Below are 40,551 nucleotides of genomic sequence, written 5' to 3'. Positions count from 1 at the left end.
TGCGCGAGACGAAGCGAAACGGCCCGTTGCCCACCGGCGCGGTCGAAAACGGGTGCGCGCGCCAACGGGGACGTGGCACGCTGTCCAGCAGATGTCGCGGCACGATGGGCAATTCTGCGAGCACGGTGGGCAGCGAGGCGCGTGGGGCGCGAAATACGATGCGCACGGTGCTGTCGTCGAGCGCAGTGACGCTGTCCATCAGCGCCACATCGCCGGCCCGCGGCGAGCCCAGCGCGGTGTCGCGCGCGGCCGCGATGGTGAACGCGACGTCGGCGGCGGTGGTGGGCACGCCATCGTGCCAGGGCAAACCGACATACAGCGCGAAGGTGACGGCCCGACGGGATGGATCCCAGCGCCACGATCGCGCCAGGTAGGGTTCCGGCTGCAGGGCACTATCGAGCTTCACGAGGGTGACGAAGAGGGCGTGGCGCTGCAGTTGCCGCGAGAGCGGGTGTACCGTGACCAGCGGATTCCCGGACTCGAGGTCGGCCCCGGACGCCATGACGATGGTGCTCGGCGGTCGATCGGGGCGACCACAGGCCGGCAGGGAGAGCATCAACGCGACGGCCATCGCCGAGGCAATCCATCCCCACGCGCGGGTTGACGTCCCCGCGCCAGGAGGCATCATCCTCACGTGCATCGACTTTCGTCGCGCGTGCTCGACGCGCTCGTGCTGCTCTGGCTCGTTACCACCATCACCTTCGCGCTGATCCATTTGGCGCCGGGTGATCCGGCGACGTTGCTGATCTCCCCGACGGCGTCCGCCGACGACGCGGCCCGGCAGCGGACCGCGATGGGGCTGGATGCGCCCCTCCCGATGCAATATGTGCGGTGGATCGGTGGCGTGCTGCGCGGAGATCTGGGCGAGAGTCTCGTGCGCGCGGAACCCGTCACGCGTGTGATCGCCGAGGCGTTGCCGGTGTCGCTGTTCCTCGGAGGGGTGTCGCTGTTGGCGAGCTTCGTGTGCGGCACGCTTCTGGGGCTGCTGCAGGCGTTGCGAGCGCCGCCCCGCACCGACCGCGCGATCACGGTGATCACTACGACGATCTATGCCGCGCCGAGCTTCTGGCTGGCGCTCGCAGCGGTCACACTGTTCACGTCGGGCGTGGTGTGGCTTGGGCTGCCGGAGTCGATGCGATTGCCGGCGTTCGGCATGCAGGACCCCGCAGCGAACCCGTCGTCGATCGGCTGGACCGATCGTTGGCGCCACGCCGTGCTACCGCTGTTGGTGCTGTCGTTGCCCGGTGCCGCCGGGGTGGCTCGGTTTGCCCGCCGTGCCCTGCGCGACGCCGCCGGTGCCCCGCATGTGCAGGCCGCCCTCGCGCGTGGCCTGGCGCGCGGTGCACTGGAGCGCGCGCATATACTTCGCAACGCGTTGACGCCGCTGGTGGTGCTCTTCGGCCTGACCCTTCCCGGCGTCATCGCCGGCTCGGTGTTCGTGGAGCAGGTGTTCGCGTGGCCCGGCCTCGGCCGCACGATGCTGTCGGCGATCGCGGCGCGCGACTATCCGGTGGTGCTGGGCCTCACGCTGGCGTACGCCGGCGCGGTGATCACGGCCAACCTGCTGGCCGACGTGATGGTGCTGCGGCTCGATCCGCGCCGGCGGTCATCGTGACAGCTGGGCGCGTGCCGCGGTGGGCGGTCGGCGTATTGCTGGCCACGATACTCGCGGCGGTGCTGGTGCCGGCGCTAGCACCGGACGGCGCACGCGACATCGGCGATGTGTTGGCCACGCGCCTCGTTCCGCCGTTGTCACGCGATGGGCGCGGCGTGTGGCATCTCCTCGGGACTGACGCCTTCGGCCGTGACCTGTTGGTGCGACTCTGGACGGGCGCGCGCATTTCCCTGGGGGTCGGGGTGGCCGGATCGGCGCTGAGCGGCCTGCTGGGTATTTTGCTGGGTGCGATCGCCGGCTGGCACGGTGGCCTGGTCGACCGCGCCCTCGTGGCGCTGGGGGACGCGCTGCTGGCGATTCCCAGACTGGTGCTGCTCCTCGTGATCGCCTCGCTCTGGGGACCGGGGCTTGGCGTGGTGATCCTCGTGCTGGGGCTGACCGGATGGATGTCGGTGATGCGTCTCGTGCGGGCCGATGTGCAGGGGGTGCGGTCTCTGGCGTTCGTGGAAGGTGCGCACGCACTCGGTGTACCGTCGTGGCGCGTCTTGCGGCGCCATGTGTTGCCGAATGCGATGGGCAGCGCGCTGGTGGCCATCACGCTCGGGGTGGGTAACGCCATTCTCCTGGAAAGCGGTTTGTCTTTCCTGGGCCTCGGGATTCAGCCGCCCGCGTCAAGTTGGGGGAACATGATCGCCGGTGGTCGCGAGTGGCTGTTGACCGCCCCGTGGATTGCCTTGATGCCTGGCATCGCCCTGGTGATCACCGTGGTGGCCTGCACGGTGATCGGCGATGCGCTCGGGGATCGCCGCGCATCGAGGGACGTCCGCTAGGCGCGCGAAGACGGACGCGGCGAACGACTCAGGGCGCCGCGGCGATGTGGACGGTGACGATCTCTCTGGGTCCGGCTACGAAGTCCACCTGTGCGCCAGACGATCGAGCGGCTTCGCACGGCGTTTCGTCGAGCCGACAGCGGGTGATGCTCCACGGCCCCTCGTGCGGCAGGATCCACCGTCCCGACACGGTGTCGTCGGTGAGGTTGACGGCGCGCAGGATGACGCCGTCCGAGCGCTGCGCCAGCGTGACGGCCGATGCTTCCAATCCGCTCCCAACGAGCCGTGGGCCCGACAGGGAGGATGCCGTGGGCGCGACCTCGAGGTCACGCCACGTTTCGCCGGTGAGCGGCAGCAGCAACGCGTCGGCGGCCCGACCGTTGCGCGGCATGACGTCGGGACCGTCGGGGTGCAGCATGATGCCGACGCGGGCGGCGAACGGACCAAGACACTGCGCCGCCGGTATGGGGGACGGCCATCCGGCATGACCCGGACGTTCCGGTAGGTCGGCACACGAGAGTTGGCCAATGGCGCGCACCAACGTGACCGCGAGCGCGCCTGGCGTCGATTCGGCTTCGGCGAGGCCATCGGCGAACACGGTGACACAGTGGCCGTCATCCGACTGCATCGCCCAGCGATGCATCGGCATCGTTGGCACGACGGCTTCCCGCGGGGCGCCATGGGTGTTCACAGGCATGGTCGGGAGGTGACGCGTCACCGGACCGAACGCGGCATCGGCCGTGGTGACCGCGTGCTCCAGTCCCGTGTGCCAGACCAGCTGCAATCGGTGATTGCGGCGGCGGTTCACGCCACGCACGTCACAGCGCAGCACGTCGGCTTCCGCGTCGAGTACGAGCGTGGTCTCCACGCGGATGTCGCGCGTAGTGGACTCCCATCGCAGTCGAACGGCGCCCCGCAACGGGCCACGCTGCCGCACGCGCGTGTCCACACACACGAGACGTTCGGCGGCGCCCCGCAACGACGGTGTGTAGCTGTCTCCCAGATCGGCGGTGCTCTCGAGCCGCAGGGCATTCGCAATCTGGCGCCCGTGCTGCTCGATGCCGACCTGTCCCTGGTGGAACGTCACGCGCAGAGGGCCATTGTCGAGCACGATACCCGATCCCGTCTCCATCACGCGTACCGGCCGCGGGGCACCGATCTCCCCGCTCGTCGTGTCACCGAATACCCGAAGGCCGAATGCCGGCACCTCCGGGATCCATGCGATCGCGTGATGCACGCGCACCAGATCGTTGTCGGGATAGTGCTGCGGTGACTCGCGGCGCGAGTGCACGACGCGGGCATCGAGCGGCTGCAGCAAGGCGCCGGCCAGGCGAGGCGGGTTCCCTTCGCTCGGCGCGGTCACCGGCGGCACGTCCGCGCCACCAGGACCAACCGCGACATCGCCGAGGGTTTCGATGAGACGCAACTCCACGACACCGCCACGCGCCGTGGCCGCGCGATTCCGCACCACGATTGCGTGATTGCTGGCGGGCTGCACGGCGCGCGAGCGCGCCGCGACTACGTCGTGCTGCAGGGCGAGCTGCAGCGCCGCGTCGCGCAGCCCCTGCACCTGCGCGTGCACGCTTTCCTGTCGCACCTCCATGGCCCGTGCGACCTCGTCGGTGGAACAGCCGCACAGGGTATCGTGCGGGTGCGTTTCCAATAGCTCCTGCCACGCGGTGTTCAGCAATGCCGGCAACTGCGCGAGGTTGAGGGTCCCGTTGTCTGACGTTGCGCGCGAGCGGGCCCGGGCGTGCTGCAGCCAGGACAGCGCCAACCACGGCTCGACGTCACGGAGCAATGCACGCTCGAGCCGGGCGTTCCGGCGCTTTTGGTGCGCGCGCGTGCCGAGGGTCCCGCCGAGGGTCCATGTGTAGCCGTACGAATCGCGGAGTTCACCGCGTACGTTCGGCAATGCCGCGGTGCGGCCGGCGGCGTCGAACTGCTTGGCGAACGTGGTCAGCGAGGCGCGTTCCACGATGGCGGCCGGAGCGGCCGCCACGCGGAGCGCCGCGACGGCGTCATGGATGTCGGGCTGCAGGGCGTGATGATCGGCACCGTTCAGCAGCAGCACGATCCCGGTGCGATTCCGTCCCGACAGCACCGGCTGCATACGGTGCCAGCGCGCGTCGGCGGCGTGAACGTCGGTGGGGAGCGCGCTTCCGTATTCGTAGCCGTCGGGCGGCAGGTGGTGCACGACGACCGTCGATTCATCCGGTGCGTGCCAGCGGAACGCGTCGGCCGCGGGATGCGTGGCGCCCCCGGCACCACGCCACACGACAGCGACGGGAAAACCGTAGCCGGCGGCGATGGCGGGGAGCGCGGCGGGATGCCCGAAGGTGTCGGGGCAGTACGCGACGGGCGGTGTGGCGGCCCCGAACCGATGGAGCACGCGATGGCCCGCTTCGAGATTCCGCAGGATCGCCTCGCCCGAGGGGATGAGGTTGTCGGCGAGCACGAACCACGGACCTGCCTCGAGCGCCCCCGATCGGAGCCCTGCACCAAGCGCGGCTTCCCGCTCGGGGCGGACGGCGAGGTAGTCCAGCAGGGTGATGGCCTGCCCATCGAGGAGAAACGACTCCCCTGAGTGGTTACGCGCCAGCACGGCATCGAGGAGGGCCACCAGCCGCTGACGGAACCGCGCAGCCGTGTGGTACCACTCGCGGTCCCAGTGGGTATGGGAGACCACGGAGATCCTGAGCGGGACCTCGGGGCCGGCGCGGGACTCGTCGGGAGAGGCGTGCACCGACGCAAAGTACCGCGCGATCCGAACCGGCGGCCAGTCGTCGTGAAACCGTTGGCCTGCGCCGTTGGCCTGCGCCGACGGTCAGGCGCACCGGCGGTTGACCGCAACGTGGCCCCGGTCGACCTTTCGGCCTGCTGAATGCGCCGTGCTTTCCGTTCCCGTCTGTATCCGGATATCTGCTTGGAATTTCTGACCGAGTTCTACCATAGGCTTCGCGACCTGCCCGCCCTGGTGCAGTGGGCCGGATATGTCGGGCTGACCCTGATCATCTTCGCGGAGACCGGGCTGCTGGTCGGCTTCTTTCTCCCTGGTGATTCCCTTCTGGTCACAGCCGGACTGCTCGCGGCGGACCCGGCATTCGGCCTAGACGTGTGGCTGCTGGGGCTGATCCTGACGGTGGCCGCCATCGTGGGTGACACGGTGGGCTATCATGTAGGCAAGGCGACGGGACCTCGAATCTTCACCCGCGAGGACTCGCTCTTCTTTCACAAGGATCACCTGCTGAAGGCGCAGGCGTTTTACGAGAAGCACGGTGGCAAGACGATCATCATTGCGCGCTTCATGCCGATCGTCCGGACGTTCGCGCCGGTCGTGGCCGGCGTAGGCCAGATGCGGTACGCCTCATTTCTTGCCTTCAACGTCGTTGGCGGTGTGCTGTGGATTTGGAGCATGCTCCTCACCGGCTTCGTGCTGGCGAAGACGGTGCCAGGGGTGGCCAAGCATGTCGAGAAGGTGATTCTGGTCGTGGTGTTCCTGTCGATCCTGCCGGGCCTCATTGCCTGGTGGCGCAATCGCGGTGCACAGGCGAAGGCCTGAGGCTACCGCACCGAACGGTTCGCATTCGCGTCGTACTCACGTCATACAGAAGGAGTCGTTGTCATGGCCCACGTTCTTCCGCCGCTGCCCTACGCGCCCGAGGCGCTCGAGCCGCACATTGATGCGCAGACCATGAACATTCATCATGGCAAGCATCATCAGGCGTACGTCACGAACCTGAACGCCGCGATCGAGAAGGCGCCCGAGTTGGCGTCATGGTCGATCGACGAACTGTGCAGCAAGATCAACGACGTGCCGGAGGCGGTCCGCACGGCGGTTCGCAACAACGGTGGTGGTCATTGGAACCACTCGCTGTTCTGGCAGACGATGGCACCGAACGCCGGCGGCGAGCCCACCGGCGCGTTGGCCGAGGCGATCGCGAAGGCGTTCGGATCCTTCGCGACGTTCAAGGAACAGTTTCAGGCTGCGGGCATCGGCCGCTTCGGTTCGGGCTGGGCGTGGCTGGTGTCCACGAACGGCGTGCTGTCGATCATGAGCACGCCGAACCAGGACAACCCGCTCATGGAAGGCAAGCACGCACTCCTCGGCTGCGACGTGTGGGAGCATGCGTACTATCTCAAGTACCAGAACCGTCGCGCGGACTATCTGGCGGCTTATTGGAACGTGGTGAACTGGTCGGAAGTGGCGAAGCGTTTCGCCGCCTGATTCTTCAGATAATCACACGATGAAGGGGCGCCGTGCACTCACGGCGCCCCTTCATCGTGCCGGTGATAAACGCCTCGTTCAGGCCTCAGCCATCTCCGGCTGGGCGCTCTGGCGGGCGCTCATGATCAACGTGAACGCGGTGTAGGCGACCACGACCGCGACCAACCATCGCATGGCGGTGAGCGGTAGTGACTTGACGATGTACGCCGCCACGAGCACGGCGGGAACACCGCCAATGATATTGCCGACGACCGCCCTTGCGTCGACTTTGCCAAGACGAATGAATCGTGCGCTGGCAAAGGGCATCAGGAACGCACACGATCCCATCATGATCGGGAATGCAGCGGTGGGACTCATGCCGAGTGCGCTGACCAGCAACAGACAGGGGCCGTACAGGCCGATGCCGATCGTCATGAGCACTCCGAGTACGAAGTTGCCGAACAGGGCGATACCGAGCTTGGCGCCGGTGACGCCAATGGCCTCACCACCGCCGGGGATGGCGCCAGCCGCCTGCGCGAAAGTGAGCGCCGCCGCACCGGCCAGGCACAACCCCATGCCCAGCTGAATGCGCCGCGTGGGCCACTTCGCCACGAGGCCGGCGCCAATCCACGACCCGAACACGGCGGCGATGATCATGCCGACGAGCGTCACGGGCTCCACCTCGACGACCTGCGTGTAGATGAACGCCTGCGCCAACGTGGAGAGTGTATGCCCCGCGTTGAGCGTGCCCGGAATCAAGGCATCCCTCACCCACTTGGTGGCCCGATAGATCGTGGTGCTGGTCGCGAACGATCCAATACCAAGGGTATCGAGAAAATCCGTGAACATGCCGGTGAGAATGAAGCCGGCGGTCGGACGCACGGAACCAAGCTTCGGCAGGCCGCGCACGAGGGTGACCACGTGATAGATGGCCACGAGCGCGAGGCCCGCGAGCAAGAGGCGCTTAGCGTCGAAGTTCATGTGCTGCGGAGGGAGGTGGGAATGGAGGCCCGAAGGGCGGCGGACAGGACTACGCGAGCAACGCCGGAACGACCGTCAACGCAACGCCCAATCCCCAGGCGACCAGCGCACCAATCACGGCAGCACTCCGCTCGACCCGGCCAACGACGCTGATGCCGACGGCCATGATGACGAACTGCCAGACATTGAAGATGTCGAGGTTTGCCAGGATCGCCATCAACGCCGGCGACGTGGCGACGGGATCGACAAACCGGGCCGCGCCGAGCGACGCATCGGAGAACGAGCGAATGCTTTGCGGATCGGCCAACGCGCCCTGCACCGCCGTGGCGATGAAGCTGAGCACGCGCGGCACCGAAGCCAGGGTGGCGATCAGCATCGCCTGCCCGAAGGTGGAGCGCGCCGATACGACCTTGCCACCGACAAAGATCAGCAGGCCGGTGATCACCGCGCCAATCGGAATCATCAGGACACCCGTCGCGATGAATCCATACACCGCGAACTTCTGTGCCGCGGCCAGCGCCTCCGCCGGCATCGGCTTTCCTCGCGCTGCCATCTGTTGCAACTGCACGTCGAAATTCGCATCGATGTACGGCTGAATCAGCCCTTTGGTCGCGAGCACAATGACCAGCGTGATTGCCGTGAGCACAAGGATATACATCCCGACGCCATTGGCCCGCGAGCGATCGAACACTTTCGCGGGCGCCCACAGCACTTCCAGCACGTCCTCGAACACACTGCCTTTGGATGCATCAGCCGAAATTTCTTTCATCGAGCGGCCTCTCCCTCGAGATAGGTGTATCCCTCAAGCCCGGCGACGTAGTCTGCGATGAAGGCATTCGCCTCTTCGCGCGTCAGGGCTGTTGCGGCATTCACCTTACGACGGAACGTGGCGAGAAGTTGCGACGCACCGAACTGCACGTAGTTCAGTACCTCGGTGACCGTATCGCCCTCCACCAAGTCCGTGATCTCGTACGCACCCTGATCGTTCAACCGCACGTGCACGGCGTTGGTATCGCCGAACAGGTTGTGCAGATCGCCAAGGATTTCCTGATACGCTCCCGTGAGAAAGATGCCGAGGATGTAATCCTCGCCGTCGCGGAACTCATGGAGTTCGAGGCTGGGACGCCCCTTCTTGTCGCCCACGAACCGGTCGATCTTGCCGTCGGAATCGCAGGTCACGTCCTGCAGCGTGCCGCGGCGAACCGGTTCCTCGTCGAGCCGGTGGATCGGCATGATCGGGAACAGCTGATCGATGGCCCAACTGTCCGGCAACGACTGAAAAAGCGAGAAATTGCAGAAGTAGCGATCGACGAGCGCCGACTCGAGCTCGGGGAGGATGTCGGCGTAGGTGTCTTCGTCGGCCTTGGCGATCCGATAGATCGCATTCATGGTGCCCAGCCAGATCACTTCGGCCTTGGCCAGCCCGCGCAGGCTCAGCACACCGCTGTTGAAGTAGTTGCGGGCGCGGTCCTTGTCGAAGGACGCGTCGTGGAACACTTCGAGCACCTTGCGGGGCTTCGCGCCGCGCTCGGTGAGCGTACGCCAGTCTTCGTACATCTCGTGCAACAACGAGTGCTCGTCGTCGTCGAGGACGGGGATCGGCTGCTCGGCCTGGGACTCGACGTCGATGACCTTCACGAGCAACAGGGCGTGATGCGCGGTGAGCGCGCGTCCGGACTCGCTGATGATGTGCGGCATCGGCAATTCGGCATCACGGCACGCCTCGGCGATCGTATAGATCACGTCGTTGGCATACTCCTGCAGCGAGTAGTTGACGCTCGCGTTGTTGGTGGAGTTGGTGCCGTCGTAATCGATGCCCAGTCCGCCGCCCACGTCCACATGGGTGATGTCCACACCGATGGCCCGGAGCTCGAGATAGAAGCGCGCGACTTCCTGCAGCCCCGACTTGATGAAGCGGATGTCGGTAATCTGACTACCGAGGTGGAAATGAATCAGCTTCAGGATGCCGATCTTTCCGAGCGCCTGCAGTTTGTCGATGAGCTTGATGAGCTCGGCCGAGCTGAGTCCGAACTTGCTCTTCTCGCCGCCACTCTGTGCCCACCGGCCGGCTCCTTCGCTGGCGAGCTTGATACGCACGCCGCAGGTCGGCGTCACGCCGAGTTCTTCGGCGACTTCGAGCAAGACGTCCAGCTCGCTGACCTGCTCGAGCACGATGAACACCTTGTGTCCGAGCTTCTGCCCCGTGAGGGCCAGCCGCATGAACTCATGGTCCTTGTAGCCGTTGCAGACGATGAGATGCTCGGTGCTCTCCGAGAGACCGAGCACGGCCTGCAGTTCGGGCTTGGAGCCGCACTCGAGTCCGACGCCGTGCGTCTGACCGAACTTGACGATCTCTTCGACGACGTGCCGCTGCTGATTGACCTTGATGGGATACACGGTGGTGTAGCCACCGGTGTACTCGAATTCCTTCATGGACGCATCGAACCGCTCGCTGAGCGTTTCGATGCGCGACTTGAGGATATCGGAGAAGCGCAGGAGGACCGGGAGGGCGATGCCCTGCCCTTCGAGATCGTGCGCGAGGTCGCGCAGGTCGGCGGTGAGATCCGGCCGGTCCGGATTCGGACGGACGATGACGCGTCCGCGCTCGTTGATGTCGAAGTAGCCGGCGCCCCAGCCCTCTACGTTGTAGAGCGCGCGCGCCGATTCGATGGACCAGGCAGCCGGAGTCGGCGCCTCGGTCGTGGGCTGAATGCGAGTGGCCATAGGCCGCGAAAGCTAGGGGGTTCGAGGCGGCGGAGCGAGCCGCCGCCTCGAATTCCCTCGGCGGCGACGCGGCCTAGTTGTCGCCGTCGAGGAGGCCGCCGAGGCCGCCGAGGATCGAACCCTCGCCCACGCGCTTACCGCCGGCCCGCGGCGCTGCCGCGATGATGCGGTCGGCCAACCGGGAGAAGGGCAACGTTTGGAGAATGACGCGGCCCGGACCGGTCAGCTGGACGAAGAACAACCCTTCGCCGCCGAACAGTGCCGTCTTGATGCCGGGGACGCGCTGGATGTCGTAATCCACCGTCGGCTGGAACGCCACCAGACAGCCCGTATCCACCCGGAGCTTCTCTCCCGGTGCGAGATCGATCGCGTGCAGCGTCCCGGAGGCGTGGAGAAAGGCGAGACCGTCACCCTGCAGCTTCTGCAGGATGAAGCCTTCGCCGCCGAAGAAGCCCGCGCCGATCCGGCGGGTGAAGGCGACGGAGATGTCGATGCCGCGCGCGGCGCAGAGGAAGCTGTCCTTCTGCGCGAGCACCGTACCGCCCCAATCACGCAAGTTGAGCGGGACGATCTTGCCGGGGAACGGCGCCGCAAAAGCCACATCGGCGCGACGCGCCCCGCTGTTCCCAAACAGTGTGACGAAAAACGAATCGCCCGAGAGCACGCGCTTGCCAGCGCCCACCAGCTTGTCGAACAGTCCCCCGCCCTTTGCGTTCGGATCGAGCGTGGTCGCCATCGTGATGCCCTCGCGCATGAACATCATACCGCCCGCCTCGGCGAAGACCGCTTCGCCGGGGTCGAGGGTGATGATCACGGCCTGCAGGTCATCGCCGATGATCTGGTAATCGATTTCATCAGCCGCCATCACTTGCCTCCATTCGGGTTGGACATCTTCACCTGATCGCGCCCCTTCTCGAGGAACGGAATGCCGCGCACCATCCATGACGGGGCATCCGCCCCCTGAAGTTTCACGGCGAAGAATTCGATCATCTTCTTGTCGATGTCTTTCTGGTTGGCGCGCTTGGTCGGATTGTGTTCGTCGCCGTTGTAGACGACCATGTACGCTTCCTTCTGCAGGCGACGCATGGCGACATAGAACTCGATGCCTTGGTACCACGGCACCGCGCCGTCGTTATCGTTGGCCATGAAGAGGACCGGCGTGGTCACGCGATCGAGCTTGAACAGCGGCGAGTTCTCGACGAAACGCTCCGGATACTGCCAGAGCGATCCGCCGATGCGGCTTTGAGTGTGCTCGTACTGGAACGCACGGGCCAGCCCGGACTGCCAACGGATGCCCCCGTACGCGCTGGTCATATTGACCACGGTTGCATTGGGGACCGCGGCCGCGAACATGTTCGTCACCGTGATCAGATACGCCGACTGATAGCCGCCCCACGACTGACCGGTAATGCCGACGCGCTTGGGATCGACGAAGCCCTTGGCGATCAGTGCCTGCACGCCGGGGATGATCGACTTCGCCGCGCTCGGCCCCGGCTGTCCATCCGTGTAAATGATGTCGGGTTGGAAGACGATGTAGCCGAGGCTGTTGTAGACCAGCGGATTGACCGTATTGCGTCCAGACGGCGCGACATAGTTGTGCAGGCCGTCGGTGAGCTTTTCGTAGAAGTAGACGATCATCGGGTACTGCTTCGATGGATCGAAGTTCTCCGGCTTGTGGAGCAGGCCACGGAGTGGAATGCCGTCGCCATTGAGCCATGATACCAGCTCCACCGTTCCGCGCGGATACTCGGCATCCTGCGGATTGGCGTTCGAGATCTTCACGGTCGCGGCGACGCTCGCGCCGGTGTACAGGTCCGGGAATTCGCGATACGTGCTCTGCGTGAGCAGGTACTGCTCGGCGTTCCGCGCCTTCTGCAATCCGTTCAGGTTGCGGTCGGCCATCACGATCTTTTCCGGCTTACCGTCCACACCCATCCGGTCACGCCAGAATCCCGTCGCCTTGGTGAGCGAATCGACCGCCCGCAGCAGCAGTGGCTGGGTGGTATCGAGGAAGGGATCTTCGCGATCGAGATCGACCACGCGGAAGGTCAGTCCGGCGCGACGTCCTTCCCCATCGGTGAGATTCCGCGGGGCAACCACACCAGCCGGATCGACTTCCCAGACGTCGAAGCGATCGTACATGAGCACGCGCTTGTCGCCCGTGCTCCAGCCACCGAGTCCATACGGCGGCGGCACATCGGGCGAATCGAACTCTTCATCCTGGAACTTCACCGGCAGCTTGTCGGTGAGCACCGACTTCTTGCCCGTGGCAATGGCGTACGACACCCACTGCCCGCGTTCGAACCAGGTGACGTAGTTGCCGCCGGGGGAGAGCTGTGCATTGCCGTCGAGTCCCTTCGCAATGAGGGTACGAGCGCCGGTCGCCGGGTCGATGAGATACACATCGCTCGCGCCCTCACCCCAGAACTGGGGGATCGCGTATTCCACCGCGTTGATGCCGAGTACGCGACGGCCGTCGTCGCTGACAGTGACGCGAAGGCTATCGTTGGCCAGCTGCGTCCATTTGCCGCTGGCGATCGTGTAGAGCGCCGTGTAGGTGCGATTGCGATCGCGATTCGCGCTGACCTTTTGCTGCGGCTGGATCTGCGTGTCCTTCCAGTGCCACAGATCGTAGCCCGCCTTGTCCACCAGCGAGTCGGCCGGGATCGAATCCATCGGCACATTACCGAGGGAGAAGATCACGCCGTTCCCCTCGCGGGTGAAGCTGAGCGCGCCGCGTTCGGCGATCAGCAGACCGGCAGGCGCTTCCGTGGCGGCGACGATCTTGCGCGCGGCGACCGGCTTGCCCTTGGCCGGCACGAGAGACGCGTGATACACGGCCATCTTCGGCTTCGGCGTGGAATCCCCGACGTCGGAGAGGAGGGCGACCTGCGTGCCCTTCCGATCGAAGGTCATCCCGCGATAGGTGGCCTGACCGGTGAGCAGCGGCGTGACCGTACCCGAGGCGAGTGCCCGCACGAACGCGCCGTTCCCGGCGCCATCGCGGGTGGTTACGGTGTAGCCCAACCACTTCTCGTCGTCGTCGAAGGCGAAGGCGGTCACGCCGTCGATACGCTGGTCGGTACCGGCGGCCAGATCGCGCAGCACGAGCGTCACGCCGTTCTCACGGCGCGGAGCGACCGGGGCGCCCGGCGGCGATCCGGCACCGTTGCGGGGCGCGCTGGTGGTGTCTTCCAGCAGATAGGCGAGGAAACGCCCGCCGTTGCGGGCCAGCCGATACGACCGCACCCCGGCGACCCGGGTGACGGTGCCGTCGGTGAGATTCATGATGCCGAGGCCGTTGCGCGGTGCGGGCGTGCCACGGCGCGTCCGGGCGCGCTCCACATCGGAGCGGGAGGCATAGATGGTGAAGGCGACGAACTTGCCGTCGGCACTGAACTGCGCGGGCTGCGCGGAGAACTGCGCGGCCGAGTCCGCGGCGGGTTGCAGCTGCGGCCGACCGGTGAACCCGCGTGGTGCGCGATACTCCGTGGCAGCGGCCGTGGCCCGTACCACCAGTTCCCCTTCGCCGACGACGGGGCTGAGCGTGTAGGCGGCCCACTTGCCATCATTCGAGAGCGACGACCCGGAGATGGTGCGCCACTCGTCGTAGGTATCCTGGGTAATGGGCTTCTTGCCAGCCGGGAGGGGCGGTGGCGTCCAGCGGGAGACGCTGGTGTACGGATTGGCAGGCACGGCCGACGGCCCCACGGCCGCGGGCTGCGCGTTCAGCCGCGGCGCGACGAACGCGCCGGCGATGAGTGCCGCCGCCGAGGCCGCACGAACGGCGCGGTGGTGTGCAGCATGGGTCGAACGATTCATTGGCGATCGCATCATCTGGAGGGTGCGAGACGGGAGACGGGCTGGTCGTTCGGAGCACGGAGCCCCAACTTGGGCCAGAGGCTGTTGGGAAAAAGCTTAACGGCGCGGCTCCGACCGCGTGAGGATTTCGATGAGACGGTTGCTCGGCTACTTCGTGCGCGGACTCGTACTGCTGGCCCCACTGGCGGTGACGGTGTGGGTGTGTTGGCTGCTGTTTACGAACGTCGATGGCTTGCTGGGACTGCCCATTCCGGGCGCCGGGTTCGTGGCCACGCTGTTGCTGATCACCGTGGTCGGGTTCCTCGGATCCAACCTCCTTACGCGATCGGCCGTGAGCGTGCTGGAGGGGCTGATGGGACGCCTCCCGTTCGTGCGGCTGCTGTATGGTTCGACCAAGGATCTCCTGAACGCGTTCGTGGGCGAGAAGCGCCGTTTCGACAAGCCGGTTTTTCTGGATCTGTCGCCCGACGGCGGCGTGCGGCTGGTGGGGTTTGTGACCCAGGAGTCGCTGGCGCACCTTGGTATGGCGGAGTACGTGGCCGTGTACTGCCCCCACTCGTACAATTTTTCCGGTCAGCTGCACCTCGTGCTGGCGACCCGCGTGCGGGCGCTCGACGTGGCGAGCGCTGATGCGATGGCGTTCGTGGTGTCCGGTGGGGTGTCCGGACTCGTCGCTGCCGCTCTTCCCACTGGCGAACTCGCCACCGTCCGGAGTTCCTGATGCTGCACCGATCCCGCACCGCTTGGGCGGTCTTCGCCCTGACCTCGTCGCTGAGCGGCCAGACCGTGTTCGCTCCCGCGGCGGTCGCGCAGTCGGCGGCCCCAACGCCCCCCGCGGTAAGGCCGATTCTGCTGGTGCCCGAGGCCGTATTCGACGGCGTGAGCGACGCGCCGCAACGCGGATGGGTGGTGCTGGTGCGCGGGGCCCGCATCGCGGCGGTCGGACCGGCGGCGAGCATCGCGGTGCCCGGCGACGCCGAACGCATCGCCTTGCCCGGCACGACGCTGATGCCGGGGATGAGCGATCTGCACAGTCATGTGTTGCTGCATCCCTACGACGAAACGCCGTGGAACGATCAGGTGCTGCGTGAGTCGCTGGCGCTGCGCACGGCGCGCGCCGTCAATCACCTGAAGGCCACGCTTGACGCGGGCTTCACGGTGTTGCGCGATCTCGGCACGGAGGGCGCCGAGTACGCGGATGTCGGCCTCAAGGAAGCGGTGGATCAGGGGATCATTCCCGGGCCGCGGTTGTTCGTCACGACCAAGGCGATCGTGGCGACCGGATCGTATGGACCGAAAGGATTCGGTGCGGAAATCGGCGTCCCGCAGGGGGCGGAACAAGCCGACGGCATCGACGGCGTCACCCGCGTGGTGCGCGACCAGATCGGGCATGGCGCCGACTGGATCAAGATCTACGCCGACTATCGCTGGGGACCGCGCGGCGAAGCGCGGCCGACGTTCACGCCGGAGGAGTGGGGGGCGATCGTCCGCACGTCGGTGTCGAGTGGCCGGCCGGTGGTTGCACACGCCAGCACCGTGGAAGGCATGACCCGCGCGATCATGGCCGGCGTGGAAGGCATCGAGCACGGCGACATGGCCACGCCCGAGGTGTTCGCCCTGATGAAGCAGCACAACGTGGCGTTCTGCCCCACCCTGTCGGCGACCGAAAGCACCACACGCTACCGCGGCTGGAAGAAGGGCGTCGATGCCGATCCGGCAGGCATTGTGCAGAAGAAAGCCATGTTCAAGGCGGCGCTGGCGTCGGGTGTCACGATCTGCAACGGCAGCGACGTGGGCGTGTTCGCGCACGGGACGAATGCGCTCGAACTCGAACTCATGGTGGAATACGGCATGACGCCGGTGGCGGCGCTCAAGGCGGCGACGAGCGTGAACGCCCGCATCATGCACCGCGAGACCGAGTTCGGCCGCGTCGCGCCGGGGTTTCTGGCCGATCTGGTGGCCGTGACTGGAGATCCCAGCCGAGACATCCGGGCGATTCGCGCCGTACGGATGGTCATGAAAGGCGGCGCCATCGTTCGCCGGTAATCGTCAGGTCGCAGGGGTGAGTCGGTGGGCACGAGATCGGGTCGGAGCGCGTTGTTCAGCGTGCTCCGACCCGAATCGTTTCCCGACCACCTTGCCGAGCGGATTACCGATCACTCGGCCACCGCGGCCACCTCCACCGGTGGATCCTTCGTGATCTACTGGATGCGCACCGCGGTCCGGGCGCACGAGAACCCGGCTCTGGATGTGGCGCTGACCGCGGGCCGACGGCTCGGCCTTCCGGTGTTCGTGTACCACGCGCTCTCGGAGAAGTACCCGTACGCGTCGGATCGACACCATACGTTTATCCTCGAGGGGGCACGCGACGTCGAGGCGGAGTGCGCGGCGCGTGGCATCGGCTACGCCTTTCATCTCGAGCGTCCCGGGCATCGCGGGCCAGCGCTTCGCACCCTGGCCGCCGAGGCGGCCTTGGTGGTGACCGAGACGCTACCGGTGGCACCGCTCGACTGGCTCACCGATTCGCTGGCCGATGCCGTGTCGTGCCCGGTGTGGAGCGTGGACACGGCGTGCGTGGTGCCGATGCCGCTGGTAGGGAAGGCGCATACGCGGGCGTTCGCCTTTCGCGACGACACGGCAGCGTTACGCGCGGCCCGTGTGGGAGTCGAGTGGATCGATGTCCCCACGCACACGCCGCCGTTCGTACCGAGTACCCTGCCCTTCGTGCCGGTACGCCTGGCCGACGCCGACCTCGCGGCGCTGGTGGCGCAATGCGAGATCGACCATGGCGTTGGGCCTGTGCCGCACACCCCAGGGGGTACGACGGCCGGCTACGGGAGATGGCGTGAGTTCGTGACTGCGGGGCGGCTCGATCGCTATGCGGCCAAGCGCAACGATGCGACCATTGACGGCGTGAGCCGGATGTCCGCCTACTTCCACTACGGCATGGTGTCCACCTTCCGCATTGTGCGGGAGTGTGTGACGCGAGGGGGTGACGGCGCGGCCAAGTATCTCGATGAACTGCTGGTGTGGCGCGAACTGGCCTACGCCTTCTGCTACTGGCACGACGCGCCAGAGACGCTCGACGCGATCCCGGGGTGGGCCCGGGACACGCTCGCGCGGCACGAGGCGGACTCTCGCGTGCGGCTCTCGTGGGAAACCCTCGCGCGCAGCGGCACCGGGGACGAACTCTGGGACGCCGCGCAGCAGTCGCTGCGTGTGCACGGCGAGTTGCACAACAACGTGCGCATGACGTGGGGCAAGGCGGTGCCGATGTGGTCGTCGGATGCGGCCGAATCACTGGATCGCCTGATCGACCTCAACCACCGCTACGCGCTCGACGGACGCGACCCCTCCTCATTCGGGGGGCTGCTCTGGTGTCTGGGCCAGTTCGATCGCCCCTTCGCGCCCGAGATCGCGGTGCTGGGCACGGTACGGCCACGGCGGAGCGACGAGCATCAGCAGCGCATGAACTTTCGGGCCTATCGGGCGCATGTGAGTCGCTCAGCCGGCCGGTCACCGCGCGTGACCGTGATCGGCGCGGGTATCTCCGGGCTCGCGTGTGCGCGCACCCTGCACGATCACGGGATCGCGGTGACGGTGCTCGACAAGAGCCGCGGGGTTGGTGGACGCTTGAGCACGCGCCGCGAAGGCCGGTGGCAGTTCGACCATGGTGCGCCGTGCTTCCGACTGGATGATTCGCGTCTCGCGCGTCTCGCGGAATCCTGGGTGCACGACGGTGTCGTGTATCCGGTACACGACGGCGACTTCGTGGGCACGACCGGCATGAACGCGCTGCCGAAGCACCTGGCCCGGGACCTCACGGTCAAGACGGGCGTACAGGTGGCCTCGCTGGCCCGTGCGGGCTCGGGATGGGCGATCGTGGATCGGGACGGCGGGCGGCACGATGCGGACATCGTGCTGCTGGCCACGCCCGCCCCGCAGGCCGCGGCCCTGCTGCGCACGATCGACGGGCCGGTGACGTTCGCGCCGTCGTTGGCGGGGGTCAGCATGCTGCCGTGCTGGAGCAGCATGATCGTGTTCGATGGGCCACCGCCCACGCTCGTGAGCGACGCACTGATCGCCGGGGCACTGCGCACGGACGCGCCGCTGCTGCATCGGGCGTGGCGGCAGTCGGCTCGAGCCGGCCGTTCCACCGATGAGATGTGGGTGGTCCACAGCGAAGGCCAGTGGAGCGCGGAGCATCTCGAGGAAGACCCGACGGCAATCGCCGCTGAGGTGTCCACCGCGTTGCGCGCGGAGCTGCGCATTGCCGGCGATATCGTGCACGCCGTGTCACATCGGTGGCGCTATTCCCGCGTACAAACGGGGCTCGACGACGTGTGTGTGTTCGACGAGTCGCGGGCGATCGGCGCGTGCGGCGACTGGGGCGCCGCCGGTGCCACGCGGCGCTCGCATCCTTCGGTGGAGCGCGCGTGGCTGAGCGGTATCGCGCTGGCGGGGCGCGTGCTGAGTGGTGCTACTTCGCGATCCCGTCGGGGGCCTTGAACAGCGAGGGATCGGGCGGTGTGAACGACACTTCCGCGGTGGTGAGGATCACATCGCCCTGCGGCGTGACCTGCACGATCTTCGTGGGAATCTGCTTGCCTTCGAACGCCTTGTATTCGCGGAACATCGACCTCTGCTCGCCCATGGGCGTCTTCGTGACGGCGCCGCGACGAAGGCCCGTTGCCACTTCGAAGTACTCAGTGCGCTCTTCACCGAGCTTCGAGGTGATCGACAGCTTGTAGCATTCCACGCCATCGAACGTTTCCTTGGCGTCGACCGATGCCTTCGCGAAGCGGCTGACATCGAGGAAGGCCGCACCGACCTGTACGGATTCACCGAGTGACTTCTCCTGCTCGGCGGACAGGCGCTGCGCCTGACCGGTGGGCTGTACGGCCCACCCGACGGTCCCGTCGAAGCCCTGATCGACCTTGGCCATCCCGAGATCGATGATCATGCGCATCTTGTTCGGCGCGCCACTGTGTCGTTCATACGAGCCGGTCATGCCGGCGAACGTGATGTCGGCGGTGCCCTTCTCGCTGCGTCCCTGCACCTGCGCCCACGCCTCGCGACCACCCACCGCTGTGGCGAACTTGTCGAAGACCTGCTGAACGGTGGGCAGCTGCGCGTCCGCGCGCGCCGCCATCGTGTTGAAGAGAAGTGCCGCCATGCCGACGTGTCGAACGAATCGCATCGAAGCTCCGAGAGAAAGGGTCATGTCTCGGATACGAACGGACAGGCCGATTGTTTCGTCAGGCCCAGCCGGTCAGGCCGGCACGACACCAGAAAACGGCGCATCAGCCCCAGCACGCAACGCGACGATCCGCTCCTCAGCGAATGCGACGAGCTCTGCCATGGTGTCGGCGTCGAACACGAGCTTCGCGCCGGCTGCCGCATAGAGCTCCGGCAGCGGCCGCGTGCCACCGAGCTTGAGAAACCGCTTGTAGGCGGCGACCGCGTCCTCCGCGTCGGCGACCGCATTGCGGAACACCTGGAGCGCGCCCAACTGGGCGAGGCCGTACTCGATGTAGTAGAACGGCAACTCGAAGATGTGGAGCTGCCGATACCAACGCCCCACGCGCTCGCGCTCGAGCCCCGTCCAGTCGACACCCGACTCAAACTCCTCACGGATCTCGAGCCACTTGGCGTCGCGCGCATCCCGGTCGGCGCCGGCGGGATCGGTGTAGATCCACGCCTGAAATGCGTCGACGCTGGCAATGTGCACCAGACTTCCCAACACGTCTTCGAGGTGTTCGAGCCACGCGACGCGCGCCTGAGCCGGCGTATAGTACCCGTCGGGGGCAACCAGGTAGGGCATGGCGAGGAGCTCCATGCTCATCGACGCCAGCTCGGCGGCTTCATGTCCGGTGCGTCGCTGCCACGTGAAGGGGAGCGAGTGGGTCGCGAAGTCATGGAAGCAATGGCCCGCCTCGTGTACGAGCGTCTGCACGTCGTCCGGCACCCCCACGGCATTCATGAAGATGAACGGCCGGCCGCGGAACGCGAGATCGGTGCAATAGCCCCCGGGCGCCTTGCCGGGACGGCTTTCGAGGTCGAGGAGCTTCTCGTCGGCCATGATGCGGAACTGCGCCCCCAACTCGGGGTCAACGCGCCGAAAGATGTTCTTCGCGCGATCGATGAACGTGTCGATATCGGCGAACGGCTTGAGCGGCTCGTCGGCGTTGAGGTCGACGGTGACGTCCCAAGGGCGGAGCACGTCGAGGCCGAGTGACTGGCGGCGATGCGCCATGAGGCGCGCCACGGCCGGCGTGACGGTCTGCTTGACGGCCGCGTGGAACCGGCCGGTGTCGTCGGGGGTGTAGTCGAAACGATGCTTGGCCGCGAAGCAGTAGCGCTGATAGTCGGGGAAACCGGCTTCCTTGGCCACGGCCTCGCGGAGCATGTACATGTTGTCGAACAGATCGGCGAACTCATCGCGCTTCACCATGTAGGCCTCGGCGCCCAGACGAAACGCCCGTTCCCGTTCCGCACGGTCAGCGGACTTCAGGTACGGCTGCAGCTGCGGAATCGTTTTCGGCGTACCGTCCCAGTCGACACTGAGTCCACCGGTAATCTTCTGGTAGCCGGCCGAGAGTTCTTCGATTTGCGAGAAGCGCGGCACATTGGCTTCGCGGAATATCTCGATGTCGGTGCGGAAGCGCCGTACCGTGGTATCGAGATCGTCACGCGACCAATTCAGGGCGATCAACCGCTTGGCCAAGCGTACGCCCTGCTCCTCAAGCTTTGGAAAGATCTCCATCGAAAACCGCAGATACGCCGTCTCGGCGGCCGTATCGGCGGTGTTTCCCGTGTAGGCAATCATGGCGAGCGTTCCCGCCTCGCCAACCAGCATGTCAAGGCGCGACCACGTACGCAGCCATGGCTCCACGACGGTCGTCGTGGAGTCGAGGGCGATCGTGGCCAACTGCTCGTAGTACGGCAGGATGTCATCCCACCCGGCGTCGCGAAACGCCTCAGGCGAGGCTGGGAGTTCGATCATGATCTCAGAGTGTGGTCGCATCACGACAGCCTATGGCATGGTGTTGCCGCCGCGTCAGCACGGCGCGTTGCCATGTCCGCGCGCGCATGACGGCGCGTGCTATTCGCCATAGGGAATCCAGATATTCTTGACGTGCACCGACCGACGCAGGAACTCCCGCCCCTCCCCGCAACGCGGATCGAGCCACTCGCGTCCGTCCCATTCGGTCCATGTTCGCTTCAAATTGGCGGCCGACGCGCGTTCGACGGCCGCCGCCCCAGCTTGTGATCCAACGTACCACACCGCATCGACATCGTCATGCTGCGCGAGCACTATAGCGAGCGGATCACGGGAACCGGTGACGATGTTGACGGCGCCCGCGGGCACATCGGAGGTCTCGAGCACGCTGTAGAAATCCGTGGCGGAGAGTGGGAACCGCTCGGACGGTACGGCGATGACGCGATTGCCCGTGGCCAGCAGCGGTGCGACGAGCGACACGAGACCGAGCAACGGATACGGATCGGGACAGGCGACCCCGACGACGCCGATCGGCTCGTGCATGGCCAGTGCCACGCCGCGCAGGGGCACGTCATGAATGGCGCCATCGTGTTTGTCGGCCCAGGCCCCATAGGTGAACAGGCGCGAGATCGATGCCTCGACTTCACTGACCGCCTCCGGGGGCGCAGCGCCGGTCATCGCAGCGATGCGCTCCGCGAACTCCGTGGCGCGAGCCGATAGGTTCTCCGCGATATAGAAGAGAATCTGCGACCGCTGATGACCGGAGAGTTTCGACCAGCCGGCTCCCGCATGCGCCGCTTCGACCGCGTTGCGCAGATCCTTACGGTTGCCGTCGCCGACCTCCCCGACCACGCGCCCCGCCGCCCCCTGAATCGGGCGCGAATAGCCGGAATCAGAACGCACCTGCTTGCCGCCGATGAACAACTTCGGGGTCCGATCGATCGCCGGGAGCGCCGCCGACGTGCGGTCCTCGTGGTCGAGTTCGTGCCCCTGGCCGGCCGGGTGCACGGGCGCCGGCGCCACGGGCGACGGCGCGGGTTCGTGCGCCCGCACCGGCTTCAGATACTCGCCGAGCCCTTCGCGTCCCCCCTCGCGGCCAAAGCCGGACTCGCGATAGCCGCCGAAACCGGCGGCGGCGTCGAAGAGGTTCGTGCTGTTGATCCAGACGACGCCACACTTGAGCTTCGGCGCGATGTCGAGCGCCAGATTGATGTTCTCGCTCCACACGCTGGCCGCCAGTCCGAAGGGCGTGTTGTTCGCGAGCGCGACCGCTTCCTCCGGCGTCCGGAATGTCATGCTGACGAGGACGGGGCCGAAGATCTCGACCTGCGCGATGGTGGCCGACGGCGCCACATCCGTGAACAGCGTAGGCGGATGGAACGAGCCGTCGGCGGGCATCGCCCAGGAGGGCTGCCAGCAGGTGGCGCCCTCTTCGATGCCCAGCGCACACAGCTGCCGGATGCGTTCGAGCTGCACGGGCGACACGATCGCGCCCATGTCGATCGCCTTGTCGAGTGGCGATCCGATCCGCAGCCGTTCCATGCGATCGCGCAGCTTGCCGATGAGTTGATCGGACACGCCCTCCTGCACGAGCAGGCGTGACCCGGCGCAGCAGACCTGCCCCTGATTGAACCAGATCGCATCCACGACGCCCTCGACCACGCTATCCAGGTCGGCATCTTCGAAGACGATAAAGGGACTCTTCCCGCCCAGTTCGAGCGAGAGCCCCTTGCCGGACCCGGCGGTCGCCACGCGGATGGCGCGTCCCACCTCGGTGCTGCCGGTGAACGCGATCTTGTCGACGTCGGGATGCTCGACGATGGCCGCCCCCGTACGCCCGTCGCCCGTGACGAGGTTGAAGACGCCGGGGGGCAGGCCGATCTCGTGCACGAGCTCCGCGAAGCGCAGCGCGGTGAGCGGCGTGTACTCGGCGGGCTTGAGCACCACCGTGTTGCCGGCCGCAAGGGCGGGGGCGACTTTCCACGCCAGCATGAGCAGCGGGAAGTTCCAGGGGATCACCTGCCCGACCACGCCGTAGGCGTGCTGTCCCGGAAACTCGGCCGAGAGGAGCTGCGCCCAGCCGGCGTGGTACGAGAAGTGGCGCGCGACGAGCGGGATATCGATATCGCGCGTTTCGCGAATCGGCTTGCCGTTGTCGATCGATTCGAGCACGGCGAAGTGCCGCGCATGCTTCTGGATGCCGCGGGCCATGGCATAGAGCCATCGGGCGCGCGCGTGATCATCGAGCGCCTGCCAGCCAGGCAACGCAGCTCGCGCGGCGGCGACCGCCGCCGCGACGTCGTGCGCACTGCCCTGCGCCACGCGGGCGAGTCGAGCGCCGGTGGCCGGGTCGTGCACGCTGACCGATTCGCCCGCGGTGGGACTCGTGAATGCGCCGCCGATGTAGTGGCCGAACGCACTGCCGTGCCCGGCCAGCCAGGCGCGAACGACGGCGTCGCCTTCGGGCGCCGGCCCGTAGCTCATCGTATCGAAGATCTCGCGGACGCTGCCGCCAGCTGGTGGATTCGACGTGGACATGCGGATCACACCATGGGTTGACGATGAGCCGCCGCATAGCGACCCGTCACGAAATGCTCGAGCTGCCGCTCCACGTCGGTGAGCAGGCCACTTGCCCCGAAGCGGAACAGATGCGGACGGAGCCAGCGATCGCCGAGTTCTTCCTTCATGAGAATCAGCCAGTCGAGCGCCTGCTTCGCCGTACGAATACCGCCAGCGGGCTTGAACCCCACCTCAAAGCCCGTGCGTGCGCCGAAGTCACGGATCATGCGCGTCATGACGAGACCGACCGGGAGCGTCGCGTTGGTGCTCTCCTTGCCGGTGCTCGTCTTGATGAAGTCGGCACCGGCCATCATGGCGACCTGACTGGCCCGCGCGACGTTCGTGAGCGTGGCAAGTTCACCGACCCCGAGGATCGCCTTGAGATGGGCGTGACCGCAGGCGTCGCGGAAAGCGCGCACCTCGTGGTACAACGCCTGCCAGTTGCCCGTGAGGACGTGCGCACGCGTGATGACGATGTCGATTTCGGTGGCGCCCGCGGCAACCGAGGCGTGAATCTCGGCGACGCGCTGCTCGAACGGCGAGAGCCCCGCCGGAAATCCCGTGGAGACGGCGGCAACGGGCACGCCCGACCCCCGAAGCGCGTCGACCGCCGTGGCGACGTACTGGTGATAGACGCAGACGGCACCGACGGTGATGCCCAGGTCGCCGACCCCCAGCGCATCGATCAGGTCGCGGCGCAGCGGATGACGTGCCTTGGCACAGAGACGCCGCACGTTCCCGGGGGTATCGTCACCGGCGAGCGTGGTGAGATCCATGCAGGTGATGGCGCGCACGAGCCACGCGGCCTGCCACTCCTTCTTGACCGTCCGCCGGCCACCCATCGCGGCGGCGCGCCGTTCGACGGCGCTGCGATTGACCTTCGTCGCGCGCACGAGGGCCAGGTCGAGGGCCGTGCCCGGATTTCGCGCCGGCGGGAGGTCGGGGCTCAATCCAGAGGGCCAGCGAACGTCGTCCGGCACCTCGGTCTGCGACGAGCGCGGGGGGCGTGGAGCGTGCAAGGGAGTCACGGTCATGGCAGGGGGAATCTAGACACCGGGAGGGGCTGGCGCATACCGGCAAGGCGGCCGATGCCACGCTCAACTTCGGGAGGCCACCTGCCGATACTGGTCACTGGAGAGGAGAACCCTGACCGACGAGACCATGCGTTCCGCTCGACCCACATATCTGCTTGCCGTACTGTTCACGGCCGTTCCGACGCTGCTGGCTTTCCCGGGTTGCACCAAGACCTTGGAGGCCCCGGCGGCATCGCGGCTGACGATCGTGCAGGGACACCTGCAGTCGGCCGCCGCTGGCACGCTCCTGCCAACGCCCGTCGTGCTGCGCGTGATCGGCACCGATGGGGCACCGTTGGCGAAGATCCCGGTGAGCTTCAATGTGCTTGCCGGTGGTGGATCGGTCGATCCCGGCACGATCGTCAGCGACGCCAATGGCGAAGTGAAGGCCCGGTGGACGCTTGGCCCCTCGTCGCAGATCCAAACCTTATCCGGCGCGGCACCCGGGGTCGACCCCGTTACGGTGAGCGCCAACGGCGTCGTGCCGAGTGACTTGGTCATCGCCCAAGGGAACAATCAGACGGGTAAGGCGACCACCGCGCTGGCGGTCCAGATCGTGCTCCGGGTTACCGGGGGCTCCAACGTGCCGATTCCCGGGCAGACCATCGGGTTTTCCATCACGGGCGGCGGCGGCAGCATTTCGCCCCAGTCGGCGGTGACCAACGCGCTGGGCGAAGTCACGGTCCGCTGGACGCTGGGGCCGCAAATCGGGCCGCAAACGGCCATCGCCTCCGCCGGCACGCTCGGACCGATCTCGATCTCCGCCATCGCAAACTGACCAGCGGCGACGGCGCCCCACACCGGTCGCGCCGCGCACACGCCTCGTCGTCGGATCGCCAACTCGTGCGAACCGACGACGTTCGTGCGTCGTTGATGGAGGGACGCCGCGTCTTCACGCGGCATTCCCCGGCACCCGGCAATGGCGAACGCACCAACCCATCCCTCCCTCGCAGGAAAGACCATCGTCGTGACCGGCGCCAGCGACGGCATCGGCCAGGCGGCGGTGCGCGCCTACGCCGCGGCCGGCGCGTCGGTGATCATGATCGGCCGAAACGAGGCCAAGACGGCGGCCGCCGCGAACGCCATCCGGCGGTCCCTCGGGAACGCCGCCGACCTCCCGGCGATTTCCTGGGAAATTGCGGACTTATCACGTCAGGCCGAGGTGCACGCCGTGGCCGACCGGGTGATGGCCCGTGCGCCGCGCATCGACGTGCTCGCCAACAACGTGGGCGCGATCTTCCTGGACCGCGAGCTCACGCCGGACGGCTTTGAGCGCACCTTCGCGCTCAATCATCTGAGTTACGTCACGCTGACGCTGCGTCTGCTGGCGCCGCTGCTGGCGGCCTCGCGGCCTGGCGCCCCGTCACGGGTGCTGACGGTGTCCAGCCGCGCGCATGAGAACGCGAGCCCGGTGCTCGACGATCTGCAACGGGAGCGCGACTTCGGGGGCTGGTCGCAGTACGCGAACTCGAAGCTCTACAACATCTGGTTCACCCGAGCGCTCGCACGCCGGCTCGACCCGGCTCGCCTGGTCACGCAGGCGCTACACCCAGGCGTCGTCCGTACCCGATTCGCCACGAACAACGGCCGCATGGGACGTCTGCTGCGGCGTGTCATGGACGTGGTGTCGGTGACCCCCGAGCAGGGGGCGGACACCCTCGTCTGGCTGTCGCATGCCGACGATGCCCTCGTCGGCTCCGGCGACTACTGGGTGAAGCGACGACGCACGTCCCCCTCGCGCACGGCGCGCGATGACGCGCGCGCCGAACAGCTGTGGACGCGCACGTCGCAGCTGACCGGCCTCGACGCCGACCAATTCATCCGCGACGCCATGACGCATGCCGTGGCGTGACCTCCCTCGGCTCGCCACGATCCTGTGGCGACTGGTGCCGCTGGTGCTGTCGTTTCTGCGTGATCGCCGTCGCTGGATACGTCGGGGCGGAGCCGTCACGCGTACGCCGTCCTTTCACGAGCGCCGGGCGCTCCGGATGGTGCGCGACATCGCCGCACTCGGCCCCGCCTTCGTGAAGCTGGCGCAGATCTTCGCGACCCGTGCCGACCTGGTGCCTGAGCCGTATCTCGCGGCGCTGGGCACGCTGACCGACCGCGTGCCGCCAGTGCCCTGGCCGGAGATCCGCCGAGCACTGACGACGGCGTGGGGCGCCGATCCCGATCGCATCGTGGACCAGCTCGACCCAACCCCGCTGGCCGCCGGATCACTGGGCCAGGTGCATCGCGCGCGCTATCAGGGACGCGATGTCGTGGTCAAAGTGCTCCGTCCGAACGTGGAGGCCATCGTCGTACGCGACGTACGCCTGGCACGGGCAATCGTGAACGCCGTCTACGCGCGCTTTCCCCATCATCATGTGCTCGGTTTCCGCGTCGTGCTCGACGAGTTCGACCGGCACGTGTGCGAGGAAATGGACTTCGAGCGCGAGGCGATGCAGTGCATGCGCATGCGCGAGCGGTTTGCGGACGAGCCGCGCCTGCGCATTCCGCAGGTGGAAACGGCACTTACCCGACGCGACGTGCTGGTGCTGGAGTTCATGGCCGGCACGCGGATCGACGCGCTCGATGCACAGATTGCCCGCGGACTCGTGTCCCCGCGACAGCTGGTCGAGACGCTCATCGAGAGCTACGCGCGCATGATGTTGCGCGACGGCGTGTTCCATGCCGACCCGCATCCCGGCAACCTGCTGGTCGATACGGAGGGGCGCATCGTGTTGCTCGACTTCGGTATGGTCATCGATGTCGGCGTGCCAGTGCGGAAGGCGCTCTTCGATACCATCATCGCCGCCATTCGCCGCGATCCGGACGCCACGACCGACGGGTTCTTTGCGCTCGGGATGGTCGCCCCGGGTACCACCCGCGAGTCGATGCGCGATCTGGTGCGGGTGCTGCTCGACATCGCCTATCAGGACAGTGCCATGGAGGACCGGGCCCGCGCGATCGCCGATCGCGTGATGCGTGAGCTCTTCAACTGGCCGATCGTGCTGCCCGGTGAGTTGGTGTATTTCGCCCGTACGGCCGCGCTGATCGAAGGCGTCGGTGCGCGGTACGACCGCCACTTCAACAGCATCAAGGTCGCCTCGCCCGTGGTGCTCAAGCTTCGACGTGAATTGCTGGCGGTACTGGTTGGCGAAGACGGCACCCGCGAGCCAATCATCACGTTTGCCGCCACGCTCGGCGCGCTGGCGGGTGGAGCGAGCGCCGTGCTCGGGCGGGCCTGGCGACGCCTGCAACGCAGCGATCCCCCGTCGGTGCGTTAGGCCGACGGGGGATGGGCGCTGGATCCACCGGGTCGCGCGGGCGGCCGGCGCCGCCGCGGCTCAGGCCCGGCGCCGACGCCTGGCGACGGCGCCCAGCGCGAGGAGACCGACTCCCATGAGCGCGTACGTGGACGGTTCCGGCACAACCGAGGTCAGATACTCCTGGCTCGACGTCCCGCCGTCCTGAGGGTCGTCGGAGAGGACGTACCAGTTCCGCGTCAGCGTGAACGTGGTGGGCACGGTGATGGTGGTGAATCCCGTGAACGAACCGCCGAACAGGTTCCAGATCGTTCCCTGGATGTTCACGGCGCTGTAGAGTCCCGTCTCCGTGAACGCGTACTGCTCGGCCAACCACGCGGCCTTCCTGTACAAGGCCTCATCGTTCTTGCGCGTCTTCGTAAAGTCGCCGTTACCGACGATGCCGGCGGTGTTCGTCGTAAATGCCGTCGAGAAATACGAATCGTTGGCCGAGTTGGCCCAATGCTGCCAGTCGACGCACCAGATAATGGCGTTGACCAACGGGGTGGCGCCGCCCACGCCCATCTGCGCGTTGAAGCCGGTGAGCGTGGCCTGGTAGGGCGACACGGCATAGGGACCAACGCTTCCGTTGCTGGAGAAGTCGCCATTGAAGTCGACGAAACCAGAGACCGGGGCCTGCGCGGACAGTCCCATCGGGGCCGATACGGCGGCGGCGAGGAGAACCGAGTGGAGAATTCGACGAAGTGTCATAGTGACCTCGAACATGGGGAGCGGACTCAGCCTTACTCCCTTAGTCAGAGCAATCATGATGCCACGGTCCATCTCGGTTGCTCGACGGCAGATAGCCCGCGTAAACCATTGCAATACAAAGGTTTCCAAATGCACTAAAAAAAACGCTGACGCCGGCACGCTCAACAGTGTGGCGCGAGGTCGACGCTGGCACGCCACATAGCAGACTCTTCCATACGGGCGCGCCCTGCGGAGGTCGCGTTTAGAAGATCCATTCCCGGAACAGGTCGAAGCCGAACTGCATCCGCGGGAACCCGTTGGTACCAAGCTGGGTGCAGGGTGAGGCGCCGGGATCGACGCCGATCTCCCCCGTCAGATTGCGGCCGAACCGATACTCGGCGGCCACGCCGGCCCAGAGCGACGCGCGAGTCGAGGTGGTGCCCCCACGACACACACCGGTATTGACGCGCAAGAAGGTCCGCGGCCCAAGCTGCTTCCCCGCACTGATGCTCAGGTTCTCGAGGAGCGAGAGGGCCGAGAGCCCTTGCTGAGACTGCCCGCTAGAGCTCAGGACCTGGATGGTGTTGAGGCCCGGCAGGAATCGCTGCAGCGCCCCCTCGACGGCGCCGGCCACGGAGGGGATCAACACGCCCGTGACCGCGCGGACGGTGCTCTGGCGCTGACCATCGAGCGCGAAGGTGGGGGCGCCGAAAATCAGCAGCGAGATGATTTCCGATTCGGGCGCACTGGCGTACAGCGGATCGGTGCTGGAGAGGGTCAACACCGGCACGTCATATGTCCCGCCAATGTGCACCCGTACCGGGATTGCGCCACCTCCGGAAATGCGTACCGAATTCGTGGCACTGATGTCGAGCGTCGGAGAGATGGCACTGCTCCCGAAGAATCGCACCCGCCCGGAGTCGACGCTGAAGCTGCGGTTCACGACACCGAGGTCGAGGCGGTACTGCCCGCGGTTCGCCAGAAGTTCGCCCTCCAACGCGAGCTCATCGCCGCTCATCGCGATGGCGAGTCCACCGGTCACCTTGACGCGCGCTTCCGGTGTTTGCACCCACACATCCGCTCCCAGATCGATGCGTGCGTTCTCCACGGTGAGGCGCGACCCGAGCGCAGCGAGCGACTGCGCGGCCGATTCCGCCACGGGCACTTCGTCCGCGCCCAGCAGTTCGCGCGACGCGCTGGAGGAGAGATCGAGGGCCGCGCGCGCACCGAGTGGATCGATCACGAGGTTCGCGCGCGGGATGACGATGGCGCCACTCAGCGCGGGCCGCTTGATCGGTCCGGCCAGTTGCAGGTTGCCGCTGAGCGCGAGATCGGTGCCATCGCGCTGATGTGCCAACAAGGCATTGTTGGCGAACAGGCGCAGGGCGACGGTGGACGGCTCGCCGGGGTGGAAGTGCAAGGCGCCGGACGCGCCGATGGTATCGAGCGCGCCGCCACTTCGAACACGCAGCGACTCGAGAATGAGCGAATCCTCGGCGGCCCGCACGACAATCCGGCCGTCGGCGGGTTCGATGTCGAGGTCGCGGATGAATGCCCCCACGCGTTCAGCCATCATCACGCCGCGCGCCACCGGCCGATCCATGTTGCCGCTCAACGCCAACTGTCCGGATACGCGCCCGCGCAGACGCTCGACCCCTTGGATGGACAGCGGAAGTCCGTCGAGGTGCAGGGAATCCGCCGTGATCCGCGCATCGACCGCGTTGGACAAGAGACGCTCCGCGACCGGCGCGATGGTTAGATCGACCGGCACGCGCGCGTCCGCATGGAGGGCACCCCCCAGCGCATCGACGAGCACCGCGGACGCGTTCAGCTCCCGATCGGCATAGCGACCCGTCGCGTTGATCGCGGGGAGGCGGAATCCTCCCGTGCCGAGCGAATCCGCGCGCAGCGTCCACGACAGCAACGGCGAGGATCGTGTTCCGGCCAGCGCCGCGGTCCCGCTCAGCGTCCCTGCGAAGGTGGGGGTACCGGCCAGCAGGGCCGCGATCTCACCGACGGGGAACTGCTCGAGCTGCAACGCACCGGTGATGGGGCGATCGCGCGGCACGTCAGCGGCGGCCGTGAGCACCCCCGCGGCGTTCGAGCGCAGCTCGACGGGGAACAGGCGGAAGCCCGAGGAATCTTGCTGGAACGTGATCGGCTGGGCACTGCGCCAGACGACATCGGCATACCGGAGCCGTAGGGAGTCGAGGGCAAGGGCGACTCGCGACGGCGTGCGTGCGTAGGCGCCTTGCGCCAGCAGATGCGCGTCGGTCGACGAGCTGACGTCGAGCACCAACCGGCCGCTGTCGGCATTGGCCTGGTCGACCCGGAACGCCACCGACTGCAGGCGGATCGCCCCGAGGCCGTCCACGTCGTCGGCGGTCGCGGCGCCTTCGAACGCGGGGCGCGTGAAGAGCTCCGTGGCGCGGGCGGACCCGAAGATGCGCCCCGCACGAACGGCGCCAACCTGCAGCGCGCGCGCGCCAAGCGCCGCCGTGGCACCGGCATCCTGCAGACTGCCGTACACATAGCCGGACAGCGACAGATCACCCTCGAGCGTGTCGATGGCGAGCGTGCGCAACGACGCGGCGACAGCGCTGTCCACCGGCTGCATCATGGCCGCCAAGCGCCCCAGCTGGGCGCGCACCGCCCCCAGCGAGTCGGCCTGCGCCGACAACCGCAACGTATCGAGACCGAGCGAATCCCGCGCCAGCGCCCCGAGGGCGCGGAGCGTGATGCCACCAATGTGCGCCGCCATGGAATCGATGACCAAGCGCTCGCGCCCCAGCGACACGCTGCCCAGCAGATCGAAGGCCGGGCGGTCATCGGCCGCGTCCTGTCGCCAATCGATGGCCATGGCCCCTTCGATCCGCGGGAGGTTGGCGCCGCTGCCCGTCGGTGTGCCCTCAGCGGCGATCGGACCGCGCGCCGAGAGCGTTATCGTGCCGTCGACGGCGGTGTGCGGCGCGGCCGTGCTCCCGAGCCATTGCCGCAGATCGAAGCCATCCAGTCGGCCGCTGACGGCGAGCTGCCACGCGTCGGCACCGAACGCCGCGGTGCCGTCGGCGGTGATGCTGTTGGCGGCGCCATCCGGGGCACGCAGGGCGGCCGTCCAACGCATGGCATCGGTGGTGCCATCGAGCGTCACGCGACCGGAAAGCGCCCCGCGAATCGGCAGCGTGGTATCGATGCGAGCGAGGGCGCGCATCGAGAGCGGGTCGAGCTGTAGCGTCGCATTGACCAACGGCGCCTTGGCCCTGGCGCCGCCGTAACGAGCCCGCAGGTCGCCTTGCAGGGCCGACCGGTTGCCAGCCGCGTCGGTCCAGGTGAGGCCGACGTTGGTGAGATCTACCGCATTGAGATCGGCCGACCGGATGACACCGCGTGCGGTCATCACGCCGTCGAAGGCCGGCATGGTGGGCAGCAAGGCGGGCGAGAGCGCCTGCACGGAGCGCAGGTCGAGCCGTGCCTCGTCGAGCGTCATGCCCGACGCCCGTGGGCTCGCACCGAGGGCCACCATCCCTCGCAACCGCACGCTGGACACGGCACCGCCGGCCACGCGGGCGTCGGCGAAGCGCATATCGAACCGGTCCATCTTGAAGGCGGTGAGCGGGCCGCCGTCGCGGGCCACCAACCGGCCGGTGAAGGTGCCGCGAATTTCCTTCGGCAGCGCGTCGTAGCTGAGGCGACGCAGCAGCGTGCTCTCCAGGGGCACGAAGGCGAGATCGACGCGCTGCAACAGCAGTTGCGCGGGCGTGAGCACGACATCGATGCCGCCGGTGATGTGGGACGTTCCGCTCCGCACGTCGAGCGCTGAGAGCGAGAACTCGACGTCGTCCGGGTTGGCGAGCGTATGCATGCGGACGGTGGCGGTGCCCCGCCCCTCCGTGGGCAGCGCATCCCAGATCCATGTCAGATCGGAGAGTCCGGCATCGGTCTTGATCACGACGTCGTAGCGCAGCGGCCCGGGCATGTGCCAGTCGATGGTGCCCACCGCCGTGCCGCGCGACGCGGGCAGGCGCACGTCACCCAGATCCAACTGCAGCGAGTCTTCCGTCCAGCGAACCAGCCCGGCGGCCTGCGACAGGCGCACCGGCGGATCGGAGATCACGCCGCTGAGGGAATCGATCCGCATGGAGGCGGGGCGCTTCTCGGCGTCGACGATGATGGCGTCGTGCGCGCGCGCCCGTTCGAGCACCACGGTCCGGCGCTCCATATACGTGCCGCTCGGGAGCCGGACGAGGTCATGCACGCTGTCCCTGAGCGCGATGACGCTGTCGCGCGCGGCCCCCGTGAAGACGGGATGCGGCGCCCACGGCGCGACCATCCCGATGCGTGCGTCATCGACCAGCAAGGAATCGATACGCACCGCATCGCCGAAGCCCGGCGTGCGCGGTGTGGCTTGCGTCGCGGTATCGCCTGAGATGATGTAGGCGATGTTCCACGGCCCGGTCTCGTCGCGCCGGAGATCGACCCGCAGTCCGCGCACGGCAAGGCGCCTGATGCGAATCGCCTTGTCGAACAGCGCCCTCACGTCGATCGACCCCTCGAGGTGTGCGGCGGTGATGACCGGCACTCCCGCCGTGTCGACTAATGACACGTCGTCGGCCACGAGGCGGGTGGGACCGATCGAACGCAGCACGCCGACCCGCAGGGTGCCGCGTCCGCCGAAGAGTCGGTTGGCGCTGGATATCGCGGCCGTCAACAACCAGCGCCGCCCTCTCTCGGTGTTCACGGCCACGAGGTACGCGATGCCGACGCTGCCGATTGCGCCGAGCACCAGCCCCGCCAGCCACGGGACGCGGCGACGGCGTGGGGACGGTCCCGGCGGGGACTCTGGCACGTTGGGCTGCGTCATCAGAACGCCTGGCCCAGGCCGAAGTGGAACGTGAGCCGCGAGAGGATGCCGCGGCTGGACGGCGGGCGATAGGTGCTGGGGCAGTCGAAGATCGCCAGGCCGCGGGAGAGGGCTGCGTTGCGCGGACTGGCGCACAGGATCTGTCCGGCGCTGCCCTGCGCGTCACCGCTGGTAAAAAAGAGCGCGCGGCCAGCCACCGGCTCGTACGGGCGATAGCCGACATCGACGAGGAAGGGCCCGAGCGGGGTAACGATGCGCAGCCCCAATCCGGGGGTCGCCCGGAGGTTTCCCCAGCGAAAGCCTTCCGTGTCGCTCTCCCAGACGTTGCCCGCGTCGACGAAGGCCGCGAACTGCAGCTCTTCGGCGAAGAACCGGAATCCTCGACGCCACTCGAGATTGGCGACGAACATGGCCGTGCCACCACGCGGAACGGCTCGATCGTAGCCGGCACCGTCTTTCACCACGACCACCCGCTCGCCGTTGGGCCCGACGGTTTCCGGCTTCACGTCGGAGACGACGTAAACGATCGGGCCGAGCAGATTCTGCTGGTAGCCGCGCACGGAGCTCTGGCCACCAGAGAAAATGCGCTCCTGCTGCGGAAGCAGCGGTGATCCGTCCACGAGCTCCGCGCCGGGGGCGAAGGCCCGTGCCAACTGTACGCGGCTGGCGATCACACCGCCCGCGAACCGGAGATAGGTGGACAGCTCACCGGTGCCGCGGTAGAACCGGAGCGACTGCACGGAGTCGGAAGCGCTCTCACCAGCGCGCACGTCGCCACGCACGCGCCAACCACGCGACGGATTCACCAAGTCGTTGGTGTGATCGTGCGCCGCGCCGGTGCTGACGATGCCGACGCCACGTCCGAAAAGGGAGAGCGCGAAGTCCTGGGGGCGGCACTGGCCGAAGCGCGAGCAGGAGATGACAGGATCGGTGATCGTCCTGCCGTTTTCGTACTGCACGCCAGCGGTGCCCGAGGTCCGGGCGGTGAACTGCCGCGACAGTTCGATCAGCGCCCCAACCCCCGTTTCCCGGAGATAGGCGAACGGTTCGCCTCGGCGCTCGCTGTACACGGTCAACGTCGGCTGGATCGGCAATCCGAACAGCCGCGTGTTGGTGAGCGTGGTCCCGACGTAGTAGTTCAACTTCTGGCTGAACGGATCGACGCGCAGGGCGCCCGAGCAGAGCGCGGGGGCGAATCCGGCCGGCGCGCCGACGCCGATCTTGGAGGCGCGAGCCGACAGCTCCACCCGGCGACCGACGCCCAGAAAGCCGCGATCGACAATGCGCCCCTGCATGCGGATGCAGTCCTGAGTCGCCCAGCCGAGCCCGACGCGTGCGGCGCGTGTGCGCGCTTCAGCCACGGCCACCCGCAGATCGAGCACGCTGTCGCTGGCCGCGTTGAGGGGGGTCAGGGTGTCGATCAGGACGAGGCGGAACGATTCGGAGCGGTAGAGGTCGCGCTGGGCGTCGAGGATCGCGCTGGCCCGGAACTGGTCGCCGGGGTGAATCGCCACGAGTCGTTCGACGGCGGCCGTCGCGACACGTGGATGTCCATCGCGCAGCGGTTGCACCTCGATCTGGACGTCTCCGACCGTGACCATGCGACCGGGCGAAAAGGCCAACGCGAGCGTGGCGCGCGCCGCGGCCGAGTCGATGGTGACGAGGCTCCGCGGGCTGGTGGCCCGCGCGTACCCCGCGTCTCTCAACTGCGCGACGACGCGCTCGATGACGGCGTCGGCTCGCGTGCGATCGAAGCGCTCATTCTCGAGTGCGCGGAGCGGCGCCTCGAAGGCGGGCCCGTCGCCCGTCGGTTCAGGGAGCCCCTGGATGACGATCGTATCGAGGATCGCCTCGGGGCCGGGGGTGATGGCGAAGCGCAGGCGCACTCCGTTGGGGCGCCGATCGACGACGGGAACGACGGAGGCCTGAAACCACCCAACCTGTCGGTGCATCACGGCGAGGCGGAGCGCATCGCGCCGGAGTTCGAGCGAATCGAGACACGGGGCAGTCCCCCGGTGAAACCACCGCGTCATCACCGATGGCTCATGCGTGATGATGCTGGCCGCGAGCGTCACGGCGTCGAAGTGCGGACTCCCCGAGAATTTCACGGACCGCACGCGCTGCGCATTGTCGCAGCGCGCGGCACGCTGGGCACTCGCCCGTAGCGGCCAGCAGGCAGCGGCGAGGACGAGCACCGTGCATGAAAACGCATGGAGCGGGAATACTTTCGGGGAGCGCATGGATCGGTGCAATATAGTTCGCGACTAGTTTCCTGCCTCGTGGCGCGTGCCTGCCGCTGGGTTGGTTCACGACCGTACCACATCGCCTCAGCGAGAATGGGGAACGTGCGCGCTCAGGTGTTCCCTGTTCATCGATCGTTCAGCACGCCGCGATAGATTCAACCAATCGGTCTTTTCCGTCATTTATCAGGAGCGCCTGCATGATCCCGATCACCGACGTTGCGGTTGGCATTCTCATGGCGTGGCAGGCCGCCGTGACTCCTGGGCAGGCGCCTCTCACAGTTCCCGCGGACTCCCTCCCTCCGGCGCGTACGGCCACCGTGCTGCAGCCGGTGGGGCTGACGATGCTCGCGGCGGATACCGTGCCACGAGTGCGCCGCAAGGCGATCGTATACAGCGATGGGTACGCCACCCGCTTGCGCATCCACAAGACGCTGAGCTGGGCCATGCTGCCGCTGTTCGCGGCGTCCTATTTCTCCGGCGATCAGCTCTTGAACAAAGGCGACGACGCCCCGTCGTGGGCGCGCAGCATGCACGGTCCGGCCGCCACGGGGAGCGCGATCCTGTTCGGTGCCAACGCCGTGACCGGAGGATGGAACCTCTGGGAAGGCCGGAAGGATCCCAACGGGCGCACCCGTCGCATTCTGCACAGCGTGCTCTTCACCGCGGCCAGCGGCGGCTTCGCCTACGCCGGGACCAAGCTCGCGGACGATGGCGAGCAGGACATGAACGCGCGTCGCTCGCACCGGAATCTGGCACTCGGCTCCATGGGTGTCTCGACGGTCAGCTGGCTGATCATGTTGATCGGCAACTGACGCTTCCCTCCCCCACGGCACCAGATGCTCGAGAGCCTGACCACCCTGCTCCTTCCCTGGTCGGAGTTGTACTCCGCCAGTGCGTGGATTCCCACCACGATTCTTGCGATCCACGTGCTGGCGCTGTTCGCGGGCGGCGGCATCGCTATTTCGGCAGACCGTCGCGTGCTGATGGCGCAGCCCGGCAGCCGTGAGGCATTCCAAGCGGCGGCGGAAGACCTGCGCACGACGCACGCGATCGTGATCGGGTCGATTGTGCTCCTGGTGGTGACTGGCGTCGCACTGGCCGCCTCGGACATCGGGACCTTCGCGGTGTCGAAGGTGTTCTGGATGAAGATGGCGATGTTCGTCATCCTGATCGCGAATGGCGCGTTCATGCGGCGTACGGAAGGGCGGTTGCTCGCCGCGGCCGCCGATACCGGGGTCGCCGTCGATCAGCCGACGCCGTGGCCCAGCCTGCAGCTGCCGTGGGTCGCGCTGAAACGATCGGCGGCCATCAGCCTGCTGGCGTGGTTTGCCATCGTCCTGCTGGGTGTCGTGCTCTCCGATATCTGATGTTCCCGTCCCTGCCCTCTCTGCACCGGAACGCCGCCGAATGACCGATTCATCCTCGCCCTGCAGCGGTTGCTCGGGGCGCCGAGATTTTCTGCGCACGGCCCTGACGGGCGCGGCATCCATCGCAACCCTCTCGACACTGGGTCCCGTCAACGCTGTAGCAGCTCTGGCGCCGCGTCGACCAGGTGGTGCAGTGCGCTACGCCATCCCCGCCGCGGATGGCGTCTCGATCGACGGTGCGAACGAAGTCATCCTCTGTCGCTCCAACGGCGAGATGTACGCCTTCGCGTTGTCATGCCCGCACCAGAACACGGCACTGAAAACCATGCCCAAGAATGCCGGCTTTCAGTGCGCACGCCACAAGTCGAAGTACCTGCCGAACGGGACGTTCGTGAGTGGCCGTGCGACGCGAAACATGGACCGTCTGCAGATCACGCGCGATGGCGCGCAGATCGTCGTAGACCCGGACATCGCATTCGAGAGCGACGTCGACCCGGCGAAGTGGGCGGCGGCTTTGATCAAAGTCTGAGCCATCGGGGCCAGATCTCTTCTCCAAACGGAGGTATCATGTCCGACTGTACGAATTGCGTGGGCGTCGGTGTGAACCGACGGGAATTCCTGGCCACGAGTTCCGCTCTGGCCATCACGGCCGTATTGGCCGCATGCGGTAGCGACAGCGAGGAAGGTTCCACGACGACCGGGCCGCGCAACGTGAACGCGACCGTCACCCTCGCCAACTACGCCGCACTCGGCACCGTGGGCGGGATCGCCGTGATCAGTGGCGCGGGCACCCCGATTGCCGTGGTACGCGCCTCCGCAACCCAGTACCGGGCGTTCTCGCTGATCTGCCCCCATGCGGGCACCACCGTCGCGATCAGCGGTACGGGCTTCCGTTGCCCGAATCATGGCGCCACGTTCAATGCGAGCGGCGCGTGGACCGGTGGCGAGCGAACCAACGGTCTGTTCGAATTCACCGTCGCATCCAATACCGCCGCCGGCACGATCACGATCACCTCCTGACGTCATGTCCTCTTCCGTTTCGTCTCGCAGCGCCGGTACCACGATCCCGGCGCTGTTGTCGTTTCTGGCGCTGTCCCTTTCGGGGCCCGCCATCGGCCACGCGCAGCAACCCAAGGCCGCGGCCAAGGCCACGCCAACCGAGGCCGCGCTCGATCGCCTCGCCAAGCAGCCCGCCGTTGCCAAGGCCATGGCCGCTCTGCAGTCCGACAACGAATGGACGCTGACCGAGCAGGCCGCGCTCTGCGAGATCCCGGCGCCACCGTTCAAGGAGGCCGCCCGTGCCGCGGCGTTCCGCGACAAGCTCGCCGCCCTCGGCGTACAGAAGCTGCGCATCGATCGCGAAGGCAACGTGATCGGCGAGATCAAGGGCACCGGCCCGGGACCGACGCTCGTGCTGAGCGGACACCTGGACACCGTGTTCCCCGAAGGAACGAATGTGAAGGTGAAGCGCGAGGGGACCAAGCTCACCGCCCCCGGCATCGGTGACGATTGCCGTGGCTTGGCAGCGGTGCTGGCCACCACGCGACAGATTGTCGCCAACAAGATTCCGTTCACCGGACGCCTGCTGGTGGTCGGCACGATGGGCGAGGAAGGTCCGGGCAATCTGCGCGGAGTGCGGGCGCTGTTCAGCGGTCCGCTCAAGGATTCGATCGACATGTTCATCTCGATCGATGGTACCGGCTTCGGCATCACCAACGGGGCCGTGGGCAGCAATCGCTATCGCGTGACCTACAAGGGCCCCGGCGGACACAGCTACGGCGCGTTCGGCATGCCGAATCCGATCCACGCCATGGGCCGGGCGATCGCAAAGATCGCCGAGCTGGAAGCCTCGACGAATCCCAAGGTCACCTTCAACGTCGGCTTGGTGTCCGGCGGCACGTCGGTGAACTCCATCTCGGCCGAAGGCGTGATGGATATCGACCTGCGCAGTGAATCGGCGGCCGCATTGGCCGACATCGACGCCCGCTTGCAGGCAGCGCTCCGTCAGGCCCTCGCCGAAGAAAAGGCGCGCTGGCCGAAGTCGACGGTGCCGCTGGCGCTGGTGATCGATACGACCGGTCTGCGTCCGGCGGGGACGACGGCGGACACGTCATTCATCGTGCGCACGTCGCTGGCCGCCGCACGCACCATGAACGTGTATGCGCCGCTGACGATCTCGAGCACTGACGCGAACATTCCGATTTCCAAAGGCGTGCCTGCCGTGACGCTCGACGGCGGCGGGGTGGGCCGCGGTGCGCACTCGCTCGACGAGTCGTACGACGACCGTACCGACGGCTACAAGGGGCCGCAGTGGATTCTGCTGGTCGTGATCGGCCTGCTGACGACGCGCTAACGAAAGAGCGCCGGCAGCTCGTCGATCGAGAGATCACGCGCTGCCGGTAGCAGCCCCGACAGGAACGCGGCCTCACCGAGCAGTGCCGCCGCGCAAACACCGGCAGCCCGACGTTCCCGGATCGATGTGTCGCGATTGGCCTTGCTGAGTTTACTGCCATCGGGATGCACGAGCAGCGGATGATGCCACCAGTGCAGCGGACGCTCGCGCCCGAGCATCGCCGCGAGCCGCAGCTGACGGCCGGTACTGGCCAGCAAGTCCTCTCCGCGTATCACGACATCGATGTCGTGCGCCATGTCATCGACGACCACGGCGAACTGGTACGTCCATTGCCCGTGTCGATCGCGCACGAGCACGTCGCCGCACTGATCCGCCGGCGATTGGCGCATGGGGCCCAGACGCCGATCGTCGAACAGCTCCATGCCGCCGTCCATGCACACCCGACGCGCGAGCGACTCCGTTTCGGCATGACGCGCATCGCGACAGGTGCCGGGATAGCGCGGCTCCTCGCCCGGCGCGTGCGGTGCGTGCCGCGCGATGTCGCGTCGCGTGCAGGTACACACGTAGGTGACATCACGCGCACCGAGTGAGGCGAGTGCGGCGGCATAGCGCGCCTCATTGTCCGACTGTCGCTGAGGATGCCCGTGCGGATGGCCGTGACGCGACGCGCGGAAGCTGTCGGTACGTCCGACATCCGGCACGAAGCCGAGCCAGTCGAGATCGTCGAGCAGCGCGTCTTCGTAGTCGTCGCGGCACCGTGTACGATCGTGATCCTCGATGCGCAGCAGTACTTCCCCGCCGAACGCGCGGGCGATTCCCCACACATGGATCGCGTTGACGACGTGGCCGAGGTGCAGGTACCCAGTGGGCGCCGGCGCGAAGCGGGTGCGCCAGACCACCGGCTACTTCCAGCTGGCGATGTCGGCGTTGTCTCCG

Annotated in this window: 30 protein-coding genes; 15 read left to right on the top strand and 15 right to left on the bottom strand. The window is 67.1% G+C overall.

The window, feature by feature from the left end; all coding sequences use genetic code 11:
- On the bottom strand, window positions 1–628 hold a 628-nt coding region (locus ACIRA7_RS06180), incomplete at its 3' end, for an ABC transporter substrate-binding protein (protein ID WP_396219968.1).
- A 6-nt stretch (window positions 629–634) separates the two neighbouring features.
- Between ACIRA7_RS06180 and ACIRA7_RS06175 the strand changes: the two genes are divergently transcribed.
- Together ACIRA7_RS06175 and ACIRA7_RS06170 are read left to right on the top strand one after the other, a co-directional pair.
- The gene (locus ACIRA7_RS06175) at window positions 635–1,615 is read left to right on the top strand and encodes an ABC transporter permease (protein ID WP_396219967.1); all 981 of its coding nucleotides are present in this window, start codon (window positions 635–637) and stop codon (window positions 1,613–1,615) included.
- Window positions 1,612–2,445 (top strand): ABC transporter permease, encoded by an 834-nt coding sequence (locus tag ACIRA7_RS06170; protein ID WP_396219966.1) that lies wholly within the window; start codon window positions 1,612–1,614, stop codon window positions 2,443–2,445. Before ACIRA7_RS06175 ends, ACIRA7_RS06170 begins: the two co-directional genes overlap by 4 nt.
- Before the next feature lie 28 nt (window positions 2,446–2,473).
- On the opposite strand, the gene ACIRA7_RS06165 is transcribed toward ACIRA7_RS06170, so the two are convergent.
- The gene (locus ACIRA7_RS06165; RefSeq protein ID WP_396219965.1) at window positions 2,474–5,191 is read right to left on the bottom strand and encodes a glycoside hydrolase family 38 C-terminal domain-containing protein; all 2,718 of its coding nucleotides are present in this window, start codon (window positions 5,189–5,191) and stop codon (window positions 2,474–2,476) included.
- A gap of 180 nt (window positions 5,192–5,371) precedes the next feature.
- Here ACIRA7_RS06165 and ACIRA7_RS06160 point away from each other — a divergent pair, with 180 nt between their 5' ends.
- Together ACIRA7_RS06160 and ACIRA7_RS06155 are read left to right on the top strand one after the other, a co-directional pair.
- Complete coding sequence (locus ACIRA7_RS06160; protein ID WP_396219964.1) at window positions 5,372–6,007, top strand: VTT domain-containing protein; 636 nt, start codon at window positions 5,372–5,374, stop codon at window positions 6,005–6,007.
- 63 nt (window positions 6,008–6,070) lie between these two features.
- Window positions 6,071–6,673, top strand: a complete 603-nt coding sequence (locus tag ACIRA7_RS06155; protein ID WP_396219962.1) for a superoxide dismutase — start codon at window positions 6,071–6,073, stop codon at window positions 6,671–6,673.
- A 78-nt stretch (window positions 6,674–6,751) separates the two neighbouring features.
- On the opposite strand, the gene ACIRA7_RS06150 is transcribed toward ACIRA7_RS06155, so the two are convergent.
- The 5 genes from ACIRA7_RS06150 to ACIRA7_RS06130 form a co-directional block, all read right to left on the bottom strand.
- Complete coding sequence (locus ACIRA7_RS06150; RefSeq protein ID WP_396219961.1) at window positions 6,752–7,633, bottom strand: permease; 882 nt, start codon at window positions 7,631–7,633, stop codon at window positions 6,752–6,754.
- Between the two features lie 49 nt (window positions 7,634–7,682).
- Window positions 7,683–8,402, bottom strand: a complete 720-nt coding sequence (locus ACIRA7_RS06145; RefSeq protein ID WP_396219960.1) for a YIP1 family protein — start codon at window positions 8,400–8,402, stop codon at window positions 7,683–7,685.
- Entirely contained in the window at window positions 8,399–10,357 is a 1,959-nt protein-coding gene (gene speA / locus ACIRA7_RS06140) for a biosynthetic arginine decarboxylase (protein ID WP_396219959.1), read from the bottom strand. Before speA ends, ACIRA7_RS06145 begins: the two co-directional genes overlap by 4 nt.
- A gap of 73 nt (window positions 10,358–10,430) precedes the next feature.
- Window positions 10,431–11,222, bottom strand: coding sequence for a TIGR00266 family protein (locus ACIRA7_RS06135; protein WP_396219958.1), 792 nt, complete (start codon window positions 11,220–11,222; stop codon window positions 10,431–10,433).
- On the bottom strand, window positions 11,222–14,179 hold the full coding sequence (locus tag ACIRA7_RS06130) for an alpha/beta hydrolase family protein (RefSeq protein WP_396219957.1): 2,958 nt from the start codon (window positions 14,177–14,179) through the stop codon (window positions 11,222–11,224). The genes ACIRA7_RS06135 and ACIRA7_RS06130 overlap by 1 nt, the downstream gene beginning before the upstream one ends.
- Before the next feature lie 130 nt (window positions 14,180–14,309).
- On the opposite strand from ACIRA7_RS06130, the gene ACIRA7_RS06125 reads away from it, so the two are divergent.
- The 3 genes from ACIRA7_RS06125 to ACIRA7_RS06115 are packed head-to-tail and all read left to right on the top strand — an operon-like array spanning window position 14,310 to window position 18,688.
- Window positions 14,310–14,900 carry a DUF502 domain-containing protein gene (locus ACIRA7_RS06125; RefSeq protein WP_396219956.1) on the top strand — a complete coding sequence of 197 codons (591 nt, stop codon included), beginning with the start codon at window positions 14,310–14,312 and terminating at the stop codon, window positions 14,898–14,900.
- Entirely contained in the window at window positions 14,900–16,225 is a 1,326-nt protein-coding gene (locus tag ACIRA7_RS06120) for an amidohydrolase family protein (RefSeq protein WP_396219955.1), read from the top strand. Before ACIRA7_RS06125 ends, ACIRA7_RS06120 begins: the two co-directional genes overlap by 1 nt.
- Window positions 16,226–16,285: 60 nt before the next feature.
- A complete protein-coding gene (locus ACIRA7_RS06115) occupies window positions 16,286–18,688 on the top strand; it encodes an FAD-dependent oxidoreductase (protein WP_396219954.1) in 2,403 nt (800 codons plus the stop codon).
- On the opposite strand, the gene ACIRA7_RS06110 is transcribed toward ACIRA7_RS06115, so the two are convergent.
- The 4 genes from ACIRA7_RS06110 to deoC form a co-directional block, all read right to left on the bottom strand.
- Complete coding sequence (locus ACIRA7_RS06110) at window positions 18,660–19,379, bottom strand: hypothetical protein (RefSeq protein ID WP_396219952.1); 720 nt, start codon at window positions 19,377–19,379, stop codon at window positions 18,660–18,662. The two genes, ACIRA7_RS06115 and ACIRA7_RS06110, sit on opposite strands and share 29 nt — an antisense overlap.
- Window positions 19,380–19,451: 72 nt before the next feature.
- Window positions 19,452–21,185, bottom strand: a complete 1,734-nt coding sequence (locus tag ACIRA7_RS06105) for a M3 family oligoendopeptidase (RefSeq protein WP_396219951.1) — start codon at window positions 21,183–21,185, stop codon at window positions 19,452–19,454.
- 99 nt (window positions 21,186–21,284) lie between these two features.
- Window positions 21,285–23,720: an aldehyde dehydrogenase family protein gene (locus ACIRA7_RS06100; RefSeq protein ID WP_396219950.1), complete on the bottom strand. Its 2,436-nt coding sequence runs from the start codon at window positions 23,718–23,720 to the stop codon at window positions 21,285–21,287.
- Between the two features lie 5 nt (window positions 23,721–23,725).
- A complete protein-coding gene (deoC, locus tag ACIRA7_RS06095; protein ID WP_396219949.1) occupies window positions 23,726–24,775 on the bottom strand; it encodes a deoxyribose-phosphate aldolase in 1,050 nt (349 codons plus the stop codon).
- A gap of 127 nt (window positions 24,776–24,902) precedes the next feature.
- Between deoC and ACIRA7_RS06090 the strand changes: the two genes are divergently transcribed.
- From ACIRA7_RS06090 to ACIRA7_RS06080, 3 genes are all read left to right on the top strand, one after another.
- Window positions 24,903–25,592: a hypothetical protein gene (locus ACIRA7_RS06090; protein WP_396219948.1), complete on the top strand. Its 690-nt coding sequence runs from the start codon at window positions 24,903–24,905 to the stop codon at window positions 25,590–25,592.
- 189 nt (window positions 25,593–25,781) lie between these two features.
- Entirely contained in the window at window positions 25,782–26,666 is an 885-nt protein-coding gene (locus tag ACIRA7_RS06085; RefSeq protein ID WP_396219947.1) for an SDR family NAD(P)-dependent oxidoreductase, read from the top strand.
- On the top strand, window positions 26,653–28,083 hold the full coding sequence (locus ACIRA7_RS06080; RefSeq protein ID WP_396219946.1) for an ABC1 kinase family protein: 1,431 nt from the start codon (window positions 26,653–26,655) through the stop codon (window positions 28,081–28,083). The genes ACIRA7_RS06085 and ACIRA7_RS06080 overlap by 14 nt, the downstream gene beginning before the upstream one ends.
- A gap of 60 nt (window positions 28,084–28,143) precedes the next feature.
- On the opposite strand, the gene ACIRA7_RS06075 is transcribed toward ACIRA7_RS06080, so the two are convergent.
- The 3 genes from ACIRA7_RS06075 to ACIRA7_RS06065 all read right to left on the bottom strand — a co-directional run bounded on the left by ACIRA7_RS06075 (window position 28,144) and on the right by ACIRA7_RS06065 (window position 35,892).
- Window positions 28,144–28,812, bottom strand: coding sequence for a PEP-CTERM sorting domain-containing protein (locus ACIRA7_RS06075; RefSeq protein ID WP_396219944.1), 669 nt, complete (start codon window positions 28,810–28,812; stop codon window positions 28,144–28,146).
- Between the two features lie 241 nt (window positions 28,813–29,053).
- Window positions 29,054–33,652: a translocation/assembly module TamB domain-containing protein gene (locus tag ACIRA7_RS06070; protein WP_396219943.1), complete on the bottom strand. Its 4,599-nt coding sequence runs from the start codon at window positions 33,650–33,652 to the stop codon at window positions 29,054–29,056.
- Entirely contained in the window at window positions 33,652–35,892 is a 2,241-nt protein-coding gene (locus ACIRA7_RS06065) for an outer membrane protein assembly factor (protein WP_396219942.1), read from the bottom strand. Before ACIRA7_RS06065 ends, ACIRA7_RS06070 begins: the two co-directional genes overlap by 1 nt.
- Before the next feature lie 200 nt (window positions 35,893–36,092).
- Between ACIRA7_RS06065 and ACIRA7_RS06060 the strand changes: the two genes are divergently transcribed.
- The 5 genes from ACIRA7_RS06060 (at window position 36,093) to ACIRA7_RS06040 (ending at window position 39,615) form a co-directional block, all read left to right on the top strand.
- On the top strand, window positions 36,093–36,707 hold the full coding sequence (locus tag ACIRA7_RS06060) for a hypothetical protein (RefSeq protein ID WP_396219941.1): 615 nt from the start codon (window positions 36,093–36,095) through the stop codon (window positions 36,705–36,707).
- A gap of 24 nt (window positions 36,708–36,731) precedes the next feature.
- Window positions 36,732–37,262, top strand: coding sequence for a hypothetical protein (locus ACIRA7_RS06055; protein WP_396219940.1), 531 nt, complete (start codon window positions 36,732–36,734; stop codon window positions 37,260–37,262).
- A 193-nt stretch (window positions 37,263–37,455) separates the two neighbouring features.
- Window positions 37,456–37,791 carry a ubiquinol-cytochrome c reductase iron-sulfur subunit gene (locus ACIRA7_RS06050; RefSeq protein ID WP_396219939.1) on the top strand — a complete coding sequence of 112 codons (336 nt, stop codon included), beginning with the start codon at window positions 37,456–37,458 and terminating at the stop codon, window positions 37,789–37,791.
- A 38-nt stretch (window positions 37,792–37,829) separates the two neighbouring features.
- Window positions 37,830–38,282 carry a Rieske (2Fe-2S) protein gene (locus ACIRA7_RS06045; RefSeq protein ID WP_396219938.1) on the top strand — a complete coding sequence of 151 codons (453 nt, stop codon included), beginning with the start codon at window positions 37,830–37,832 and terminating at the stop codon, window positions 38,280–38,282.
- 4 nt (window positions 38,283–38,286) lie between these two features.
- Window positions 38,287–39,615 carry a M20/M25/M40 family metallo-hydrolase gene (locus tag ACIRA7_RS06040; protein ID WP_396219937.1) on the top strand — a complete coding sequence of 443 codons (1,329 nt, stop codon included), beginning with the start codon at window positions 38,287–38,289 and terminating at the stop codon, window positions 39,613–39,615.
- Here the strand turns inward: ACIRA7_RS06040 and ACIRA7_RS06035 are convergent.
- A complete protein-coding gene (locus tag ACIRA7_RS06035) occupies window positions 39,612–40,514 on the bottom strand; it encodes a glutamate--tRNA ligase family protein (protein ID WP_396219936.1) in 903 nt (300 codons plus the stop codon). The genes ACIRA7_RS06040 and ACIRA7_RS06035 overlap by 4 nt on opposite strands.
- Window positions 40,515–40,551 lie beyond the last annotated feature (37 nt).

The sequence above is a fragment of the Gemmatimonas sp. genome (assembly GCF_044376735.1).
Lineage (GTDB): Bacteria > Gemmatimonadota > Gemmatimonadetes > Gemmatimonadales > Gemmatimonadaceae > Gemmatimonas.
The sequence above is the reverse complement of the archived record's forward strand: the minus strand, read 5'-3'. Positions and strand labels throughout refer to the sequence as shown.

Excerpts from the sequence above, each read along its gene's own strand:
- ACIRA7_RS06080 (WP_396219946.1), top strand. The coding sequence starts at position 26,653 with ATGCCGTGGCGTGACCTCCCTCGGCTCGCCACGATCCTGTGGCGACTG.
- ACIRA7_RS06120 (WP_396219955.1), top strand. The coding sequence starts at position 14,900 with ATGCTGCACCGATCCCGCACCGCTTGGGCGGTCTTCGCCCTGACCTCG.
- ACIRA7_RS06110 (WP_396219952.1), bottom strand. The coding sequence starts at position 19,379 with ATGCGATTCGTTCGACACGTCGGCATGGCGGCACTTCTCTTCAACACG.
- ACIRA7_RS06045 (WP_396219938.1), top strand. The coding sequence starts at position 37,830 with ATGTCCGACTGTACGAATTGCGTGGGCGTCGGTGTGAACCGACGGGAA.
- ACIRA7_RS06100 (WP_396219950.1), bottom strand. The coding sequence starts at position 23,720 with ATGTCCACGTCGAATCCACCAGCTGGCGGCAGCGTCCGCGAGATCTTC.
- ACIRA7_RS06065 (WP_396219942.1), bottom strand. The coding sequence starts at position 35,892 with ATGCGCTCCCCGAAAGTATTCCCGCTCCATGCGTTTTCATGCACGGTG.
- speA (WP_396219959.1), bottom strand. The coding sequence starts at position 10,357 with ATGGCCACTCGCATTCAGCCCACGACCGAGGCGCCGACTCCGGCTGCC.
- ACIRA7_RS06075 (WP_396219944.1), bottom strand. The coding sequence starts at position 28,812 with ATGACACTTCGTCGAATTCTCCACTCGGTTCTCCTCGCCGCCGCCGTA.
- ACIRA7_RS06060 (WP_396219941.1), top strand. The coding sequence starts at position 36,093 with ATGATCCCGATCACCGACGTTGCGGTTGGCATTCTCATGGCGTGGCAG.
- ACIRA7_RS06125 (WP_396219956.1), top strand. The coding sequence starts at position 14,310 with ATGAGACGGTTGCTCGGCTACTTCGTGCGCGGACTCGTACTGCTGGCC.
- ACIRA7_RS06105 (WP_396219951.1), bottom strand. The coding sequence starts at position 21,185 with ATGATCGAACTCCCAGCCTCGCCTGAGGCGTTTCGCGACGCCGGGTGG.
- ACIRA7_RS06145 (WP_396219960.1), bottom strand. The coding sequence starts at position 8,402 with ATGAAAGAAATTTCGGCTGATGCATCCAAAGGCAGTGTGTTCGAGGAC.
- ACIRA7_RS06090 (WP_396219948.1), top strand. The coding sequence starts at position 24,903 with ATGCGTTCCGCTCGACCCACATATCTGCTTGCCGTACTGTTCACGGCC.
- ACIRA7_RS06040 (WP_396219937.1), top strand. The coding sequence starts at position 38,287 with ATGTCCTCTTCCGTTTCGTCTCGCAGCGCCGGTACCACGATCCCGGCG.
- ACIRA7_RS06135 (WP_396219958.1), bottom strand. The coding sequence starts at position 11,222 with ATGGCGGCTGATGAAATCGATTACCAGATCATCGGCGATGACCTGCAG.
- ACIRA7_RS06070 (WP_396219943.1), bottom strand. The coding sequence starts at position 33,652 with ATGACGCAGCCCAACGTGCCAGAGTCCCCGCCGGGACCGTCCCCACGC.
- deoC (WP_396219949.1), bottom strand. The coding sequence starts at position 24,775 with ATGACCGTGACTCCCTTGCACGCTCCACGCCCCCCGCGCTCGTCGCAG.
- ACIRA7_RS06055 (WP_396219940.1), top strand. The coding sequence starts at position 36,732 with ATGCTCGAGAGCCTGACCACCCTGCTCCTTCCCTGGTCGGAGTTGTAC.
- ACIRA7_RS06150 (WP_396219961.1), bottom strand. The coding sequence starts at position 7,633 with ATGAACTTCGACGCTAAGCGCCTCTTGCTCGCGGGCCTCGCGCTCGTG.
- ACIRA7_RS06155 (WP_396219962.1), top strand. The coding sequence starts at position 6,071 with ATGGCCCACGTTCTTCCGCCGCTGCCCTACGCGCCCGAGGCGCTCGAG.
- ACIRA7_RS06130 (WP_396219957.1), bottom strand. The coding sequence starts at position 14,179 with ATGAATCGTTCGACCCATGCTGCACACCACCGCGCCGTTCGTGCGGCC.